At 34.8% G+C, this 57,671-nt stretch carries 43 protein-coding genes (2 of these 43 cut by a window edge); 15 read left to right on the forward strand and 28 right to left on the reverse strand.

What is annotated here, in order from left to right; translation table 11 throughout:
* The 4 genes from ACNQGG_RS10800 to ACNQGG_RS10815 all read left to right on the forward strand — a co-directional run.
* Positions 1-70, forward strand: the final stretch of a protein-coding gene (locus tag ACNQGG_RS10800) for an ATP-binding protein (RefSeq protein WP_417963859.1). The gene continues 1,325 nt to the left of window position 1, outside the view; the window shows 70 of its 1,395 coding nt (coding positions 1,326-1,395); the start codon falls outside the window, past its left edge; the stop codon is at positions 68-70.
* Between the two features lie 222 nt (positions 71-292).
* Positions 293-1,084, forward strand: a complete 792-nt coding sequence (gene epsC, locus ACNQGG_RS10805; RefSeq protein WP_417963861.1) for a serine O-acetyltransferase EpsC — start codon at positions 293-295, stop codon at positions 1,082-1,084.
* Between the two features lies 1 nt (position 1,085).
* Entirely contained in the window at positions 1,086-1,973 is an 888-nt protein-coding gene (gene cysM, locus ACNQGG_RS10810; protein WP_417963863.1) for a cysteine synthase CysM, read from the forward strand.
* A 239-nt stretch (positions 1,974-2,212) separates the two neighbouring features.
* The gene (locus tag ACNQGG_RS10815; RefSeq protein WP_417963865.1) at positions 2,213-2,905 is read left to right on the forward strand and encodes an SGNH/GDSL hydrolase family protein; all 693 of its coding nucleotides are present in this window, start codon (positions 2,213-2,215) and stop codon (positions 2,903-2,905) included.
* Between the two features lie 140 nt (positions 2,906-3,045).
* On the opposite strand, the gene ACNQGG_RS10820 is transcribed toward ACNQGG_RS10815, so the two are convergent.
* From ACNQGG_RS10820 to ACNQGG_RS10845, 6 genes are all read right to left on the reverse strand, one after another.
* Complete coding sequence (locus tag ACNQGG_RS10820; RefSeq protein WP_417963980.1) at positions 3,046-3,132, reverse strand: hypothetical protein; 87 nt, start codon at positions 3,130-3,132, stop codon at positions 3,046-3,048.
* Complete coding sequence (locus ACNQGG_RS10825) at positions 3,122-3,799, reverse strand: sugar-binding domain-containing protein (protein WP_417963867.1); 678 nt, start codon at positions 3,797-3,799, stop codon at positions 3,122-3,124. The genes ACNQGG_RS10820 and ACNQGG_RS10825 overlap by 11 nt, the downstream gene beginning before the upstream one ends.
* 283 nt (positions 3,800-4,082) lie before the next feature.
* The gene (locus ACNQGG_RS10830; RefSeq protein ID WP_417963869.1) at positions 4,083-5,645 is read right to left on the reverse strand and encodes a RagB/SusD family nutrient uptake outer membrane protein; all 1,563 of its coding nucleotides are present in this window, start codon (positions 5,643-5,645) and stop codon (positions 4,083-4,085) included.
* An 11-nt stretch (positions 5,646-5,656) separates the two neighbouring features.
* Positions 5,657-8,803 carry a SusC/RagA family TonB-linked outer membrane protein gene (locus ACNQGG_RS10835; protein WP_417963871.1) on the reverse strand — a complete coding sequence of 1,049 codons (3,147 nt, stop codon included), beginning with the start codon at positions 8,801-8,803 and terminating at the stop codon, positions 5,657-5,659.
* A 766-nt stretch (positions 8,804-9,569) separates the two neighbouring features.
* Positions 9,570-12,872 carry a VCBS repeat-containing protein gene (locus tag ACNQGG_RS10840; RefSeq protein WP_417963873.1) on the reverse strand — a complete coding sequence of 1,101 codons (3,303 nt, stop codon included), beginning with the start codon at positions 12,870-12,872 and terminating at the stop codon, positions 9,570-9,572.
* A 411-nt stretch (positions 12,873-13,283) separates the two neighbouring features.
* The gene (locus ACNQGG_RS10845; protein WP_417963875.1) at positions 13,284-14,162 is read right to left on the reverse strand and encodes a helix-turn-helix domain-containing protein; all 879 of its coding nucleotides are present in this window, start codon (positions 14,160-14,162) and stop codon (positions 13,284-13,286) included.
* Between the two features lie 279 nt (positions 14,163-14,441).
* Here ACNQGG_RS10845 and ACNQGG_RS10850 point away from each other — a divergent pair, with 279 nt between their 5' ends.
* The 6 genes from ACNQGG_RS10850 (at position 14,442) to ACNQGG_RS10875 (ending at position 22,995) form a co-directional block, all read left to right on the forward strand.
* Positions 14,442-15,587, forward strand: a complete 1,146-nt coding sequence (locus ACNQGG_RS10850; protein ID WP_417963877.1) for a glycoside hydrolase family 26 protein — start codon at positions 14,442-14,444, stop codon at positions 15,585-15,587.
* Between the two features lie 33 nt (positions 15,588-15,620).
* Complete coding sequence (locus ACNQGG_RS10855) at positions 15,621-17,012, forward strand: MFS transporter (RefSeq protein WP_417963879.1); 1,392 nt, start codon at positions 15,621-15,623, stop codon at positions 17,010-17,012.
* 24 nt (positions 17,013-17,036) lie between these two features.
* Positions 17,037-18,230: a glycoside hydrolase family 130 protein gene (locus ACNQGG_RS10860; RefSeq protein WP_417963881.1), complete on the forward strand. Its 1,194-nt coding sequence runs from the start codon at positions 17,037-17,039 to the stop codon at positions 18,228-18,230.
* A 2-nt stretch (positions 18,231-18,232) separates the two neighbouring features.
* On the forward strand, positions 18,233-19,435 hold the full coding sequence (locus ACNQGG_RS10865; RefSeq protein WP_417963883.1) for an AGE family epimerase/isomerase: 1,203 nt from the start codon (positions 18,233-18,235) through the stop codon (positions 19,433-19,435).
* Positions 19,436-19,662: 227 nt separating this feature from the next.
* On the forward strand, positions 19,663-20,952 hold the full coding sequence (locus ACNQGG_RS10870) for a glycoside hydrolase 5 family protein (RefSeq protein WP_417963885.1): 1,290 nt from the start codon (positions 19,663-19,665) through the stop codon (positions 20,950-20,952).
* A gap of 54 nt (positions 20,953-21,006) precedes the next feature.
* Positions 21,007-22,995 (forward strand): glycoside hydrolase family 97 protein, encoded by a 1,989-nt coding sequence (locus ACNQGG_RS10875; RefSeq protein ID WP_417963887.1) that lies wholly within the window; start codon positions 21,007-21,009, stop codon positions 22,993-22,995.
* Between the two features lie 53 nt (positions 22,996-23,048).
* Here the strand turns inward: ACNQGG_RS10875 and ACNQGG_RS10880 are convergent, their stop codons facing one another.
* The 5 genes from ACNQGG_RS10880 to ACNQGG_RS10900 all read right to left on the reverse strand — a co-directional run bounded on the left by ACNQGG_RS10880 (position 23,049) and on the right by ACNQGG_RS10900 (position 30,957).
* Positions 23,049-24,005 carry an aldo/keto reductase gene (locus ACNQGG_RS10880; RefSeq protein WP_417963889.1) on the reverse strand — a complete coding sequence of 319 codons (957 nt, stop codon included), beginning with the start codon at positions 24,003-24,005 and terminating at the stop codon, positions 23,049-23,051.
* 199 nt (positions 24,006-24,204) lie between these two features.
* Positions 24,205-26,499, reverse strand: a complete 2,295-nt coding sequence (gene bglX, locus ACNQGG_RS10885; RefSeq protein ID WP_417963891.1) for a beta-glucosidase BglX — start codon at positions 26,497-26,499, stop codon at positions 24,205-24,207.
* 327 nt (positions 26,500-26,826) lie between these two features.
* Entirely contained in the window at positions 26,827-28,206 is a 1,380-nt protein-coding gene (locus tag ACNQGG_RS10890; protein WP_417963893.1) for a sialate O-acetylesterase, read from the reverse strand.
* Entirely contained in the window at positions 28,196-29,287 is a 1,092-nt protein-coding gene (locus ACNQGG_RS10895; RefSeq protein ID WP_417963895.1) for an SGNH/GDSL hydrolase family protein, read from the reverse strand. Before ACNQGG_RS10895 ends, ACNQGG_RS10890 begins: the two co-directional genes overlap by 11 nt.
* A 179-nt stretch (positions 29,288-29,466) precedes the next feature.
* Complete coding sequence (locus tag ACNQGG_RS10900) at positions 29,467-30,957, reverse strand: Fic family protein (protein ID WP_417963897.1); 1,491 nt, start codon at positions 30,955-30,957, stop codon at positions 29,467-29,469.
* A 771-nt stretch (positions 30,958-31,728) separates the two neighbouring features.
* Here ACNQGG_RS10900 and ACNQGG_RS10905 point away from each other — a divergent pair.
* A complete protein-coding gene (locus ACNQGG_RS10905) occupies positions 31,729-32,787 on the forward strand; it encodes a type I restriction endonuclease (RefSeq protein ID WP_417963899.1) in 1,059 nt (352 codons plus the stop codon).
* Between the two features lie 114 nt (positions 32,788-32,901).
* Here ACNQGG_RS10905 and ACNQGG_RS10910 read toward each other — a convergent pair whose 3' ends face one another.
* The 5 genes from ACNQGG_RS10910 to ACNQGG_RS10930 all read right to left on the reverse strand — a co-directional run bounded on the left by ACNQGG_RS10910 (position 32,902) and on the right by ACNQGG_RS10930 (position 40,035).
* The gene (locus ACNQGG_RS10910; RefSeq protein WP_417963901.1) at positions 32,902-34,443 is read right to left on the reverse strand and encodes an acyl-CoA carboxylase subunit beta; all 1,542 of its coding nucleotides are present in this window, start codon (positions 34,441-34,443) and stop codon (positions 32,902-32,904) included.
* A gap of 308 nt (positions 34,444-34,751) precedes the next feature.
* Positions 34,752-36,203 carry an acetyl-CoA carboxylase biotin carboxylase subunit gene (gene accC, locus ACNQGG_RS10915; protein WP_417963903.1) on the reverse strand — a complete coding sequence of 484 codons (1,452 nt, stop codon included), beginning with the start codon at positions 36,201-36,203 and terminating at the stop codon, positions 34,752-34,754.
* A 105-nt stretch (positions 36,204-36,308) separates the two neighbouring features.
* Positions 36,309-36,794: an acyl-CoA carboxylase biotin carboxyl carrier protein subunit gene (locus ACNQGG_RS10920; RefSeq protein WP_417963905.1), complete on the reverse strand. Its 486-nt coding sequence runs from the start codon at positions 36,792-36,794 to the stop codon at positions 36,309-36,311.
* A gap of 248 nt (positions 36,795-37,042) precedes the next feature.
* A complete protein-coding gene (locus ACNQGG_RS10925) occupies positions 37,043-37,735 on the reverse strand; it encodes a DUF6250 domain-containing protein (RefSeq protein ID WP_417963907.1) in 693 nt (230 codons plus the stop codon).
* 89 nt (positions 37,736-37,824) lie between these two features.
* Positions 37,825-40,035 carry a B12-binding domain-containing radical SAM protein gene (locus ACNQGG_RS10930; RefSeq protein ID WP_417963909.1) on the reverse strand — a complete coding sequence of 737 codons (2,211 nt, stop codon included), beginning with the start codon at positions 40,033-40,035 and terminating at the stop codon, positions 37,825-37,827.
* Between the two features lie 242 nt (positions 40,036-40,277).
* Between ACNQGG_RS10930 and ACNQGG_RS10935 the strand changes: the two genes are divergently transcribed.
* A complete protein-coding gene (locus ACNQGG_RS10935) occupies positions 40,278-47,486 on the forward strand; it encodes a T9SS type B sorting domain-containing protein (protein WP_417963911.1) in 7,209 nt (2,402 codons plus the stop codon).
* Between the two features lie 7 nt (positions 47,487-47,493).
* Here the strand turns inward: ACNQGG_RS10935 and ACNQGG_RS10940 are convergent, their stop codons facing one another.
* On the reverse strand, positions 47,494-48,777 hold the full coding sequence (locus tag ACNQGG_RS10940; RefSeq protein WP_417963912.1) for an MFS transporter: 1,284 nt from the start codon (positions 48,775-48,777) through the stop codon (positions 47,494-47,496).
* A 103-nt stretch (positions 48,778-48,880) separates the two neighbouring features.
* Between ACNQGG_RS10940 and bshC the strand changes: the two genes are divergently transcribed.
* Positions 48,881-50,470 carry a bacillithiol biosynthesis cysteine-adding enzyme BshC gene (bshC, locus tag ACNQGG_RS10945; RefSeq protein ID WP_417963914.1) on the forward strand — a complete coding sequence of 530 codons (1,590 nt, stop codon included), beginning with the start codon at positions 48,881-48,883 and terminating at the stop codon, positions 50,468-50,470.
* 87 nt (positions 50,471-50,557) lie between these two features.
* Entirely contained in the window at positions 50,558-50,977 is a 420-nt protein-coding gene (locus ACNQGG_RS10950) for a nucleoside-diphosphate kinase (RefSeq protein WP_417963916.1), read from the forward strand.
* 119 nt (positions 50,978-51,096) lie between these two features.
* On the opposite strand, the gene ACNQGG_RS10955 is transcribed toward ACNQGG_RS10950, so the two are convergent.
* Positions 51,097-51,393, reverse strand: coding sequence for a DciA family protein (locus ACNQGG_RS10955; protein WP_073355171.1), 297 nt, complete (start codon positions 51,391-51,393; stop codon positions 51,097-51,099).
* Entirely contained in the window at positions 51,374-51,922 is a 549-nt protein-coding gene (locus ACNQGG_RS10960; protein WP_417963919.1) for a lipocalin family protein, read from the reverse strand. Before ACNQGG_RS10960 ends, ACNQGG_RS10955 begins: the two co-directional genes overlap by 20 nt.
* A gap of 146 nt (positions 51,923-52,068) precedes the next feature.
* On the opposite strand from ACNQGG_RS10960, the gene ACNQGG_RS10965 reads away from it, so the two are divergent.
* Positions 52,069-53,145: a serine hydrolase domain-containing protein gene (locus ACNQGG_RS10965; protein ID WP_417963921.1), complete on the forward strand. Its 1,077-nt coding sequence runs from the start codon at positions 52,069-52,071 to the stop codon at positions 53,143-53,145.
* Positions 53,146-53,147: 2 nt separating this feature from the next.
* Here ACNQGG_RS10965 and ACNQGG_RS10970 read toward each other — a convergent pair whose 3' ends face one another.
* The 9 genes from ACNQGG_RS10970 to ACNQGG_RS11010 form a co-directional block, all read right to left on the reverse strand.
* Positions 53,148-53,324: a hypothetical protein gene (locus tag ACNQGG_RS10970; RefSeq protein WP_417963923.1), complete on the reverse strand. Its 177-nt coding sequence runs from the start codon at positions 53,322-53,324 to the stop codon at positions 53,148-53,150.
* A 10-nt stretch (positions 53,325-53,334) separates the two neighbouring features.
* A complete protein-coding gene (ftsY, locus tag ACNQGG_RS10975; protein WP_417963925.1) occupies positions 53,335-54,288 on the reverse strand; it encodes a signal recognition particle-docking protein FtsY in 954 nt (317 codons plus the stop codon).
* A 126-nt stretch (positions 54,289-54,414) separates the two neighbouring features.
* The gene (locus ACNQGG_RS10980; RefSeq protein WP_143386768.1) at positions 54,415-54,567 is read right to left on the reverse strand and encodes a DUF4295 domain-containing protein; all 153 of its coding nucleotides are present in this window, start codon (positions 54,565-54,567) and stop codon (positions 54,415-54,417) included.
* 9 nt (positions 54,568-54,576) lie between these two features.
* A complete protein-coding gene (gene rpmG / locus ACNQGG_RS10985; protein WP_017495179.1) occupies positions 54,577-54,759 on the reverse strand; it encodes a 50S ribosomal protein L33 in 183 nt (60 codons plus the stop codon).
* Between the two features lie 27 nt (positions 54,760-54,786).
* Entirely contained in the window at positions 54,787-55,023 is a 237-nt protein-coding gene (gene rpmB / locus ACNQGG_RS10990) for a 50S ribosomal protein L28 (RefSeq protein WP_024980263.1), read from the reverse strand.
* A gap of 75 nt (positions 55,024-55,098) precedes the next feature.
* Entirely contained in the window at positions 55,099-56,349 is a 1,251-nt protein-coding gene (locus ACNQGG_RS10995) for a CinA family nicotinamide mononucleotide deamidase-related protein (protein WP_417963928.1), read from the reverse strand.
* Positions 56,350-56,507: 158 nt separating this feature from the next.
* Positions 56,508-56,852: an Hpt domain-containing protein gene (locus tag ACNQGG_RS11000; protein WP_143386771.1), complete on the reverse strand. Its 345-nt coding sequence runs from the start codon at positions 56,850-56,852 to the stop codon at positions 56,508-56,510.
* Complete coding sequence (locus tag ACNQGG_RS11005; protein WP_417963930.1) at positions 56,852-57,463, reverse strand: fumarylacetoacetate hydrolase family protein; 612 nt, start codon at positions 57,461-57,463, stop codon at positions 56,852-56,854. Before ACNQGG_RS11005 ends, ACNQGG_RS11000 begins: the two co-directional genes overlap by 1 nt.
* A gap of 51 nt (positions 57,464-57,514) precedes the next feature.
* Positions 57,515-57,671 carry the 3' portion of an exonuclease domain-containing protein gene (locus ACNQGG_RS11010; RefSeq protein WP_417963932.1) on the reverse strand. 614 nt of this gene lie beyond the right edge of the window, so the window shows 157 of its 771 coding nt (coding positions 615-771); the start codon falls outside the window, past its right edge; the stop codon is at positions 57,515-57,517.

A 57,671-nucleotide genomic window follows, 5' to 3' on the forward strand; every position in this document is an offset into this window, starting at 1 on the left:
TGAATCTGACGGAAAGAATGGCAGCAGTTTTATTTTTACCATTCCTAAAAACCAAAAAAAAATACTTTAATAAATTTCATCCTTTTACAGACGATTAGAACTACAATTAGAGTAACCCCAAATACCTTTCTGTTTTTGTTATATTTTTTTATAATTTATTCAAAAATGTTACCAATCAAAAAAAATATTCCATTCTCATCCAATCTGCCAATTTCTTTGCTTTATTGTTGCTACTGTTTCTAAAAAACGCCTTACTTTTATCCTTTTAAATTAACAATTCAATCCTATAATCGTGACAAAAGATCTGATTATCAAAAATATTAGCGCTCTAAAAAGCCATTTTTCCATCAACTACGGAATCAAGACAAAAACGGAAGCCTTTACTGAGAAACTATTCTATACGCTATTTGATGCCAATGCTCCTTTGAATGAAAGTATCGATGAGCTGGAATTACTATTCAAAGAAATCTCAGCAATTGCCTGTAAAAAACCGCATGCGTTGTGCGACTCTATTTGGGACAAATATCTTGAAACCTTACCTTCAGTACTTGAAAAACTGAATCAGGACGCAGCATACATTTTAGAAAATGACCCTGCTTCAAACAGTATTGAAGAAGTTTATCTGGCTTACCCCGGATTTTACGCAATTGCCATTTATAGATTAAGCCATGAATTGTATTTATTGGACTTATTACTTTTCTCCAGATTGATGAGCGAATATGCGCATCGCATTACGGGTACAGACATTCACGCAGGTGCAACTATTGCGTCGCCTTTCTTTATAGATCATGCGACTGGAATTGTAATTGGAGAAACGACTGTGATTGAAAAACACGTAAAAATTTACCAAGGAGTAACTTTAGGAGCATTAAGTGTAAGCAAAGACATGAAAAATGCAAAAAGACATCCTACCGTGGAAAAAAATGTTTGCATCTATGCTAATGCGACTATTCTAGGCGGAGAAACCGTCATTGGTAAAAACAGTATTATTGGAGGAAATGCTTGGGTTACCAAATCTATTCCTGAAAAATCTATTGTACTTAATACTACAACTACAGAAGTAAAAATAAAAGAAATAAATTAGCATGAAGCCACAAAAATTATTAGACCTGATTGGAAATACCCCTTTGGTGGAGACTGTTAATTTGATACAAAATAAAAACGTAAAACTTTTATTAAAGCTCGAAGGAAACAATCCCGGAGGCAGTGTAAAAGACAGAGCGGCTTACAACATGATTAACTCCGCACTGGAAAGAGGCGAAATCAAAAAAGGAGACAAACTCATTGAAGCGACTAGTGGAAATACCGGAATTGCTTTGGCGATGATTGCCCAACTATTTAATATCGAAATTGAATTGGTTCTTCCAGAAGACTCGACCAAAGAACGCACCCAAACCATGCGTGCTTATGGTGCAACCGTTATTTTAACATCAGCGGCAACAGGAATTATCGGTTCAAGAGATTATGCCGATAAAAAAGTAGCCGAAGGCGGTTACATCATGTTGAATCAATTTGCAAATGATGACAACTGGAAAGCACATTACAAAACAACAGGTCCAGAAATATGGAATGACACGGAAGGAACTGTAACCCACTTCGTTTCCGCTATGGGAACTACGGGAACTATTATAGGAACTTCCACATATTTGAAAGAGAAAAATCCGGCAATCCAAATTATAGGCGCACAGCCAAGTGATGGCTCTCAAATTCCGGGAATCAGAAAATGGCCCCAAGAATATTTGCCTAAAATTTTCGATGCCTCAAAAGTAGATACAACTATTGAAGTAACGGAACAAGAAGCACGCGAAATGACCAAACGTTTGGCTCTGGAAGAAGGCGTTTTTGCAGGAATGAGCAGCGGAGGTTCCGTAGCAGCAGCCATAAAAATAGCGGATACTTTAGAATCGGGTGTGATCGTTGCCATTATCTGTGACCGTGGTGATCGCTATCTATCTTCGGATTTATTTGATTAAAAAATATAAATCAGCCTTGTTTTTGTGTATCTTTTTGATATAAAAAGCAAGACTGATTCTTTTTGTTTTTTTTCTTTTAACCCTATAAGAAACGTAAGGTCATTTAAGTTTTAGTTTATATTATTTGGCTTATGTGTACTTCTATTTCTTATGTGGTTTAATCATCTTACTGTTCTACAACATTTCCAGTAGCACTTTTTTATATTTTTATGAGTAATGAATTTCAAATCTGGTTACAAATGAAAAACACATCATTACTTTATTGCATTTTATTTTCAGCACTATTTATGGGAGGAAAAATACAGGCTCAAGACTGGCCAAATTTAAATAAATACCAAAACGAAAATGCGAATCTAAAACCGGCAACAGCAGGACAAAAAAGGATTGTATTTATGGGGGATTCCATTACGGAATTTTGGTCCACGGTAAATTCAGAATACTTTACAGGAAAACCGTATATAAATCGAGGAATTAGTGGGCAAACTTCGCCTCAGATGTTAGTTCGTTTCAGAGCTGATGTTATTGCTTTAAAACCTGCTGCAGTGGTAATTTTAGCTGGAATAAATGACATTGCAGGCAATACAGGCCCTGCAACATTGGATATGATTAAAAACAATATTTTTTCGATGGCCGAATTGGCAAAAGCAAACCAGATTAAAGTAATTCTTTGCTCTGTTTTACCCGCTTTTGATTTTCATTGGAAACCCAATCAAAATCCTGCTGAAAAAATTATAGCCTTAAATGAATTATTAAAAAATTATGCTGCCGCAAATGGCATTGTATATCTTGATTATTATTCGGTAATGGCAGACGGAAGAAAAGGGTTGCTAACCTCCTACTCTAATGATGGCGTGCATCCAAACAAAGCAGGCTATCAAGTCATGGCTCCTCTTGCCGAGGAAGCAATAACCAAAGTTTTATTAGAAAAATAAAGTGTTACTTTATAAAACACAAAAAATATAAACTATTTAAAATTTAAGCATAAGACAAAAACTGAAATATTCTGATTTCTAGTAAATTCAATCCACTTAAGAGAAATTTAGACAAATAATCCAATCCATATTTGAATACACTAACAGAGTGTGTCTTCTATGTTAAAACCACTACTTTTTAATGCTCTGAAAAGCGTTTCGACTTGCCAACGTTTTTTAATACACAATGATTAAAAACTCCATTTTTCGTTCTCTGTTTATCGTTTTACTCCCTGAGAGATAACAATCTTGTCCGTGTAACCTAACTATTTTTGGATAATGACAAAAATAGTTCGTTTTCAGGTTGTTTAACAACCTAAAGGCAGGAGTTTCTTTTTGTTTTCGATGAGAGTAAACCATAAAATTATTTCTTATTCTGATATGATACCCAATACGATAGTCATTCAAAAACTCCACCCATTTTTCACCAACAAACTCTCTATCTGCCAAAAAAGACAATTGATACTCAAAACCTAAATATCCAGATGGATTTGTTCCTAAATAATGCCCGTTGAACCAAACAATTGAGTTCCGAAAAACGCCATCAAAAGCAATGTGTATTCTACGTCCCAAATCTCCTTCGGGAATATTAATTTTTTTTCGATACCAGCCTACACTAGTTTCAGGAAATAGTCTTCCAATATTTTTAAATCCATGACTATAACTGGCTTCTTTGCTAAAACCTTGCTCGACAGCCCAGTCATGAGGTAAATCTAATTTCCTCCAGGATCTGTCATCAAAATCTGTTGTTCCAGCACCATCTCCATAAGTCGTTTTGGCTAAATATGAAAAGTAACCTACTCCGTTATTGAAATCTTTGGCAGTGTCAAACGGATGCCCAAAGCAAATTGCCAATTGAGATCAATTGAGATATCTTCCCTTACTTGTACAATTGTTTTAGATTGCGAGAATAGTACAAAATGAAGTAAAAGGAACAGTACTATAATTTTTTTTATATTTTTTCATTTTAAATAATTATGAAACCAATTAAAATTTAATAAAAAAAAGAATTCCCTAATTGCTCAATTAGGGAATATCTTCAAACAAACTAATTCAAACAAATAATTTAACTTACAGAATAGGCTTCTTTACTGAACAGCCTATTCTTAAAAAGTAATCAATAATCCAATGAAACTATTTAGTAACTAGTATTTTGTACCAAATTTGGATTTGCATCAATTTGTGATTTTGGCAATGGCATTAATTCTCTACCAGCCGGTATTGTAATATTATGTCTCAATTTGATATATTCTGTAGCCTTTCCAGATCTTCTATACAAATACCAAAGTGTAAATTCTCCAGCCATTTCATGACGGTATTCATCCAAAATATTTGTAATTGTAAGAGTGGTTAGAGAAGCTAAACCAGCTCTGGTTCTAATCTTGTTTATTGTTGTAATTGCATCTGAAGTTCTACCTAAATTCAAATAACATTCCGCTAAACTTATCAATGATTCTCCGTAACGAGCTATAATAAGATTTTGTCCACCAAATATTTTTCCGTTTCCATTTCCAGTTAATGCTGGATCTCTCCATGTTTTCACACAAAAATAACCTGCATTACTTACAGCTGTCCAAGGTTTTGCAATTGTACCGGCAGTGTTCATTTTTATTGTATTTGCAGGAGCATCTACATAAATATTGTTATTTGGAAAATCTTTTATTTGGCATAATGGATCCGGATGTACATCTCCAGGGCCAATTACAGTTGCAAATTTTCTTTTATCACCAGCTTCAAAAGAATTATAAAGCACTTTAGTAGCGTTTATATAACCACCCCATCCACTGATTTCATTTGGCATACAGAACGATTGCAAAGCAGTTACGTTGTCATTACGTCCCCAACCCATATCAGATAATTTATCATAAAACTGAATTTCAAATAAGGATTCTTTACCATTTCTATTTGCTGCAGCATGAACGTTTAAGAAATCAGCCTCTAATTGTGCATGACCTTCAAGTGCTTCAAATGCCTTTGCTGCTTTATCATATTGTTTCATCCACATGTAAGCATTTCCTAAATAATGGTATGCTGTAGCTTTAGTCGCTCTACCTTTGTCTTCCGCACCATAGCTCCAAGGCAAGTTTGGTATAGCTGCTTCCAAATCAGCAACTACCTGAGCAAATGTCTCATCCTGTGTATTTCTAGGAGCATAATCATCTACTTCCACATCACCACCAGATGGATTCACAACCACTGGTACTCCTCCAAAATTTTGTGCTAACATCGTGTACAACAAACCACGCAGAAATTTACTCTCGGCAATAAGTCTATTCCCTAAATCTTTACTAATTGTACCGCTTTCAATTGATTTTGGTAATTTTTGTAAAGCAATGTTTGCTCTTCCAATGCCTTTGTAATTTATAACCCATAGGTTATTAAATCGTCCGGAATCAGTACCTATATTGTAGGTTTTAAATTCAGTATCCGCACCAGAATCTTCATAATCTTGGGTGGTATAATTTGCAGGTACAAATAATGATTTTGTATCGTATTCTCTACCGTCAGAATCCGATTGTAAAACATCATAAATCCCACTAATTGCTGCAGTAGCAGTAAGGTCACTACCAAAAACAACTTCATCAGTAATCCCTTTAGTATTTTTATCTTGCAAAAATTCGTTAGAACAGCCTACAGCTATTACTACTACAAATGCAGCAGTAATTTTTAAAAGATTTATTTTATATGATTTTTTATTCATGACTAATATTATTAAAATTGTAAATTAACACCAACTGTAAGGGATTTAGAAACTGGGTAAGCTCCTATATCAATTCCTGTTGCTTGAACAGTATCAAGTGATTTTCCATCTATATTTGATCCAAGTTGTCCTACTTCTGGGTCAATACCACTATATTTTGTAATAGTAAGTAAGTTTTGAGCACTTACAAAAACATTTAAATTTGTCATTCCAATCGTTTTAATCATTGAAGAAGGGAATGTGTAACCAAACTTTACATTTCTTAATCTTACATAAGAACCGTCTTCAACAAAGTGATCAGAGACTCTATTGTTTTTAGTATCCACATCATCAACAATTGCTCTTGCATATTCATTAGAAGGATTTGCAATAGTCCAACGGTTGTTATAATAATCTTTACTAACGTTTGTGTAGGTTTGACCTAAATTAAAACCACCGGCAGTCTCTTGTTCAACTCTTGAATAATTCAAGATGTCATTTCCAAAAGAACCATAAATATCTATCCCTAAATCAAAAGATTTATATTTAGCGTTAAAATTAAAGTTCCCAAAAACTTTTGGTATCGGACTACCAATAACCGTTCTATCCTCATCAGTGATTCTTCCGTCTCCATTCAAATCTTTGAATTTCCTGTCTCCAGGAGAAGTTTTTGGATTTTGATATGCACCACCTGGAGCATTTGCGTTAAGAGCATCAATCTCTGCTTTTGTTTGGAAAATTCCATCCGCTTTGTAACCATAGAATGTCCCTACATTGCCTCCAACATAAGATCTTGTAACATCTTTCCAGTTAGTTGCCCAAGTTGGTATAAAATTTTCTTCCAATAAGACAAACTTAGTATTCTCATCAGCCAGTTTATCGATATTATTTTTGATTGTGGTAAGATTGACAGAAGCATCCCATGTAAACTCTCCTTTAGTTTTTCGATATCCAACTAAAACCTCTAAACCTTTATTTGAAATTTGACCAGCATTTACAGCTCCTGTAGAAAACCCGCTTTGAGCTGGAGTAACTTTGTTAAACAAGAAATCAGACGATTTTTTAATGAAGTAGTCAACCGTAAAATAAAGACTATTATTGAACAATTCTCCTTCAAAACCTACGTTTGTTTGAACTTGTTTCTCCCATGTTAAATTTTTATTCTGTGTATTATCAGGCGTTAAACCTGAAGATAAGTAGGGTGAATCACCCAAAACATATCCAGAATCATCTGTTCCACTTGTTCCATTACTGTAATTAGAAAGATATTGAAAAGGAGAAACACCCAATGCATTACCTGTTTGCCCCCAAGAAGCGCGTAATTTTAATACATCAAAAACACTTCCATCCATAAATGCTTCTTCATCTATATTCCAACCTCCAGCAGCAGAAAAGAAGTTCGCTCTTGAATTTTCTATAACAAAACGATTTCCTATACCATCATTTCTCCAAGTACCTGTAATATAATACTTGCTGTCATAATTATAGTTTAATCTTGCCAATGCTCCCACTAAAGTTTGCGTTGAAGAATACCCTTGATTACTGTCAACTGTTTGTGCTTGTGACAAATCTCTAATGTCATTGGTTAAAAAACCAAGCCCTCTTGCAGACACAATAGAAGCGGCTTCTTTTTGAGCAGTATAACCAGTCAATACAGCAAATTTATGTTTGTTGATTACTTTAGTGTATTCTAAAAATGCCTCTGCTAACCATTCCTTTGAAGTATTTTGACTTACATTATATATGGCTTTATCGCGTTGGTCATTATTTAACACAGATCTTTTATATTTAGGAAGAAATGAAGATCCTGCATAATTTCTAGTGGTAAAACCAAGATTCGTTCTAGCGACAAGACCTTTCAATATATCATATTCTAATCCTAAACTTCCTTGAATTGTATTTCTACCATTATTATTAGATTGTTCTAATGCCTGTGCAATATAATTTGTACTGGTTGCAGTGGCATCAGATTCCGGAAATGCACCATATAACCCATTACTGGCAGGTAAGTTCGTTCCAGTAGTGTTTGACAAATAAGGAACGTTTGTATACATTTGAGATAATCCAAAGAAACCAGGCCCTAAAGGTTGATACGTTTCTTGATATCCATATTTTAAACTGGTTTTAGCTCTGAATTTATCAGAAATTGTAAAATCTCCTTTCAATCCAACATTATATCTTTTAGAAGAAGAACCAATTACTGTCCCTTCTTCATTCAACACTCCTGTTGTAAAAGCTAATTTTGACATTTCATTTCCACCTCTGATGCTTATGTTATGCCCAGAGCGTATTGCAGTTCCAAATGTAGCATCTTGCCAATCTACATTCGTTAATGCACTTGGATTATCCCATTCCGGTAAATAAGAATCTTTTAAAGCAGTACCTTTAATTTCTTTAGCAAATGCAGCAAATTCATTAATGTTTAATAATTCAATTTTTTTAGGAACTGAATTTGAACTCATCCATGAATTAACATCAACTGTAATAGCCCCTTTTTTGCCACTTTTAGTTTCAATAATCACAACACCATTACTGGCTCTCATACCATACAATGCTGAAGCAGAAGCGTCTTTCAAGACAGTCAATGATTGTACATCATTAGCATTTAAATACGAAATATCAGTAGTCGGGAAACCATCAACAATATACAAAGGTGTCGTTTTTCCAAAAGTCCCTACCCCACGTATGTTAACCTGCATGGAAGAACCAGGTGCCCCTGAATTATTAGTTACCTGAACCCCAGACACTTTTCCTTGCAAAGCCTGATCAATAGAAGACACAGGGATTGCATTTAATTTCTCTGAACTAACAGATGAAACCGCTCCGGTCAAATCTTTCTTTTTACTTGATCCATAGGCAACAACAACAACCTCTTCTAAATTTGCTGAACTGGATTGAAGTTTTAAATTAACAATTGATTTTCCGGCAACTTTAATTTCTTGGGAAACATAACCAAGATACGAAAAGAGTAAAATGTCATTGTCTTTAACGTTATTCAACTTGAATTTTCCATCCAAATCTGTTGAAGTTCCATTAGTTGTTCCTTTCACCAAAACGTTTACCCCAGGTAAATTACCGCTAACATCCGATACGGTACCTGAAACACTTTGGGCCTGAATGAAACCGCAAATCATAAAAGCTCCAAACAAGAGTAGATTTCTAAATAAATAGTTTTTCATAATTAATTTTAGTTTATTAAATGGTTAGTTTTTCATCTGTTGTTATTCCAATTATTAAATATATTTTTGACAAAAAAATTGTTATTTTTTTAAGTATACTATTTTTTTAAACGGATATTAAAACAGATTTCCAAATGTAACAACTATCAAAATCTCTAATTAATACAAAATTATCTTTTGTTAATATTATTTTAACACTCTCAAAACAAGCAGCCAAAACAAATCATAATAAACTAAAAAACAGACGTATAGCTATATTTATTTTTATCAAAAAGTTGATTTAAAACCATAAATATTGAAATAGAGATACAAATAAGGAGAAAGAAGGAATATTGATTCAAATAATGTAGTAGTTTTTTAATTTCTAAAATTGATTCCAATTATTTTATTCACTATTCACTAGAGTACGAACAGTGCTTTCCTAATATCAAATGCATGAAGAATTCCTTAACTGGAAGAAACACAAAAAAATTGACAGCTATAAAAACGCTCCATTTCATAAGATACAAAAACATTTTACGAAGCAGTTTCAAACTTCTCTTTAGGATTTAGTTATAGCGTGAAGAAATAAATAGATAAAAAAGACAGCCCCGAATTTCATTAATTTTCACGAAATAATTAGGAGAAATTAGTGGAATACGTGGCTGAAATTTCGTTTGAATATTTATATCTCGACAGTAGGTTTTAAAAGAGGATTTTTAGTATCATAAATTTAGCAATGCTTGATGCAATTACGCCCAAATAACCATTAATGGAGCTAAAAAAATTAATTATTTTTAAAAATTTTAGGAATATTATCATTTACAACTGCCAATAAAGAAATCGTGTTATTTTTATTTTTTATGGCTCTAATATGTTTCACTTCTCCTTTAATAAAGAAACCTGATTTATCATAAGGCAGCCACGAAAAAGTTCCTTTTTTTGACCCTAGAAGAACACTTCCATAATTAGAATCTAATCTTGAAAATTGTGGTTTGAATTCGTACTGATTGCTACCAAGAATAATATCTAAAACTCCATCATGATTTACATCCAAAGTACAGATTGTATTTACGCAAGAAAACTGAACTTCTTTTGGCAAAACTTTCACTTTAAACGTTCCATTTCCAGTATTAATTGCAATTATACTTTCCTGAGTAGTAGCTGTTTTTTGTATGGTGTTACTCAGGATTTCTTGAGCAAATAATTCTTGAAATGTCTTTTTCGAATAGTCAAAATAGCTTAGATTCTTCTTTTTCAACATTGGAATTTGGCTTGTTATTTCTTTTTTCAGATGGATTGGAAAATCTTTACCATTAATTGATCGGGTTGCTATTTGTTCAATAGTTCCGTTATCATCAAAATCATTGATAAACAATCGCATCGGGTTTGCATTGGATGCTTTATAAGAAGTATTGGTTCCTTTATTCCCCAGAATTAGATCTTTCTTACCATCATTATTGATATCTACACAACTTACTGCATTCCAAAAACCGGAGTATTCCGTTAAATTGGATTTGTATTCAACCAATCGTTTTCCTGTGTTTTTTAAAATTTTTGGAGCCATCCAATCACCTACAACAATCAAATCTTTTTTGCCATCATTATCAATATCTTCCCAAACTGCATCCGTAATCATTCCTAATTCATTCCCTTTGAAAACTTTTTTATCTGTAGCATTATTAAAGTTACCTTTACCATCATTCTCTAATAATAATTGTTTTGGATCTACACCATAAATACCTGGAACACTTCTACTTCCTACAAAAACATCTATATCACCATCGTTATCAAAATCATTTGGAGCAATTACGGAGATATTCGAATTGACTGTTGGAATAATCGTTTTCCTTTTTATAAAAACTCCTTTTCCATTATTCAAATACAATCGATTTTTATAATTTGCTTGGTCCTCTTTTTCATTTCCACCGGAACCTACGAGTAAATCTTGATCGCCATCGCCATCAGCATCAAAAAAGCTAGCTGCCGTATCTTCATAATTAGCATCACTATCTATATCCTTTTGATTACTAATTGTATAATTATCATTTCCATTATTCAAATAGATTTTTCCCGTTTGTCCTTTGGCTCCGCCAATAAAAACATCATCGTTGCCATCCCCATTAATGTCTGCAACAGCAAGACTAGGGCCTTCTTGTGAAAGTTCTTTGGAAATTAAACCTTCATAATCAAAATCGATATAATCATTTTCTTTATGCGCTAAGAAAGTTGCTTTCTTTTCAGAAAAAAACGGTTTTGATTCCTGCCTTTTTAAGCTATAATTTAATTTTGCATCAGCAACACTTAAAGAATAAGTAGTGTTATTAACCACCTTTTTTATAGTTTGAAATTTGCTGTTTGGCCAAATTACACGCAAAGAATCTATTCTCTTAGAACCGATTCCAAAAGTCATCGCATAATCTACCGACGACTGAAAACCTCTTGACGGAACTAATTCTTGTCTTATTATTTCTTTCCCAGAAAATAATTCTACCACACTCCCAATCGCAAATTTATTTTGATTATCTCCCTTTAATTTTACTTTAACAAAATGATTTTTTGGATTTTTATCTGAATTATTTTTATAGATAAAAGCTTCCATATTGACATTATTGACAACTAAATCTAAATCTCCATCATTATCAAGATCTCCATAAGCGGATCCATTTGAAAAACTCGGTGTATCTAAACCCCAATTTTGGGCCTCATTCGTAAAAGTTATATTTTTATTATTTTTATAGGCATAATTTGGGATTGGAGTGGAAGGCATTTTAGCAATAATCATTTCCATCTCATCTTTCTTACCTGATGTTGCCAATTTTTGAAAAAAACTATTTGCAAAAAAGTCCATGAAATCCTGATTGGTCAAATCATTGTAAATCCCGTTACTCACAAAAATATCTTTATACCCGTCATTGTCCATGTCAAACAGTAACGCTCCCCAACTCCAGTCGGTTTTTGCAACACCTGCATAATGAGCAATTTCGTTAAATTGATTGTTTCCGTTATTGAGTTGCAAGGTATTTTGCATGTATTGGTAATAGAAATCTAGATTTAACTTTCTGGAAAACAAATCATAGTTATCAAAACTCGTTACGTTTTTAGTACGTTCATCATTTTCCGGAAGCATGTCTGTAACAAATATATCAGCTTTACCATCATTATTTATATCCGCCATATCAGCCCCCATCGAAGACTGGCTTGTATGGGTTACCCAGTCTTGAATTTGCTCTGTGAAAGTCCCGTTTTTATTATTAATGTATAAATAATCTCTTTCAAAAAAATCATTAGATATGTAAATGTCCGGATATAAATCTCCATTTACATCCCCGACAGTCACTCCTAAACCAAATCCTATAAGACTGTTATATATACCGGCTGACTCACTTACATCGTTGAATTTACCGTTATCATTACGGAGCAATTTATCGCCTCCTCCTTTTAAAATTTCAGGAACATCCCAATCTTTGTCGCGTAGTTCTCTTTTATTTGAATAATTCAGACTACTTACTGGAATAAAACTATTATTCAAAATATAGCAATCTAAATCCCCATCCTTATCATAATCAAAAAAAGCGGCATGGGTTGTTATTCCAGTATTTGCAAGATTATATTCCGCAGCCTTTTCAGTAAAAGTAAGGTTCCCATTATTGATAAAAAGTTCGTTTTCTTGGTTTTTACTTTCGGTATTCCCGGCATTACAAACATAAATATCTAGCAAACCATCTGCATTAATATCAACCATTACAACTCCTGTTGACCAAGATTTAGTCCCTTCAATTCCAGCCGATTTAGAAATATCTTGAAATTTAAAGTCTCCTTTGTTGAGATATAATTTATTAGAACCTTGATTAGACGTAAAATAGACATCTGACAATCCATCATTATTAATATCCCCGATTGCAACTCCCCCTCCATTATAAAAATTTCTGTATTTAAACAGATTCATTTTTGGGCCATTCACTACTTTATTTACAAACTTAATTCCGGTATCGTCTGATTCCTGTTTAGAAAACAAAGTATCATCGTTGAACTTCGAGCAACTGGAAAAAGAAACAATAAATAATAAAATAACAATTCGTTTTAACATAATTAAACTACTATTTGGTTTGCAACTGGATATTGATAGCTAAACCTTTCTTTTTCAATTTTTAACCGAATCAAGAAAGTTTTTATAAAAAAATACAAGGATTATTAAACCTATCAATTGAAATCATTTATAATCAACAAATCTATACCAGATACAAACACCTACTTAATAGTATTATGTCATTTTATGATAATATTTTTACTTTTTACCCAATAAGTAAATAATTTATAAAAAATATCAACTTTTAATTACATAAAACGCAATTTATTCTCACAAAAAATTATGATAAAAACAAATGTAAATACAAGCTCCTGAAAGGACTTCAAGAAGCAGAAAATCCATAAAAAATCCAAATAGATTATCTACAAATTAATTTAAAAGAAAAAACAAGAATCATAAACTTTAGGCAGGTTACAATATTCTTTTCAAGCCAGAAAAATCTTCTCTATATTGACTTGGCGTACATTTTTTTATAGACTTGAAACTTCTATTAAAATTAGCAATATTATTGAATCCGGATTTAAAGGCAATTTCCGAGATACTCAAATCTTTCTCCACCAGCCATCTGGCAGCATACCCAATTCTGATATCATTTATGTAATTGACAAAGGTTTTCCCAGTTCTCTTTTTGATAAATCGGTTAAACGAAATACTGGTCATACTTGCCACACTCGAAACGTCTTCTAATGTTATTTTCTCGGCAAAGTTTTTTTGCACATATTCATAAACCAATTTCATTTTATCATAATCGTCAAACGTATCATAATCAACAGTGAATGTTGACAAAAGCCTTTGATTCCTGGAAATAGCTAAATCATATAGTATGGAAATAATTTCAAGAAAATAATCCATCCCGTCCAATTTTGAAATTTTAATCAGTCGTGGTGCCAGTTCTTCCGTAATTTTTTTTGAAAATAAAATACCATGAATCGATCGATTGAACATATCTCTAATAGGATGCATCAATCTTCTTGACAAGAAGGCTTCATCAAATAAATCATTATGAAATTGAGTCGTTATTTCGTGGATTTGTGCATTTGTGCATTTATTTAACTCCCAACCGTGGTACAAATTAGGACCAACCAATACCAATTCAACATCATCAATTTCTTCTATATTATCTCCCACAACCCGCTTTACACCTTTGCCATTTTGAATAAAATTGAGCTCAAATTCAGGATGATAGTGTACTGGAAAATCAAAATTATCTTTAACTCTATCAAAAACTAAAAAACTGTCTCCGGAAGAAAGCGGCGGTATCTCTCTGTAAAAATTTTTCAAATTGCTCATAGTCCCTTTTTTATTTGCAATAATATGATATATAATTGATAAAATAATACTAATTAAAAGCGAGTCATCCAATTATCTTTGAAAAATGCATTTATCAATTTTTTAAAAACAATATCAATATTAAATACGAATCATTTTTAATACTTACTATTTTTATAATTTTGACAATAACAAAGCCAAAATGATCTTTTTTTGTTTTTGATATCATAAAGGATTCTAAATACAATTTCAAATAAAACGTACTTCTAAAATTTAGGTACTCAAATTAATTACCACTAAATGAAAAAAACTCTTTTCGCCTTAATAACCTTCTTTTATGTTGGAATTTCATGCTCTTCTAAAGCACAAACCATTGATACAAAATCGTCTATTTCTGATAGAAAATCTACTCCAGAGACCCTAATTTTATACAAAAAACTAAAGAAATTGACTCAGAAGGGAATCCTTTTTGGTCATCAGGATGATTTGGCTTACGGAGTGAACTGGAAATATGAAGCTGGAAAAAGCGATGTAAAAGAGGTTACCGGAGATTATCCTGCAGTTTATGGATGGGATCTTGGCGGAATTGAAAAGGATTCTAAAAATAATCTTGACGGAGTCCCTTTTGACAAAATAAGACAGTACATTATTGATGTTAAAAAAAGAGGTGGAGTTAGCACTATAAGCTGGCACTTAGATAACCCAATGACTGGAAAAACAGCTTGGGATAACAGTACAAAATCACTTGCTCCTGTTTTACCCGGTGGTAAATATCATAAAAAATTCAAATCTTGGTTAGACAAAGAAGCTACTTTCTTTTTATCTTTAAAGGATGAAAAAGGCAAAGCTATACCTATATTATACAGACCTTTCCATGAACTAACAGGTGGTTGGTTTTGGTGGGGAAAAGACAATTGCACCTCTGATGAATTTAAAGCTTTATGGAAATTTTCTTTCGATTATTTGCAAAAAAAAGGCGTTCATAATTTGATTTATATATACAATACTGGAGGTTTTAAAACCCGAGAAGAATTCCTAAAAAATTATCCGGGCAGTGATTATGCAGATGTGCTAAGCTTTGACAATTACCAATACAACGATCCCACAAAAAGTAATTCATTTATAGAGGAATGTTTAAATCAATTTAAAATCATCGATGAACTAGCCAAAGAGCAAAATAAAATTATGGCTTTTGCCGAGACCGGTTATGAAGCGATTCCTTATGATAAATGGTGGACAAGAACCCTGATGAAAGCGATTGGCGATTATAAAATTTCCTATGTATTAGTTTGGAGAAACCACGGATGGCAGGAAAAAGAAAAGAAAATGCATTATTATGCCCCTTACAAAGGACAGGTGAGCGAAAAAGACTTTCTAGATTTTTATAATCTTGACCAAATTTTATTCGAAAAAGATGCTGCAAAAGAAAACCTATATAAAAAATAATTAATTAACCTTTAGACCTTTAAACCCCAAAAAATGCATAATAAAATAAGTATAAAAGAAAAAGTTGGTTACGGCTTGGGAGACGCTGCCTCCTCCATGTTCTGGAAAATATTCAGCATGTATCTCATGTTTTTTTACACGGATGTTTTCGGCTTGGCACCTGCTGTTGTGGGAACTATGTTCCTGATTACAAGAATTTGGGATTCCTGTTTTGATCCATTGGTCGGAATTGTTGCTGACCGCACAAAAACACGATGGGGAAAATTCAGACCGTACCTTTTGTGGACAGCCATACCATTTGCCATTATAGGAATACTAACCTTTTACACACCCGATTTTGATGAAAAAGGAAAAATAATCTACGCCTATGTAACCTATTCGTTAATGATGATGGTGTATTCTATAATCAATGTTCCTTACGCATCTCTTTTGGGCGTATTGTCTTCGGATAGAAAAGAGCGCACCACGCTTTCTTCGTATCGAATGGTTTTTGCGTTTGGCGGAAGTTTATTAGCCCTTTGGTTAATTGAGCCATTGGTAAATCATTTTGGAGGAAACATGAATTCAAAAACAGGTTGGCTGTACACCATAATTGTTTTTGGAATTATCACAACTGTATTTTTCTGGGGCTGCTTTTTCCTGACCAAAGAAAGAGTTCAACCCATTTCAGATGAGAAAACTGATTTGAAGGAAGACCTGAAAGACCTTTGGAAAAACAAGCCTTGGTGGATTTTACTTGGTGCAGGCATTGGCGCATTGATATTTAATTCCATCCGTGATGGTGCTGCAGTATATTACTTTAAATATTATGTGAGCAATACGGTAAGTTATAGTTTCAACCTTTTTGGAGAGACCTTTGCCATGACACCTACTTCTTTATACTTAGTTTTAGGTCAGGCAGCGAATATTATTGGCGTGATTACAGCAACTCCAATCGCAAATAAAATTGGCAAAAAAAATACTTTTTTCGGAGCAATGTCTTTAGCAGCAATTTTGAGTGTGATTTTCTATTTTTTCGGAAAAGAAGATGTACTGCTGATTATGGTTTTCCAAGTTTTAATTAGTATTTGTGCTGGTTGTGTATTCCCATTAATATGGTCGATGTACGCTGACAGCGCTGACTATTCAGAATGGAAACAAGGAAGACGCGCTACCGGGCTTGTATTTTCAGCTTCTTCGATGTCTCAAAAATTTGGATGGACTATTGGAGGTGCAGCGACAGGATGGCTTTTAGGATATTATGGTTTTCAGGCAAATATGGAGCAAACTGCTGTTACCCAAAACGGAATTCAACTGATGCTAAGCATTCTTCCAGCCGCAGCCGCAGTTATTTCAGTACTTTTTATCTTGTTCTACCCGCTTACTGAAGAAAAACTGCAGACTATTGAACAAGACCTTAACAACAAAAGAAATTTAACTAATTAATACTTGATTATAGAACTTTCGATTATGAATACAAAAACAATAAATACCGATTTCCAAAAAAGAAAAATTGAAATTGAAAATGAATTTCAACAACTAATTGAGCAAAAAAATGAACCTCAATCTTCTGTTGGGAACGGTATATTCGAACGCTATAAAAACCCTGTTTTAACAGCCAAGCATGCTCCAATTGAATGGAGATATGATTTAAATGAGACTACCAATCCTATGCTGATGGAACGAATTGGTGTTAATGCCACTTTAAATTCTGGAGCCATGAAATGGAATAATAAATACATTCTGGCTGTTCGTGTAGAAGGTTTTGACCGAAAATCATTTATTGCTATTGCCGAAAGTCCAAATGGAGTCGATAATTTTAAATTTTGGGATAAACCCTGCGTATTACCACAAACAGAAGAACCGGATACGAATGTGTACGATATGCGTTTGGTAAACCACGAAGATGGTTGGATTTACGGTATTTTTTGTACCGAAAGAAAAGACCCAAATGCTCCTCAAGGAGATACGAGTTCCGCAATTGCTAATGCAGGAATTGTTCGCACCAAAGATTTAGTAAACTGGGAACGCTTGCCTGATTTGATTTCGAATACCGGACAACAAAGAAATGTAGTATTTCATCCTGAATTTGTAAATGGAAAATATGCCGTTTATACCCGTCCGCAAGATGGATTTATTGACATCGGAAATGGTGGTGGTGTAGGACTTGGCTATGTTGATGACATGACAAATCCAATTGTACAGAACGAAACCATCATCTACGGAAAACAATACCATACTGTTTACGAACTTAAAAACGGTTTAGGACCAGCTCCTATCAAAACGGCTAAAGGATGGTTGCATTTGGCTCATGGTGTTAGAAATACCGCTGCCGGATTGCGTTATACCTTATATATGTTCATGACGGATTTAAATGATATTGCAAAAGTAATCCATAAACCTGCCGGACATTTTATGGCTCCAGAAGGAATAGAAAGAGTGGGTGATGTTTCGAATGTGTTGTTTTCAAATGGCTGGATCGAAGACGAAGACGGAACCGTATTTATCTATTATGCTTCTTCAGACACTAGAATGCATGTGGCCGTATCATCCGTTGAAAAACTGGTTGATTATGTGATGAACACGCCAGAAGATACCTTTACATCAGCAGGTTCTGTGAATACAATCATTAAACAAGTAAATAAAAATAAAGCAATTTCATAAGCGTGTCCATACCATTACAACAACTACAATCAGAACTTACAACTGAACTCGATGCAATTCTTGGATATTGGTCGAAGTTTACTATGGACACCAAAAACGAAGGTTTCATTGGTCAAATAGACTATAATAATCAAATTAATTCGCAAGCAGAAAAAGGTTCGGTTTTACATGCGCGAATATTATGGACTTTTTCATCAGCATACCTACTGGCCAAAAACGAAGAACATAAAAGTATTGCCAAAAGAGCTTTTGATTATATTGTATCCCATTTTTATGATACGCAATTTGGCGGAATTTTTTGGAGTCTCCATTACGATGGAACTCCTAAAGATACCAAAAATCAAATCTATGCGATTGCATTTGTGATTTATGGCATGACTGAATATTATGCTGTTTCCAAAGAGGAGAAAGCACTGGAAGTTGCCATTGATTTGTACAAAAAGATTCAAGAGTATAGTTATGATCCAATAAACAAAGGATATCTGGAAGCTTTTACCCGAGACTGGAAAAACATTGACGATTTGCGTTTGAGTGATAAAGATGCCAACGAAAAGAAAACAATGAACACCCATTTGCATATCGTGGAAGGCTATGCCAATTTATACAAGGTTTGGAAAAATGAAACCCTGCGCAAAGACATTGTTGAATTACTAGAAGTGATTGACATCCATTTTATAAATGAAGAAACGGGGCATTTAAGACTTTTCTTTGACGAAAACTGGATAGAAAAACCGGATGTCATTTCCTATGGCCACGACATTGAAGCGGCTTGGCTCCTATTGCAATGTGCCGAAATTTCAGGAGATGCTGCATTGATTGCCCGTTATAAAAAACACGCTATTCAACTTACGGATGTTACCAAGGAAGGAATTGATGAAGATGGTGGTTTATGGTATGAATTGGACCCGGAAAGCAATGAATTAATTGCCGAAAAACACTGGTGGCCACAAGCGGAATTGCTGATTGGTTTTTTTAATGCTTATGAATTAACCGGAGATAAAACCTATTTAGAAGTAGTTCTAAAGAATTGGGAATTTATAAAGAAATACCTTCTTGATACAGAAAACGGGGAATGGCATTGGGGTGTAAATGCTGATTATTCGTTGATACAAAAAGACAAAGCCGGTTTTTGGAAATGTCCGTATCACAATGGTCGTGCTTGCATTGAAGTCATTAACCGAATTAAAAAAATAGAGAATGAATAATTATTTGGTTTTGGAATAATCCAAAATACCTTAGATTAGCAATTACATAATAGATTAAATCCTATTGGAGTTTAAATTACTCCTTTATCAGAATGACAAATGGATAAGATCATCGTTCCTTTATAACAAATGCCTAGCCCAGATAGCAGTGGAAATCCTTTTATTTTTTTCTTTAAAAAATAAAAGATTGCAACGAATAGCTGGAAATAGCTCCTAAATAAAAAAATATGAAGAATTTAGTTTCAAAGATAATGCTGCTCGCTATTTGTGTTTCGGCAACTGTTTGTTCAGCACAAAAACAAGCGCCAATAACTGTAAAAGGGACACAATTTTACAAAGGTGATAAACCGTATTCGTATGTTGGCACCAATTATTGGTATGGCAGTTTACTGGGTTCCAAAAAAGTGGGTGATCGTAAAAGGCTGCTTCGCGAACTGGATTTAATGAAGAAAAACGGTATTGACAATCTTCGAATTTTAGTGGGTGCGGATGGCGGAACGTATGATTATACCGTTAGTCCGGCTTTGCAATACGAACAGGGAAAATACAATGCCGATTTATTGGATGGGTTGGATTTCTTGATTGCAGAAATGGGAAAACGCAATATGTATGCGGTTTTGTACCTCAACAACAACTGGGAATGGTCTGGCGGTATGTCGCAATATTTAGAATGGAATGGCTACGGAAAAATTCCGAATCCGAATATAAAACCCAACACCTGGCCACAATTTATGGATTTTGTGAAGCAGTACCACAGTTGTGAACCGTGCATGATGGCTTTTGAAAATCATATCAAGTATATTTTGGGCCGAACAAATGCCTACACTAATAAAAAATATACCGAGGAAAATACGATTATGGCTTGGCAAGTAGGCAATGAACCCCGCGTTCTTAGTATTGAAAATGAAGAGAAATTCACGATTTGGTTGAACAAAACGGTTGATTTGATTGATAGTTTAGACCCCAATCATTTGATTTCAACAGGTTCTGAAGGAAAAGCAGGCTCGAATGATGATTTGGCAACTTTTGAACGTACACATACGAATCCGAAAATTGATTATTTGACAATGCACATTTGGCCGAAAAACTGGAATTGGTTCAAGGCTGATGATGCGAAAGCTACTTTACCAATCGCTATCGAAAAAGCAACACAATACATCAACGAACATATTGAAGCAGCCAAAAAATTAGGCAGACCCATAGTAATTGAAGAATTTGGATTGCCTAGAGCAAACGAAAATCTACTGCCTAAATCCTCGGTAGTGGATAGAAATACATTTTACAAAGCTTTTTTTGAAAGATTATTGAAAAGTCACAACAATAATGAGACGTTACAAGGGATTAATTTCTGGGGTTTTGGTGGCGAAGGAAAAGCCGTTAATACTACTGGAAAATGGAATATCGGAGACCCTTTTACTGCCGATCCTCCACAAGAGCCTCAGGGTTTGAACTCGGTATTTTCTTCGGATAAATTGACATTGGAATTAGTAAAAATGTATAATTTGAAATTGAAATAATTTTTAAAATAGTTAGTTTAAAAATTAAAATCGCAGGATCTTAAATCTAATCGAATGAAAAAAATAATAACTTTAATAGTTACACTATTCTGTTTTGGTGTTACTTTTTCACAAAAGAAACAAAACTTCCAATTAGTTTCACCAAACGGAAAAATTGAAATCAACATTGCTCTTTCTGATAAAATTGCTTGGACAATTGTCCACGAAAAAGACAATATACTAATTGCTTCGCCTATGTCTATGACATTAAGTGAAGGAGAAATATTAGGAAAAAAACCAATCTTTTTAAATGCTAAAAAAGAAAGTATAAGAACGCAATTTGAATCACCATTATACAAAAAGAAATCAATTGAGAACAATTACAATCAATTGATTTTAAATTTCAAAGGCGACTATAGCATTGAATACCGTGCATTTGATGATGGTGTTGCGTATCGATTTAGCACTAAAAAGAAAGGTGCTATTACCGTAAAATCAGAAGAAGTAGTTTTGAATTTTGACAAAGATTACAGTTCTCTTATGCCTTATGTCCGCGATTTAAGGAATCCAAAAGACCCTTATATTTCTTCTTTTGAAGCACATTACGAGAATAAAAAAATCAGTGAATTTGCTAAAGATACACTAGCTTTTTTACCTTTTTTAGTTGATTTTAAAAATAGTAAAAAAGCCGTTTTTCTGGAAGCAAATCTTGAGGATTATCCAGGCCTGTTTGTGACTAATACCAATTCTAAATCCGGTTTTGAAGCCCGCTTTCCTAAATATCCAGTGCAGGAAATTAACGGTGGTTTCAATAATATCAATAGACTAATTACTCAAAGAGCCGATTATTTAGTAAAAACAAAAGGAACTCGAAATTTCCCTTGGCGAATTGTGGTTATTTCAGAAAATGACAAGGATTTAGCCAATAATGATATGGTTCAAAAATTATCCGAACCTTCTAAAATAAAAGACATCAGTTGGATTAAACCCGGAAAAGTAGCTTGGGATTGGTGGAACGACTGGAACATTTACAACATCAATTTCAAAGCGGGAATCAATACGGAAACCTACAAATACTACATTGATTTTGCGTCCAAAAATAAAGTGGAATACATCGTTCTTGATGAAGGCTGGAGTCTGGAAGACAATATTATGGAACACAATCCAAATGTCGATTTGAAAGCCTTAATCAGTTATGGAAAAGACAAAAATGTGGGTATTATATTGTGGAGTTCTTGGATGGCTTTGACTAAAAACACAGACGGTGTTCTCAAGAATTATTCTTCTATGGGCATTAAGGGATTCAAAGTCGATTTTCTGGATAGAGATGATGCTAAAATGGTCAATTCGGTTTATGATATTGCCCAAAAAGCAGCCGATAACAAATTGCTTTTAGATTTTCATGGTATGTACAAACCAACGGGAATACAACGAACTTTTCCCAATATCTTGAATTTTGAAGGCGTAAAAGGTCTTGAAAATAATAAATGGACACCAAACGATGATGTTCCCACTTATGATTGCTCGATTCCCTTTATTCGAATGATGGCAGGCCCAATGGATTATACGCCTGGAGCAATGCGAAACGCCACAAAATCAGAATTCAAACCAAGTCATTCCAACCCTGAAAGTCAAGGAACCCGATGTCATCAACTGGCTTTATACACCATTTTTGAAGCACCTTTGCAAATGATGGCCGACAGTCCGACGGCTTATATGAAGGAACAAGAATCCACTGATTTTATTGCTAAAATTCCAACGACTTTTGATGAAACAGTAGCTATAGATGGTTCAGTAGGGAAATTTGTAGTCTTAGCCAGAAAAAAAAGCACTAATTGGTATTTAGGCGCTATAACCAATTGGGATGCTAGAGAAGTGACAATTGATTTCTCCTTTTTAGAAAAAGGAAAAACTTTTGAAGCCGATTTATTTACAGATGGATTAAATGCCGAAAAAGCAGCAGTTGATTACAAAAGAGAAAAAATAACCATTGATTCGACTACCAAAATGACTTTTCATTTAGCAAGCGGAGGAGGATTATCAGCGATTATTTCGCCTAAATAATACCAAACTTTAAAAAGAAAAGGGAGCAAATTTAAAAATTGCTCCCTTTTTTATTATCCCAAAATACTTTCAATTTCGGCTAATTCTGCTGCGGAGAAATCCAAATTCTGCAAACTGTCAATATTATTGTTCAATTGACCAACAGAACTCGCGCCAATCAAAACCGAAGTGATTCGCTTGTCTTTTAACAACCAAACCAAAGCCATTTGAGCTAACGATTGATTTCTTTGCTGTGCAATGGCATTCAGTTGTATAATTTTCTGGATTCTTTCCTCCGAAACCTCATCCGTTCTTAAATGGCCATTTGGATTGGAAGCTCTTGAATTTTCAGGAATCCCTTTCAAGTATTTATCCGTTAAAAGTCCTTGTGCCAAAGGTGAAAAAGCAATACAGCCGACTCCTTTTTCCTCCAGAACATCTAATAAACCAGCTTCAGGCTGGCGAACAAACATCGAATATTTCACTTGATGAATCAAGCAAGGTGTTCCCAATCGTTTTAGGATTTCGGTGGCTTCTCTGGTCTGTTCTGCATTGTAATTAGAAATTCCTGCATACAATGCTTTTCCGCTTCGTACAGCATAATCAAGCGCCATCATGGTTTCTTCCAAAGGTGTTTCCGGATCAAAACGATGTGAATAAAAAATATCCACATACTCCAAATTCATACGTTTCAAGCTCTGGTCTAAACTTGATAATAAATATTTTCGGGAACCCCAGTCTCCATAAGGACCGTCCCACATCGTGTAGCCGGCTTTGGTTGTAATTACGATTTCATCGCGCAGGTTTCCCTGAAAATTATTCTTCAGTATTTTACCAAAATTAGTTTCTGCAGAACCCGGAACCGGGCCATAATTATTGGCCAAATCAAAATGTGTAATTCCTTTGTCAAAAGCGGCTTTGACTATGTTTTCCCCATTTTCGAAATTATCCACTGAACCGAAATTATGCCATAAGCCAAGAGAAATTTGTGGCAGTAATAAACCACTTTTCCCACATCTGTTGTATTTCATTGTATCAATTTAAAGATTTGATTTTCAATTTTATAATTGGTAAAATTCGCATTCATAAGTATATAATGCAAATAAACCCGACCTGTTTTAATAACAAGTCGGGGAAATTTATTAAAATCGACGCTAGCGGTGTAACCATTACTTCACCCTTTCCTTCGGAGAGTCCCGTCCCGACGCTTCGGGATCGGGAGGGGAGGACTTATTTCAACTCAAAACCACTTTCCAACCCTTTGTCAGAACTTCCTCCTACCATGATTTTGAAAGTTCCAGATTCAATCAAATAATTTCCGTCATTGTCATAAAAACCAAGTTCTTTATCGGTTAATGTCAATATAACGGTTTTCGTTTCTCCTTTTTTCAAGTTGATCAATTCAAAGCCTTTTAGTTCTTTTACCGGTCTGGCTAAACTTGCAGCATCATCATGAATGTACAATTGCACCACCTCTTTTCCGTCATAATTTCCAGTATTGGTAACGTCTACTGAAACTACAACCGATTCCCCTTTTGCGAAAGCGGGTTTATTAATTTTCAGGTTTTTATAGTCGAAAGTCGTGTAGCTTAATCCGAAACCAAAAGGAAATTGTGGTGTTTTCTCCACATCTGTATAATGAGACCAAAACACATTTCCATCCCCATTAGTTGGTCTTCCTGTGCTGTAATTGTTGTAATAAATGGGACATTGACCTACATTTCTCGGGAAGGACATAGGCAATTTCCCGCTTGGGTTGTAATCGCCATAAAGCACCTGAGCCACTGCATTTCCGGTTTGTGTTCCCAGATGCCAAGCTTCAACAATAGCTGGAATATGTTTCGCTGCCCAAGGCAAAGCCAATGGTCTCCCATTGTTTAAAACCAAAACAATATTTGGATTTACTTTATAAATTTCTTCCAATAATTCCTGTTGTACACCCGGCAAATCAAGATTCGTTCTGCTGCGTCCTTCTCCGGATTGAAAACCATGTTCTCCTAAAACCATGACCACCACATCAGCACCGGCAGCCACTTTTTTGGCAGCATCAAATCCGCTTTTATCAGTCGTATTGAAAACCAATTCATCCACAAAAGCTGTTTTCCCAACCGTCAAATCCGCTCCTTTTTCAAAAGTCAATTGATTCCCTTTGTATTGTTGCATTCCTTCCAAAACGGATACGGCTGTATTATCATCTGAAGCCATTCTCCAACTTCCCAACGGACTGTTTTTATCATTTGCCAAAGCACCGATTAAAGCAATTTTTTGTCCTGATTTTTGTAGCGGAAGCAAGTTTTTTTCATTTTTCAACAACACGATTGATTTTTTGGCCATGTCCAAAACACCAGCAATATTAGCTTTGCTCCCAATAGTTGCTTTTTCGCGCTTTTCGTCACAATATTTATACGGATCATCAAACAATCCCAATTCAAATTTCACTCTTAGAATTCGGCGAACTGCATCATCAACCAAAGCTTCTTTTACTTTACCGGTTTTAACTAAATTTGCTAATTCAACCACATACAAATACGATTCCATGTCCATATCAGAACCCGCAATTACTGCTTTTTGAGTCGCTTCTGCACCATCTTTAGCAAATCCATGCGCTATCATTTCACGAACCGAAGCCCAGTCTGAAACCACAAATCCATCAAAATTCCATTTCCCTTTCAGGATGTCTCTTTGCAAGAAACTGTTTCCCGTTGCAGGAATTCCATTCAGGATATTAAAGGAGTTCATAAACGTACGAACTCCAGCTTCTGTAGCGGCATGAAACGGTGGCAAGACTTCATTATACAACCTTGAATTACTGATATCTACTGTATTATAATCCCTTCCTGCTTCGGCAAAACCATAGGCTGCAAAATGTTTGGCGCAAGCCGCAATCGTATTTACTTTGGCCAAATCTGCTCTTGTATCACCTTGAAAGCCCGTAACTCTGGCAATTGCCACTTTGCTTCCCAAATACGCATCTTCACCCGCACCTTCCATCACACGACCCCAACGCGCATCATGCGAAACATCAACATTTGGACCAAAAGTCCAGTTAATTCCAACGGCCGAAGCTTCGTCTGCAGCCACTTGAGCCGATTTCTTTATTGCTTCCATATCCCAACTCGCAGCTTCTGCCAGCGGAATTGGACTCAAGGTTTTATACCCGTGAATTACGTCAAATCCTATGATCAACGGAATCCCTAAACGCGTTTCTTCCACTGCAATTTTCTGCACCGCTTTCACTTGCTTCACCCCACGAACAGATAGCATCGATCCTACCCAACCGTCACGCAAATGTTTGTATTTCAATTCGGCATTCCCTTCTTTTGGCGCCGGTCCGGTCACTTCCCAAAAGCCGTTATACTGGTTCATCTGCCCTACTTTTTCTTCCAGCGTCATTTGTTTCATCAACAAATCAATGCGTTCTTCAGTCGGTTTCGTCTTATCTAAATGTGGTTTTTTCTGTGCATTCATCATTGAAATGGTAATCAGGGTAAAAATCCCCGCAGTAATTAATTTTTTAGTGTTCATAATTTGGTTTGGTTTTTTAATTTTTGGGCGTGACCCTTTTCCTGAAAAAAAAATCAGGAAAAGCGTCGGGCTATACGGCTTTATCTCTCCGCTACGCTACGAGGCTTCTATCCCTCACGCGGCATCACGAGAGCTTTTGGATTTTTAAATAGTTTTCAGTCGCAGTCGCAGTCACAGTTTTCATAATTGTCTGCACATATTGCTATTCGCTTTATTAACAATATTTATAAAAAGCGAGTCAATTTAAAAACCACATCCTTTTTGGTCTAAACTGTCCCAATAACTATCCGGAGAAACTGAAAGCTGAAACTGAAAACTGCGCCTTTTTTATTCACTCACAAATGACGAAGCAGGTAAATTCGCTTTATTAAACAACTCTGATTGTGCCGTGTTTGTCCATGCAAAACGAACTTTGACAGGATGCGCTACTTTATCCGATTTTAAAATCACTGTATTTTTTTTAATCACAGCTTCAGCCTCATAAAACACATTATCAGTTCCGGAAATTTCAAATTGATTTGATTTTTTACTTTTAAAATAAAGTCCGTCAGCATTATCGAAAGCAACAACAACTTTATTTTTATCGGTTTTTATTGCTTTGTAAAGCGGTCCGTTTACCACATCCGAATTGGTTTTATACGTATTGGCCAAAGCCAAATTCGCCAATCTTATTCCAACTGATTTCTTGTTTTTTGGGTGAATGTCATCTATAGGAGAAATATCGCTGGTTATCGCCATTCCGGTATTGGGAACTTCTTGCAATACTTTGCGTTGTGCATTTCTAATTTCAGCACCTCCAAAATGATTTTCTCCATATTTATAAGGGGCTATCTGAACGTAATAAAACGGGAATTCGTAATTCCACAATTTTCTCCAAGAAGTAATTAAAGCCGAAAAGGTTTTATCATAAACCGTTGAACCCACATTCGATTCGCCTTGATACCAAATCACACCTGCAATTTTAAATCCCGCCAAAGGATAAATCATCGCATTAAAAGCACGTCCCGGCTGGTTTGGCCCATATCTTTCTTCTTTTCGGGTTTTGGCACTTTCCATTAAAACCGTATCTTTTTGAATGACTTCTTCTGGCATCCAAATCTCCGCTGGCGTTCCACCCCAATTCGAACCAATCAAACCGACAGGCACATTTTTCAACTGTTCCTGTAACCGTTTGGCAAAGAAATAACCAGTTGCACTAAAATTTTTCATCGTCTCCGGCGTGCATTCCGTCCAGTTACCCGACACATTATTTTGTGGTGCAGTTGCCGTTAATTTTGGAATCATAAAAAATCGGATATTCTGATTCGTGGCACTTTTTACCTCTTCATCACCGTTTTCAATCCCCCAACTAGCCGACATTTCCATATTGGATTGTCCCGAGCAAATCCACACTTCGCCAATCAAAATATTCTTCAATACAATTTCATTGTATCCTTTTATGGAAATCGTAAACGGTCCGCCCTCTTTTGGAGTTGGTATATTTATTTCCCATTTGGCCTGATTGCTGGCTTTGATTTTATACACTTGATGATTCCAACTTGGAGTTATAACGACCTCTTCCTGTGGATTCGCCCAACCCCAAATCGTAACTTCGGAATTGCGTTGTAAAACCATATTGTCCGAAAGTACATTCGGAAGCGTAACATTTGCGAAAGCGGAATGAGACAGAATTAGAAAAAGGACAAAGGCAATTATATTATTTTTCATCTAGTATTTTTTTAAAGAAAGGAGTTAATTGGTCAGCCATTATTTTGTCATCCGCTATATCCGGATGCGAACCACAACCATTTGGTTTCATCGATTGGAATTCGAATAAGGCAATGGTTTTGTGTTGGGTATCATTTTCAAAAGCATGAATCACTTTTTTCAAACAGCGCACTAAAGTCACATTTCTGTCTCCCGAAACCATTGGACTGTTCAACAATGCTATTCTGGTATTAGGTGCATGTTTATAAACCGTTTTGATAAAATTGATGTAGTTTGAAACATATTTTTCTTCGTTAAAAGGCAATCGCTCTTTTTTTCCGTCTCCATCCGAAAGGTCGTTCGTTCCCAAACAAATACTAACCAAATCCGGTTGAAAAGCAAAATCATACGGTTTAGAATAGTCTTTATTCAAATACAAATTTTCGTAAACATCGGGAATAATTGCTTGGTCTTTATGCTCGTCATTCCAATTGCGATACATGCCAAATCCAGAAACGGAACTCAACACATAATCCACATTCAGACTACGAGAAACGATAGGTCCATACGCCCAATACGCATTATGTTGATCGTACCATTCTCCTGTTCCACAAGGAATTGCTGCCATATCATTACCAAATCCACACGTAATGGAATCGCCTATGAGTTCTATTTTCTTTTTGTTTACAGGAGTGATTTGGGTTAGTTTGGCTGTAGTTCCACCAAATAAAACCCCGCCATTCGTAGCTTCGGTAGCTTTATAAATCGTGAGACGGTGTATTTTTTTCTTTTTGGAAATTACAATGGGAAAGGACTGCAACGCTCCTTTTTCAATTCGAACTCTTCCAATATAAGTCCCATCTAACTCTAATGAAACATAATTTTGATGTTCTTCAAGACTTTGTAACGAAATCGAACACAAATTTCCTTTAAAATTAAACGAAACAGACGATGCCGAACCTACCAAAATCACTTTATCATCGGCTAGATGCTCCACTCTTCCTGAATAAAGAAAGGAACTGTTTTGCTCCGCTACTTTTTGTGAGAATGAAACAAAGGAAAGGAATAGTAATACAAATAAAAGGGATTTCTTTTTAAACATTATGGTTGGTTGGTTAAAATAAAACATAGAACGCAAACCTATGCTTTTAAATGCTATTAGAAAGATACTAAAATGTCAAATAGCAATAAAAAAACACCAACGGGTATTTTCTATTGCGAAAGATTGTAATGCAATTTTAGGCAATAAAAATAATTTTCAATACCTATAACTTTACCATTTTACAATTCAAAAATAGTTTGATATTCTTTCTCCATCAATTCTATTTCAGCATCGGTTAGTTTGTCAAAATCTTTTCTTCTCCTTTTTGGGAATACGCCTTTATTTTGATACAAAAATTGGATCATCAAATGAATTTCTCTGTCGGGCATATCAACAATTTCCTGAATAGAAAGCCTCAATTCATCGTATCTCATAATAAATTCAAGCTCATTCGGAATGTCTGTCATCACGGTTTCTTGAATTGTTTTTCCTAAAAAAGAAGTTTGAACGGTCAAATCAGGAAATCGGTAATAGCTTTCTATTTCCTCTAAATTTAAAACCTGAATTATTCCTTTATCATCTTTATCATAATCAATTATATGCATTAATTCTCTGGAAAAATCTTCCAAGACAGCATCATATTCCTTGAGATTATTCAGTATATGTGCCGAAACCGGTATAATCAAACCATCGGGAACCACTTTATCCCGAACTAAGGTGTCGTGTATCAAAAATCGGTGCAACCGCCCATTTCCATCTTCAAAAGGGTGAATAAAAACAAAACCAAACGACAACACACTGGCTCGAACTAATGTTGAAGTGGTTCCCGTTTTTAATGCAACTTGTTTTAAACCATCCATCAAAGAAGGAACCAGTTCTGGTGGAGGGCATATATAATGTAGCATTTCCGAATAATTGGGAAGTGATTGCCCCACATAATTCTGAAAATTACGATAGCTTTTTACGGCAAATCTTGGATCTACAATTTCATTTTGCAAAAGCGTTAAGTTTTTCTCTTCAAACATTTCCTCTTCCCCAATTGTTCCCGCTTTCATTAATAAGGAGACAAAGCGTTCTATGCGTTTTGGCGAAGGTTTTTCATGCTCAATTTCATAAGATGATTTTGTTTCTTTTCCGTATAAATAATTGGTTGCTCGATTAAAAATATCTAACGGATACTCTTTCCGTAATTGCGTTATTTGAGCTAAAATATCAATATTTTGAAAATTTTCTATTTCGATTGTTTTTCTAACAATTGGGCAAAATTCTGGAGTTCCCAGCAAGTTGTCGTTGATTTTCCATTTAGAATTCTTAACCGTTTTTCCGACGATATATTTTTTTTCGTCTAATAAATCAATATAATTTCCAGAAATATCAAGATCTATTTCCAGCGATTTATTCATCAGAAATTCAAATAGAAAACCAATTTTTTTAGAGTATATTCCTGAGGGAGAATTGCCTATAAAAACAATTATTTCTTTTTCAGGAATTTTTTTGAAAACTGATTTTAATAGATGAAAATCAAGATAGTCGTATTTCAGCCCAAAAACAAGGTGTTCCAGCGGATTGTTTTCAACAGCAAACTTACTGGATCTAAATACTTGAAGAACGACACCTTTCGAAGTCATTTCTATTCCATCCTTTTTTCCAATAAAGGATTGATGCTTCAAAGAACATTTGTTCAATTTATAAAATTCTTTCAACCAAGAAAACCCTATTTTTTGTTCCATGCAAATCTATATTTTTGGAAAAACAATTATTACTCTGGAAAAACAATTAAAATTTAATACAAATATGGAAAAACAATTATTTAATTGCAATCAATTTTTAATAAATTTCATGGAAAAATAGTTATTTCTCTGGAAAAACAATTATTTCGAATGCTTTTTACGGTAAAACAGATAATAGTTACGGTAAAATTGATAAGTCGGAAGGTTTTTACGGTAAAAACTATATTTATATTAAAAAGTCATTTTGTTTTAATAAATTTTTACGGTAAAACAAATATTCGGCAACGGTAAAAACTATCAAAATTACTTTATTATCGGCAAGATGCTCCACTCTTCCTGAATAGAGAAGGAACTGTTTTGCTTCGCTACTTTTTGAGCAAAAGAAACAAAGGAAATGAATAGTAATACCAGTAAAAGGGATTTCTTTTTAAACATTATAGTGGGTTGGTTAAAATAAAACATAGAAAGCAAACCTATCCTTTTAATTGCTATCAGAAAGATACTAAAATGTCAAATAGCAATAAAAAAACACCAACCGGTATTTTAAAATGAGAAATAAATAAATTAAAAATTGATTGAAAAAATATTGCCCTTTTACGGGAAACCGTAAGGAATAGTAAAAAAAGAGATTGTAATTTGTACTAAAGTATTTCATTTAACAATATCTTTTTTTAGCAATTTACACAAAAATAGATATAGTTACCAAACATACTCATTGCATAAATAATGGTTAAAGACCAAAAAATTAATAACAAATTCAATAAAAAAATTATGGATTTAAAAGACCAAATTAAAGTAATTGCAGACAGAACAAAACACAAAGACCAAATACAAACTGAAGAAGCAACAAAAAATGCATTTGTGATGCCATTTTTGCAAAGTTTGGGATATGATGTTTTTAATCCTCTAGAAGTTGTACCTGAATTCATAGCGGATATTGGAATTAAAAAAGGCGAAAAAATTGACTACGCAATCTTTAAAGATGGAAATCCAACAATATTGATTGAGTGCAAACATTGGGCACAAAACTTAAATATTCACGATGGACAACTATTACGATATTTTCACGTATCAAAAGCTAAATTTGGAATTTTGACAAACGGAATAGTTTACCGCTTTTACTCCGATTTAGTTTCTCCAAACAAAATGGATGAAAAACCATTCTTGGAATTCAATATTACAGACGTCAAAGACAATCAAATTGAAGAATTAAAGAAATTTCATAAAACTAATTTCGATGCAGAAAGTATTGTAAACACTGCAAGTGAATTGAAATTTATGAATGAGCTAAAAATTTTACTAAATGTAGAACTTACTAATCCAACTCCCGAATTTGTAAAACATTTTGCAAAACAAGTTTATCCGAGTGTTGTAACTGCAAAAATTTTAGAACAATTTACAGAATTAACCAAAAAATCTGTTCAACAACATATTAGTGATTTAATAACAGAAAGATTAAAAACTGCCTTGTCAAAAGAGGATGAAAAAATTAATGAGATTAACATATCTATCGAACCAAGTTTAGAAGATATTAGCAAAATTAATACAACTGGAGAAGAATTAGAAGGATTTATGATTGTCAAAACAATTTTGCGCCAAAAAACTCCTGCAACAAGAGTAACGTACCGAGATGCTCAATCTTATTTTGCGGTATTTCTAGACGACAATAATCGCAAAGCAGTATGTAGACTTTACTTAAATGGGGGTAAGAAATATATTGGAACATTTGATGAAAACAAAAAAGAAATTAAAAACGAAATTGGAAATTTAGATGAAATTTTCAATTATTCAGACTTGCTGTTAAAAACAATAGAAGCTTATGAAAAATAATCCGAAATTTTGTTAATCCACAACTAATTTAGCCTGTATAAATCATCGAAATTGAATATCCTAAAAATCAAAAAAACCACCCAAATCAGGTGGTTTTCCATTTCATATAAACAATTACAAAGGAATATTCCCGTGTTTTCTATTAGGGGTTACGCTCACTTTATTTTCAAGCATGCTAAAGGCTTTTATCAATTTGCGTCGGGTATCTTGCGGTAGGATAACCTCATCGACAAAACCACGTTGCGCTGCGGTGTAGGGATTCGCAAATAAATCGGCATATTCAGCTTCTTTTTCCAAGAGTTTCGCTTCATGGTCTTCGGCTTCGTTAATTTCTTTCTTGAAGATAATTTCTGAGGCTCCTTTGGCGCCCATAACGGCAATTTCAGCAGTTGGCCAAGCAAAATTCATGTCGGCACCAATGTGTTTCGAGTTCATTACATCATAAGCGCCACCATAAGCTTTACGGGTAATCACGGTCACTCTCGGTACGGTTGCTTCGCTCAGTGCGTACAACAATTTTGCTCCGTGAACGATAATCCCGTTCCACTCTTGATCGGTTCCCGGTAAAAAACCCGGTACATCTACCAAAACCAATAACGGAATATTAAAACAATCGCAAAAACGAGTAAATCGAGCTGCTTTTTTCGAACTGTTTACATCGAGACAACCGGCTAAAATCATCGGTTGGTTGGCTATAATTCCAATGCTTTTTCCTCCCAATCGGGCAAAACCCACGAGGATATTTTCGGCATAATTTTTATGAATTTCAAAAAACGAATCTTCGTCAATAATTCCACCAATCACCTCGTGCATGTCGTAGGGTTTGTTGGGATTATCCGGAATAATTGTCGCTAATTTGGTACGTACCTCATCATTCAGTTCGTAAGGTAAATTGCGGGGCGTTTCTTTATTGCTTTGTGGCAAATAACTCAACAAGCGTTTCAAATCTTCCAGACATTCCACATCATTTGTAGAGGTGCAATGCGCCACACCAGACTTGGTAGAATGCGTACTCGCACCACCCAATTCCTCCGAAGTTACGGTTTCATTGGTCACGGTTTTTACCACATTCGGACCTGTTACAAACATATAACTGGTGTCTTCGACCATCATCGTAAAATCGGTCATCGCAGGAGAATAAACCGCTCCACCGGCGCAAGGTCCCATAATCGCAGAGATTTGCGGAATAACACCGCTGGCTTGTACGTTTCTATAAAAAATATCGGCATAACCGCCCAAAGAACGAACACCTTCTTGAATACGGGCTCCACCTGAATCATTCAGTCCAATCATGGGTGCTCCCATTTTGACTGCCATATCCATAATTTTACAGATTTTCTCGGCATGCGTTTCGGATAGCGAACCACCAAAAACGGTAAAATCCTGAGCAAAAATATAAACCAATCGTCCGTTTATGGTTCCGTATCCTGTAATGACTCCATCGCCGTAATACAGTTCTTTTTCCATTCCAAAATCAGACGTGCGGTGCGTCACCAACATCCCAATTTCTTCAAAAGAACCTTCATCCATCAAATAATTGACGCGTTCTCTTGCTGTCAGTTTTTTATTGGAATGTTGTTTTTCGATGCGTTTTTTACCGCCACCCAAATGAGCTTCAGCAATTTTATCGTTTAGTGTTTTTATTTTGTCTTGCATATTATCCTTTTTTTACCGCTAATTTTTAGTAACCTTCTTGCACCTATCGAGCTATTTAATTATTTATCATAAACAAAAATCATTTTATATCAAGGTATTCGCTTTTAAGAATTTTCATTAGGAGTTTGTAAAATCTGCGTAAATCTGCTAAATCTGCGTGCCTATTTTTTCACGCAGATTTAGCAGATTTACGCAGACTCAAAGTGAAAAATATTAAACTATAGATTAAAAAATAGTTCATTCTAAAAGCGAATATCCCGATTTTATATAAAGGCACTAAGAAAATTAAGACTTAATTCCTAAATGGTTCAAATAATCTTTTCATTCGGTAAGCGAACGATTTTTTGATCTTCAAAATACTGTTTCAACGCTACCAAAGCAGCGATTTCGGCTTCTTGCGCCATTTGGTTTTTCAATACATCGGCATTGTAATAGTTCTTTACGAAATGCGTGTCAAATTTCCCGGAACGAAACGCCTCGTGTTCAAAAACAAATTTCCCGAAAGGCAACGTAGTCTGAACGCCTTCAACCCTATACCCTTCAATGGCTTTGAGCATAATTTGAATCGCTTCTTCTCTGGTTTCTCCGTAAGTAATCAGTTTGGCCAACATTGGATCGTAATAAATCGGAATATCCATACCTTGTTCAAAACCGTTATCTACCCGAACGCCTTCTCCTTCTGGCAATTGGTACACATCCAAATGACCTACGCTTGGCAGAAAATCATTCATCGGATCTTCGGCATACACACGCAATTCCATCGCGTGTCCTTTTATTTTCAAATCGTCTTGTTTGATTGTTAATGCTTCTCCCCTTGCCACTCTGATTTGCAATTCTACCAAATCAGTTCCTGTAATCCATTCCGTAACGGGATGCTCCACCTGCAAACGGGTATTCATTTCTAAGAAGTAGAAATTATTATTTTCATCCAATAAAAACTCGACGGTTCCGGCTCCCAAATAATCACAGGATTTGGCAACCAAAACAGCTGCTTCACCCATTTTTTTACGCAGTTCCGGTGTTAAAACCGAGGAAGGCGCTTCTTCTATTACTTTTTGGTGACGACGCTGGATACTGCATTCTCTTTCGAATAAATACAACACATCACCATGACTGTCCGCCATAATTTGAATTTCGATATGTCTTGGCGAACCCACATATTTTTCAATAAAAACAGAACCATCTCCAAAAGCGGAAATCGCTTCACTGATAGCGCGATCCATTTGGGATTCGAAATCAGCTTCACATTCTACTACACGCATTCCTTTTCCACCGCCTCCTGCTGAAGCTTTAATTAAAATTGGAAAACCAATTTCCTTAGCAACTACTTTTGCTTTTTCGACATCAGTAATGGCTTCGTCAAAACCGGGAACCATTGGAATATTGTATTGCTTAACAGCATCTTTGGCCGCTAATTTGCTCCCCATGATTTTTATGGCTTTCGACTTTGGACCAATAAAAATGATGTTATTTTTTTCGGCTTCTTCAGCAAAATCAGCATTTTCACTCAAAAATCCATAACCCGGGTGAATCGCATCCACATTTAAAGCTTTGGCAACTTCAATGATTTTACTCCCTAATAAATAGGATTGACTCGAAGGTGCTTCTCCAATCCAAACGGCTTCATCGGCAAATTTTACATGAGGTGCATTTCTATCTGCAGTTGAATAGACCGCCACTGTTTTAATACCCATTTTTTGTGCGGTTTTCATCACTCTGATGGCAATTTCTCCTCTATTGGCAACTAATATTTTTTCCATTTTATATTTTTTAACCGCAGATTTGCTAATTTTCAATTCTCTTACAATCACTTGCTTTGAATAATTCAACATTCTATTTTTAATTTGCGAATTAGCGGTATTTTATTATTCGAATTCAATTAACAACTGTCCTTTATCTACGGCATCTCCCATCGTTACTGAAATCGTTTTGATAATACCGTCACGAGGAGAAAGAAAACTGTTTTCCATTTTCATGGCGCCCAGAATAATTAGGTTGTCGTTCTCTTTTACAGTTTGTCCCACCACAACACTGATTTCCAGAATCAATCCGGGCATAGGTGCTTTGATAAAATTGACTTGCTTGGTAAGTCCCGTTTCGAACCCCATTTCTTTAATAAGAATATCCAAAGGGTTTGAAATTGCCACAACATAGGTGTTGTTATTTACCTTTACCGTATAGCTTTTTTGAAGAAAATCAGAAGTAACGATTTCCGCTTTATAAGGGGTATTTTGATGTAGTATATGAAATTTATTAGCTTCCACACTAACTGCATCCAGTTCTGAAATACTTTCCTTTTCCAAATCAAAATGGAAAGTATCATTTACATTTACTTTATAACCAATACTCATTTGTTTCTATTTTAGAATCGTAAAAATAAGTAAAGAAAACGTTTTCGTAAAGTAAAAATGGAAGTTTTATACTAAATAGATATAGTTATCGTAAAAATAATTATTTAGACTCATCATCTGTTTTTTTGCAACCACATAAGGAATATGAGTACATTCAAGCTAATGTTCGGTTCAAATTATAGGAACTCAATTTCTTGGTTTAAAATTTTTGTAGTCCAAGCAAATACCACTTCTTTGACCAATGATTTTTACTTTATTTTGTACACCTTAAAGTTATCAAATTGCTGATGACTTTTTGAAGTCCTGAATCCGAAAAAGCCCTCCTTATAAGGGGTATCATCTTGAAAATCCCAATATAATTCTCCATTCAAGAAGTACTGTATACGACCATTATTGACAATTATTTTTACCGCATATGGAGTATTCCCAGTCAAAAGATGCTCTTTATCACTATATTCCTTTAAAACAGGTTTATCTTCAATACTGTTGTATTTTCGAAATCGGGTAAATTTATTGTAATGTCCACCAACGCCCGCATAATAAAGATTCAGACTGTCGTATGAAGAAAATTTTCCATCCCGTACTATTGAATTAGGACTTAAGGGATCTGTTGCCATCCAAAATGCATTCAAATCAGAAACTCGGTCGTTAGCGCCTCCATCATCTATCACAATTACGTCGTAGGTAATTATTATATTTCCAGACAATTTGGTTTTAAACCAAATTGTTGCTCCAATAGATGTCGAAACATCCAATTTACCATCAATAATTTTCATGGTAGCTGTTTCCGGTTTTTCAAATTCGGCTATCCAGTTGGAAAAATTACTCGTAAAATCGTCAAAATAAATCACTTTTTCTGTCAATACTTCTTTCGTTTTAGATTGCGAAAAAATTGTAGTCGTGAAAACTAAAAAAACAAAAAAACAAAATTTACTTTTCATAAAATTATACTTTTATAGCAACAAAACACCGTGAATTCTACTATCACATCATTGCAATTTTACAATCAAAAAGAGATTGAATTAAATTTTTATAATACCAATAATCCAAAATCCCTCAAAGCATTAACGGGTTTTGAATACCAAAACAATTCAAAGTCTTCCAATTGTTTTTCAAAATCTGCTTTTACTTCTTGAAACGTGTGAATTTTAGCATTCGAAACAGCTATTTTTTGCAGTATTTCTACTAGCCATTCTCCTTCGTTTTTATTGGTTTGAATGGTGAAACTTTCTTTTTTGTCATGGAAAGTCAAAGTCATCATTTCCCATGAATTCCCTTTTTTGGATTTGGTAAAATGCTCAATAAATGGCTTGCCGCCTAACCAAACGATTTTGGCCGTGGGTTTGATATTAAAATCGTCGTCTTCTTGTAAAGCATCAAATATAAAATCACTTGAAATTTTAGTCTTTGGAATTTTAAATTCAAACCAATCTTGTAATTCATAATCAAAACAGATTCCGTGCATGAAATTGAATAAGGATTTCTTGAGTCCAAAACTGAATTTATCATGGTCTATCCCTGTTGCATCCGTATAGTTAATATCATTGTTGGCAAAAGTCCCTATTATTTCGGTTTCTTTTACCACACCAAATTTCTCTGGATACAAACCCACAGGACTGTGTGCCGTCATGGCAAACTGGTGCCAAAATCCCGATTGCAACACGCCAACTTCAAATAATTGACGTACCATTTCGAGACTGTCTACGGTTTCCTGAATGGTTTGCGTAGGATAACCATACATCAAATAGGCATGAACCATTACGCCGGCTTCAGTAAAATTTCGGGTTACTTTAGCGACTTGTTCCACCGTTACACCTTTGTCAATCAGTTTTAATAATCTATCGGAAGCGACTTCGAGTCCACCAGAAACTGCTATACAACCAGATGCTTTTAGAAGTAAACATAAATCTTTGGTAAAACTTTTTTCGAATCGAATGTTCGTCCACCAAGTCACTGCTAATTTTCTTCGAAGGATTTCGAGAGCCAAAGCACGCATCAAAGCTGGCGGAGCAGCCTCATCTACAAAATGAAATCCGTTCTCGCCTGTTTGGGCAATCATTTCTTCCATTCGGTCGCACAATAAACTGGCGGCAACAGGTTCGTACACTTTGATATAGTCCAAAGAAATATCGCAAAAAGTGCATTTTCCCCAATAACAACCGTGCGCCATGGTGAGTTTATTCCAGCGTCCGTCGCTCCACATGCGGTGCATTGGATTAACAATTTCAATAACCGAAATGTATTTATCCAAAAGTAAATCCGAATAATCAGGCGTTCCCACTTGCGATTGTTTGTAATCGTGTTTTAGGGAATTATTTTTGTAAACTACTTTCCCATCTTCCAACAGAAAAGTTCGTTTATAGGAATTATAATCTGTCCCGAAATTTCGGGATTCAATATTGGAAATTAATTCTTCAATTGGCATTTCACCATCATCCAATGTGATAAAATCGAAAAACTCAAAAACACGAGCATCCGACAGCGAACGTAATTCGGTATTTGGGAAACCGCCGCCCATTGAAATTTTAATATTAGGATAATGCTTTTTCACCCATTGCGCCGAACGAAAAGCCGAATATAAATTCCCTGGAAACGGAACCGAAATCAGGAATAATGTAGGCTGAATGGTTTCTATTCTCTCTTTTAGAATCAAAAGAAGTAAGTTATCAATATACGTTGGTTCTTGTTGCAAGGCTTCATACAACTCGTCAAAAGAATTGGCACTTCGTCCCAAACGTTCTGCATAGCGACTGAAACCAAAATTAGCATCGACGCATTCCACAATAAAATCCGAAATATCTTCGAGATACAAAGTCGCTAAATGTTTTGCTTTGTCCTGCGTTCCCATAGTACCAAAAGCCCAATCCAATGCTTCTAATTGTGCAAATCGGGATGCTTCCGGCAAGAAATCTTCCTGACAAATTTGAAGTGCCAATGTTGCATTTTTTCCTTGTAAAAAAGCAATGACTGGATCAATAGTTTTTAAATATTCGTCTTGTAAAGCGAAAATACGTTTCGAATTATCTGAGATTTCTCCAACTTTAAACTTTAAACTTCCAACGGTAAACAAACTTCGCAAACCCTCTTTCGAAAACAATTCCAAAATTACTTCGATACCCAAATCTGCCTGAACAGACTCAATCCCTTTCGTATTCAGAAACCCTTTGATATAAGCTGTTGCCGGATACGGTGTATTCAGTTGGGTAAAAGGCGGCGTGATGAGGAAAAGTTTAGTTTTCAAAAGGAATAAGTTTGGTGCAAAAATAAGGGATATTTATTGTTTTTCAACAAAAGAAACAACTTGCAATTATTCGAGTAAAATCACGAAATGAATTGCGTAATTAATTGAATTAAATCTCTTGAAAAACAATGTTATTTCTGCATTTGATCCTTACCATTTCAAATGTAAAATTCATACAAAATTAATATTTTTAACGCTAAAACCCTGATTTTTTATTTACTTTTGTGAACAAAATTCCCACAATGAAGCTGAAAGTCCTACTGCTGTTTTTTCTATTTCACCAATATGTTGCTGTTTTTTCTCAAGAAACAAATCCAAATTCTTCCAATAAAATTTTATTGGAAGATAAAAATGGTCATTTAATTCAAGCTTTGGATGAGCAAAACGAGTTTTTGAAAATTCGGGAAGAAAAAAGGAAAAAAGAAATCCTGAATTTAAAAAAAGTAAATCTGAATTTGAAAACAAGAGCTACACAACAAGCTGTAGAAATGTGTACAAATGGAAGTTTCGAACAATATGAAACTATCAGTGGCAGTAGTTCCCTCAAGAATTTTCTTTATACAATAGGCGATCCTCCTGGACCAACGCAATGCCGCTCTATTACCAATACCGCCAATTCATACATCAATCGGTATGACCCTAATAATATGAATATTATGGCAACGGGCGTTTCTTCAAATTTGGTTGATCCCTATATGGGAGATATTAAAGCATTTGATCAATATGCCCTTAAAATTAATTATGAAAACTCATCTACTTATGGCTCTATTGTTCAGGGTAAAAGGTTTAAAACAAATAATGAAAATTATCTAAAATTCAACTACAAAGCTGTATTACAATCCGTATACGACAATAGTCATACTGATAATCAAGCATTTGTAAAAGCACGGATTTTAGATAAAAATGGGGTTGTTGTAAATGAATTTTGTTTGGTAGGCGACGAAAAAAATTGCATTTTCACCAAAGTTCCAAGTCAAACTTCTTCTTATGTTACTTTATATACTGCCAATTGGCAATCTGGAATTCTGGACATTTCATCTATACCTAATAATGAAGAATTTACCGTGGAATTTATGGCTTCCAGATGTGGATTGGGTGGACATTTCGGGTATATGTACGTAGATGATATTTGCTTATTGCATTCCGCAGAAAATATGCAAGGATCTACAGATCTTGATCCTTTGAATAAAGTTTGCCCTAGTTTACCGATTTCTGTGTGTGGAAATTATACCATTCCTAATTCGGGTGGGATTTCTGCAACAGTAAATAAAATCACTTTATCTATTTATAACAGTAATAACGTATCTGTTTATAATACCTCTACAACTTCAAGTTTAGACACAACAAATAAAAAGTTTTGTTTCACACTGAATGCCACTAATTTTCCAAATAGTACCAATGCCAATTATAATGTAGGAGTACGAGTAGATTACGACATTTCTGGAACTTCTTGTGCTGGAACTACATTTAATTCGGCGACAGATCCAGATGCAAATCCTGGTTGGGATATTTCTTTTTTAAATTGTACTGCAAGTTGTGATATTAATGTAACGACTGCAAAAATATCTCAATGTGATACAAATCATGACGGAAGCGAAAATTTTGACTTATCTAAATTAAATTCTTTGATGGTAACTTCTACTACAGGTTTAAGTTTTAGTTATTACAAAAATTATAATGATGCAGAAGCGAACTTGAATGCTATCTCCAATTTTACAAGTTATCCAAGTTCAAGCACTTCTCTTTTTGTTAGAGCTGGTAAAAATGCAACTTGCTACAAAATAATTTCGGCAAGTTTAGAGGTAAGGAATCCCACAGCAAATATTACAGGTATTCTAAATGTTTGTTCTGGAAGCACTGTACTAAAAGCTTCTTCAGGATCTTCCTATCTATGGAGTACAGGAGATACTTCTCAAAGCGTTACAGTAACTTCTATAGGAAATTATTCTGTAAGTGTTACTGATTCTTTTGGATGTAGTAGCGATGCTAGTGTTTCTATAGAGCCTAGCCAAACTGCTGTTTCACCAATTTTGCAAATCACTCAACCTTCCTGTTTTTCTACCACAGGAAGCATAAAAGTAACTTCAGCTGCATCACAATATAGTTTTGATAATGGTTCAACTTGGAGTACAAACGACACAAAGAGTAATTTATATCCTGGAACGTATTTAGTGAAAATTAAAACCATAAATGGATGTACTTCTTATTCTCAAAGTGTAACCATTACAGCTGTCTCAACTTCATATCCAAATTATAACTATACCAATCCTTTATTTTGTGGAGATACTGGTAGTATTACCATTACCACTCCATCTACATACTATAGTTTTGATGATGGTGTAACTTGGGTAAATTATGCTACTGCTACCAACCTTTCACCCGGAAATTATAAAATTCGTACAAAAGATTTACAAGGTTGTATTTCTTCAGCTAACAATGTACTTATTAGTAGTAATACGCTAGGAACTCCAACTTATACTACGACACAGCCTGCTTGTAATGTGACAGGAAGCATTACTATAAATACGATTTCAGATTTTTATACTTTTGACGGAGGTACAACGTGGAGTACAAGCAACACAAAGAGTAATTTAGGCTCAGGAAGTTATTCTTTAGGAATCAAAAATACTTTAGGTTGCACTTCCTATTATACCTATGTTTATTTAAATGATTTTCAATATTCCTATCCTGAATATACTACTGTGCAACCAGTTTGCGGTAGTAACGGAAGTATTACTATCACTACAGTTGCAGATTCCTATAGCTTTGATAATGGTGCAACTTGGACTAATAATAACGTAAAAATTTTACCTTTTGGAAACTATCAAATAAAAGTAAAAAATAGTGCGGGATGTATTAGCTCCGCTAATTATGTTAATTTAAATCAGCCTTACTTGTATTCACCAATTATTAGCATCGAACAGCCAACCTGTGGTATAAACGGAAAAATCACGATTAATTCTCTATCAGATTTTTACAGCTTTGACAATGGTGCAACATGGACAACTTTCAATTATAAATCGTTGCCTCCAGGAGTTTACACGATAATAGTAAAAAACAGCATTGGTTGTACCTCCTATCCAACAGGTGTTTATTTAAACAATCCAAATATAGCGACACCTATTTATACTGTCATTCAGCCAACTTGTACTACCGCAGGAAGTATTACAATAAATACTATTGCAGATTTCTACAGCTTTGATGGAGGTTATACTTGGGGAACAACTGCTTCTCGATCAAATATTAATTCTTATGGATATTACAACATTTCTATAAAGAACAATGTTGGATGTGTATCAAATAATACGGGTATTTCGATTAATAATCCAAGTCTTCCAGATCCCGATTATACCGTTACCAATCCAAGTTGCGGAAATATTGGCAATATTACATTCAACAGCACTGCAGATTACTATAGTATAGATAATGGCACAACCTGGAGTACCAATACTATTTTTAATAATTTAAGCCAAGGATATTACTATCTATTGGTAAAAAAGGCGAATTGTTCATCCCGATATATTTCTGTTTATTTAGATTCTGCACATTTAGCATCTCCAAAATACACAATAACTCAACCCTCGTGTGGAACAAAAGGTAGCATTACAATCACTACCACTGCCGATTTGTACAGTATCGATGGTCAAACTTGGGTTACAAGTCCTACTTTTTCAAATCTTTCTTCGGGATATTATTACCCATATATAAAAAATGCTCAAGGTTGTGTTTCTAACTCTAATTCTGCAAATCTTCAAAATTTTTATCTTCCTACTCCTACTTTTACAACAACACAACCCACTTGTGGAAACGGGGGAACCATAACTTTCACTACTACTGCAGCACAATACAGTATAGATGGAGGTAATACATGGAGTACCAATCCTACATTCACCAATCTTACTTCAAGCTCTTATTTAGTAGTAAAAGATGCTTCAGGATGTACTTCTCATCCATATAACACCTACACTACTTTTTATCCATATTATTTACCTAATCCTGATTTTACATTAGTTCAACCAACCTGTGGTATCAATGGAAGCATCACTATTGCAACAGTTGCCGCTTCATATAGTTTTGATGGTGGTAATACTTGGTCAACAAACCCTACCCTCTCTGGACTAACGTCGGGATATTACAATATTGTTATAAAAAATGCAACTGGCTGCAAATCTTATGGCATGTCGATATACATCAACCCTTTTTATCTTCCGAATCCAAATGTAAAAGTGATACAACCTAGTTGTGGAAATGGAGGGAGCATTACCATCACTACTCCTGCTGATCAATATAGTTTTGATGGAGGTACAACTTGGACTACAAATCCTATTCTACTAAATCCCACATCAACATCATCCTATACTATTGTTGTTAAAAATACTATTGGTTGTAAATCACAGTCGCAATATTTCTACATTAATAAATATTACTTACCCTCACCAAATATAACTTCCATTCAGCCAACTTGTAGTTCTCCTTCTGGGACTATAATAATAAATACTACTGCAGATCAATACAGTTTTGATAATGGCTTAACTTGGACCACAAATCCTATAAAGAAAAATCTAACTGGTGGTTCTTATAATATAGTAATAAAAAACACATTAGGTTGTATCTCATACGGCAGTTATATCTATATTAGCTCACCACCCGCAGTTCCAACTGCACCTCTTATTCAGATTGTTCAACCTTCGTCTTGCGGAGCAACTGATGGTAGCATTACCGTAGCAACAACTGCTATAAGCTATAGTTTTAACGATGGAAACAGCTGGACCACAAACCCAACAAAAATAAATGTAGGGGCTGGTACGTACATTATTAAAATCAAAACAAATTCTTATAGTTGCGAATCGTTAACAACAGTTGTAAATTTAAGTTCGGGCACTACAATTGCCGCTCCTGCTTATACTTCAACTCAGCCAAATTGTAGCTCTGCAAAAGGCTCTATTACAATTACTACAAGTGCTGCAACATATAGTTATGACAATGGACTAACCTACGTTTTTTCCAATACAAAAACGGATCTTTCCCCAGGAATTTATTATATAAAAATTAAAAATTTAGCTGGTTGTGTTTCAGATGCTGCCACTGTCACTATTTCACCATTATCAGCGCTTCCTGCCCCTGCCTACAAAGCAAGCCAACCAGATTGCACCAACTTTACAGGATCATTAACCATCGATACCGTAGCCGATTTTTACAGCTTTGATAACGGAATCACATTTGGTACATCAAATACAAAATCTAATGTAGCACCAGGAACTTATAATTTAATGATTAAATATAATTCCGGCTGTATTTCCCTTAGTGCACCCGTTACTATAGATGCTGCTCCCACAATTCCAGCAGCACCACAAGTTGTGGTTACAAATCCTATTGGTTGCACATCATCAACAGGTAGCATTATGGTTTCTACTGTTGCAAATCTATATAGTTTTGATGATGGTGTAACTTGGAATACGAGCAATACTGCTAGTTTATCTCCAGGAAATTATTTAATCCGAATAAAATATACAAATGGTTGCCCTTCGATTGCCTATGCTGCAACCATCAATACACCTCCAAACGCACCTTCAACTCCAATTTTAAACATTTCTCAACCTGTGAGTTGCAGTAATCCGTTTGGCTCTGTCTCCATTACAAGTTCTGCTTATCAGTATAGTTTTGACAATGGCGTGAATTATTCGACCAATCCAATTTCTGGAAATTTAGCAGCAGGAGCTTATTTAGTTCGTGTTAAAAATAGTATCGGTTGCGAATCTATAACAGTATCTGTAAAAATTAATGCTCCAACTGATTATCCAGTAAATCCTGCATTTACAACTATTCCGCCAGACTGTAATAATCTTAAAGGGACTATTACAATTACCGATATTGCAGCAGAATATAGTTTCGACAATGGAGTTACTTGGAAAACAAATACAATGCAATCAAATCTTGATCCTGGAACATATTATATAAAAGTAAAAAACAGCATTGGTTGTATTTCAAATGCTACTACAGTTGTACTACTTCCTTTTACAAATTTTACTCCGAAACCTACATTAACAAATCCTCAAACCTTCTGTATCCAACAAAATACAACTTTGAGTTCAATTGCAATTACAGGACAAAACATAAAATGGTACGATGCTTTGAACAATGGAAGTTTTTTAGCAAACACAACTTTATTACAAAATAACACAACTTACTATGCTTCGCAAACTATAAACGGATGTGAGAGCGAGAGAGTTGCTGTTTTAATAAACATTCAAAACACGGGAACTCCAACGGGAAATTCCACACAAACTTTTTGCTCGAGCCAGAATCCAACTTTAGATACTATCGTAGCATCGGGAACTGCAATAAAATGGTATAATAGTGCTGGAGCTCTTTTGTCTAATTCAACTCCATTGCAAGATGGAACGACTTATTATGCTTCGCAAACGGTGATTGGATGTGAAAGCGCTACAAAACTGGCTGTTACAGTTTCTTTAATAAGCACTTTACCCGCAAATAATTATGCTGAATTATTTTGTGATGATTTGAATGATAGTTCTGAGAAAGTGAATTTATCTGATTATAATTCAAAGCTAATTTCAAATACTTCAGGATATACCTTTTCTTATTATTCGACTTTTTCAGGTGCAGAAAATCAATTGGCAACCAATCAAATTACTACTGTTTCAAATTATAAGTTGGTTTTGGGGGACAACAAATTTTTTGTCCGTATCAATTCAAATACACCATGTTATGCGATTGCCGAATTAAAACTAACCCTTTTATCCAAACCAAAAATAACGATTCCTGATGTTGTACCGATTTGTGAAAACAATACAATCACGATTGATGCCGGTTCTGGTTTTGATACTTATTTATGGTCAAACGGAGCTACTACTCAGTCCATAATTGTGGCAAAACCCGATAATTTTTATGTAACAGTAACTGATGATTATGATTCCTTTTATTGTTCCAGCACAAAAAATTTCATAGTAAAAAAATCAAATATCGCCACAATTACTTCTATTGAGACCCAAGACTGGACGGATAATCAAAATAGTATAACAACTTACGTTACTGGCATCGGAGATTTTGAATATTCAATAGACGGTATTCATTTTCAGGATAGCAATCAATTTTCGAACATCATTAATGGACAATACACCGTTTCTGTTAGAGACAAAAATGGTTGTGGAACTGTAACCGATGAAGTCTATTTATTGATGTATCCAAAATTCTTCACTCCTAATGGAGATGGCTATAATGACAATTGGGAAATCACTTTTTCAGATTTTGAAGTGGGGCTAACCGTTAAAATATTTGACCGTTATGGAAAATTAATTACAGACTTGCAGAATACTGCTGGTTGGAATGGAACAAGCAACGGTCTACCACTACCGTCCACTGATTATTGGTTTGTAGTGAAAAGAGTAAACGGAAAAGAATATCGAGGTCATTTTAGTTTGAAGAGATAATTCAACATCAAAACTTATGCTCTTCTTTACTAATCATAAACAACGAAAATAAAGAGATACAGGCTGCAGTACTCAAATAAAAACCAACATAGGTCAAACTATATTGCGTCGCCAACCAAATCGCAATCATGGGCGCAAAAGCCGCTCCGATGATTCCTGCCAAATTAAATGCTAAAGAAGTCCCTGAGTAACGAACGGTGGTAGGAAACAATTCTGATAAAAAAGTACCCAAAGGGCCATACGTAAATCCCATCAAAGCCATTCCAACACATAAAAACAAAGTCACTAGAATGGTACTGCCTGAGTTTAAGAAAAAAGAAAATGCAAAACCAAAAATAGCAATAGCACTCGTGGCATAAATTAGCATTTTTCTACGCCCAATACGATCCGCAATTAGGGCCGAAACAGGAATTAAAAGTGCAAAAAACAATACCGAAAACAACTGCATCAATAGAAAATCTCTTTTAGAATAACCCAAATCAGAAGTTGCCCAGCTGAGCGTGAATACCGTCATGAGATAAAACACCAAGAAAGTAGTAATGGCGGCAAATGTGCCAAAAATCAATTGGTTTTTATAAAATTTCAATAAAGTAAAAAATGGTATTTTCACTTCTTCTTGTTCTTTTTTAGAGTTTTCAAAAGCGGGAGTTTCGGTGATTTTTAATCGAATATAAAAACCGACAACAACCAATAACGAACTCGCTATAAACGGAATCCTCCAGCCATAATCCAGAAAAGCATCGGCGCTCATCGTATCAGTCAAAATCAAGAAAGTCCCTCCCGAAAGCAATAAGCCTATTGGTGCTCCTAATTGGGGAAACATACCATACCAAGCACGTTTATTTGGCGGAGCATTTTCGATGGCCAATAATACGGCCCCACCCCATTCTCCTCCTAAACCAACTCCTTGACCAAATCGGCACAACATTAACAATAAAGGGGCAGCAATTCCAATGCTGGCATAACTCGGTAAGAAACCAATACTCACTGTTGAAATTCCCATCGTCAACAGCGCGATTACTAAGGTAGTCTTGCGGCCGATTTTATCTCCATAATGACCAAAAACCGCCGAACCAAGAGGTCGTGAAAGAAACGCTATCGAAAACGTGGCCAAGGATAGCAAAACCGAATTAGTACTGTCTGCTGAAGGAAAAAACAATTGAGGAAAAACTAAAACGGCTGCATTTGCATAAATATAAAAATCAAAAAATTCGATAGTTGTACCAATTAAACTGCCAAAAAGAACATGTTTTAATGAATTTTCTTTATTCGGATTTGAATTATCTTTCATAGGAATGTTAAAATATTCGATAAAATTGATACTATTTTTCGAAAGTAACAAATATTATAGTTCCAATTATTAGTGGTAATTTAGCAACATATAAAAATTTATTATGCCAACCGACTGTATCAGCTATCAGAATTCCGGATATTTCTCTCCTTTGATGAATGATTATTTAGACCAAAAGACAAACTTACAATCCCTATATAACAGATTCCCAACGCTTGAAAACTTTGAAGGACAAATTCTGGAGAAGCAAGCAAATTTTGATGATACTTCCCGAAAAACATTAGTTTCTGTTTTACAAAAACAATATTTAAATGTGGAAACTTCGGCTTTGACCAAACAAAATATTGACGCATTAAGCAATACAAATACATTTACTGTTACTACTGGACATCAATTAAATTTATTCAGTGGTCCTTTATATTTCCTGTATAAGATTATTTCTACTATTAATTTGACAACCGAATTAAAAGCGAAATACCCAACGTATAATTTTGCTCCCATTTATTGGATGGCAACTGAAGACCATGATTTTGAAGAAATCAATTATTTTAATTTTAAAGGGAAAAAATTCCACTGGAACAGAGAAAGCACTGGTCCTGTTGGGAGATTATCCACTGAAGGCTTGGATGAATTTCTTGAAATATTTGCATTGGAAATTGGTTCCAGCTTGAATGCAAATGCCATAAAAAAATTATTTGAGGACTCTTACATCAAACATGATAATCTAGCCGATGCCACAAGACATTTAGCGAATGCTTTGTTTGGAATTTACGGATTAGTAATTCTGGACGCTGATAATCAAGATTTAAAACGCAATTTTATTCCTTTTATAAAAGAAGAATTACTACACCAGTCTTCTCATTCATTAGTACTTGAAACTGCCGAAAAACTAAAAGAGTATACCGTTCAAGTAAATCCTCGTGAAATCAATTTGTTTTATATTGAAGATAATTTACGCGAACGCATCGTTTTTGAAAACAATACATACAAAGTAAACCATACTAAAATTGAGTTTTCGGAAACGGAAATTCTAACACTAATAGAAAACCATCCTGAAAAATTTAGTCCTAATGTGATTATGCGTCCATTGTATCAGGAAGTAATATTACCCAATTTATGTTATATTGGCGGAGGCGGAGAAATTGCGTATTGGTTGGAATTGAAATCCTTTTTTGCTTCCGCAAAAGTGACTTTCCCAATGCTTTTACTACGAAATTCGGTACTATTGGCAACCGAAAAACAAGCCAAAAAAGCAGACAAACTAGATTTAACTTGGACCGATTTGTTTTCAAAACAAACCCATTTAATAAATAATAAAACCAAACAATTATCGGAATTTCCAATCGATTTGACCAATCTGAAAGAGCAATTGCAAAAACAATTTGAAGTCCTTTATGAAGTAGCAAACAAAACGGATAAATCTTTCATTGGAGCGGTAAAAGCGCAGGAAGCAAAACAAACTAGAGGATTAGAAAATCTGGAAAAACGATTACTGAAGGCTCAAAAAAGAAATTTGAGCGCTATTTTACAACGCATCACGGACTTGCAAAACGAATTGTTCCCTAACCAAAGTTTACAGGAACGTCAAGCTAATTTTGCGGAATTCTATTTGGAAAACGGAGAGCATTTGATTCCTGCATTGATCAAACAATTAAAACCGTTGCAATCTAATTTTGAAATAATTGTACTTTAATTAAAATCAGCATTATTTCAATATCTTATTTGTAAAAACATTCAATAAAAAAATACTATTTTTGCACAAAATTTAAAAAACACAAAAATGGCTACGAATAGAACTTTTACAATGATTAAACCTGATGCTGTTACTAACGGACACATCGGAAACATACTTGCTATGATTACCACTGCAGGTTTCAAAATTATTTCTTTGAAATTAACACAATTAACTGTAGCTGATGCTCAAGCATTTTATGAAGTTCATGCTGCAAGACCTTTTTATGGTGAATTAGTGGAATTCATGTCAAGAGGACCAATTGTTGCTGCTATTTTAGAAAAAGATAACGCTGTTGAAGATTTCAGAACTTTAATTGGCGCAACAAATCCTGCTGAAGCTGCCGAAGGAACTATCCGTAAAGCATATGCTACTTCTATTGGAGAAAATGCAGTTCACGGTTCTGATAGCGATGAAAATGCAGCTATCGAAGGTGCTTTCCATTTTGCCGGAAGAGAGCAGTTTTAATTTATAATTGAAGATTTCAGATTTTTGAATTAAGATTTAGAAATTTTGTATAAATCAAAATCCCGTTTCAAAATTGAAACGGGATTTTTTTTATTTACAATCAAATAAATCTAAAAGCATTATCTCAAAACAACATCTTTAACCACATCACGACGCAATTCCTCATTAATCATAGCGACAATCTTAGATTTTCCGTGACTTAATTCTTCCCTTAATACTGATGAAGTTAACTCAACGTACAATGTACTTCCTTTCAAAACCACATTATTCGTATAACTGTTCACACCGTTCCCCATCAGATTTTTCCATGCGTCTTTAACGTCAATTTGATCCATTCCGGGTTGCAGTTTATTCACTTGGATAATTTGTTTCAAAACATCCCCAATCGTACTTTGATTATTTAACCTTTTTGCCATCGCCCAGTAAATTTATTGGTCCCGTTTTCTTGTAATGATATTCTTTTTTTTCTGCATTCAGCAACACTAATTCATCATCGGTCAAAGTGATTAATTCCTCACTCCATTTTGTAAAAGGAGTCGAATAATCAATATAAGCTTTATCGTCTTTGAATCGCACCGTCACGTTTTCATAAGTATCATTCACTAAAAAAGTCCCGTCTAATTGCGGTATTACCTTCTTCCGAATTCCTTTATTATTTTTATCTATTTCAAAGTAATCATAGCTTTCATTAATACTATAATCCTTATCTTTTACAGTATCGAAAGTAACCTTCTCAATTTCCCAATACCCATTTAATTTCTCAACATCGGCTGGCTTTATCTTTTGCTGACACGCCACAAAAAAGAGTGCTATAAAAAGAATTGTGAATGTATTTTTCATATTTAATTTATTTTTTGGAGCTATTTCCTGCTGTCCGTTATATCTTTCCCGTCCTGAACTTGTTTCAGGATCCTGAAACAAATTCAGGACGGGAAAGGATGTCATTTCCATCAGGGCTATGCATTCGAATAAAAAAGAAACTTTATTCTAAGGACAAAGTTAAACTTAATAAACTCAAACAAAAACAAAAAATTCAAAACACATTAAACTATTTTCTATATTTTTGGTCTTACCCTACAAATAGCCAGAACATGTCTAAAACAATCTACAGCCTGCTTTTCGCATTTTTGTGCATGAGTTGCAGTTCAGGATCTGCCGACCCAACTCCCACTCCTACACCTACAGAAACGCTCTATTTTCCTCCATTAACAGGTACAACTTGGGAAACAAAATCAATTGCAAGTTTGGGTTGGAAACAAACTGCTGTTCAGCCACTTTTGGATTATTTAGAACTGAAACACTCCAAAGGTTTCATTATTCTGGTCAATGGCCGAATTGTAATGGAAAATTATTTCAATGGACATACAGCAGCGACCAATTGGTATTGGGCAAGCGCCGGCAAAACATTGACAGCAACACTAACTGGGATTGCACAACAAGAAGGATTTTTGAACATCAACAATAAAGTTTCACAATACATTGGAACGGGTTGGACAAGTGAAACATTAGCCAAAGAAAATCTAATTACCTGCAAAAACTTACTCACCATGACTTCAGGTATCGAAGACATCGCTAATGGCGATACTGTCTCTCCTGCAGGTCTGCAATACAAGGCCGATGCAGGAACGCGATGGGCCTATCATAATGTGTATGTAAAATTACAAGATGTTATTGCGCAAGCTTCCGGTCAAACTTGGAACACTTATTTCAACACCAAATTAAGGGACAAAATAGGCATGGATGGCGCTTGGTTTCAGTCTGGTAACAATTCTGTTTATGGAAGCACCACGCGCAGCATGGCGCGTTTTGGATTACTGATGTGCAACAAAGGAAAATGGGATAACACCGTAATTTTGAATGAAAACTACTTTACCGAAGCAACAACTACTTCGCAAAACATTAATTTAGGATATGGCTATTTATGGTGGCTGAATGGAAAAAGCAGCTATCATTTGCCGCAATCCCAACTTACAATTCCCGGAAGTATCATACCGTCTGCACCAAACGATATGTTTATGGCATTAGGAAAAAATGACCAAAAAATCTATGTCATTCCAAGCAAGAAAATGGTCGTTATCAGAATGGGTGATGCTGCAGATAATACCAATCTGGCTTTGTCTGATTTTGATGATGTGTTATGGCAAAAAATCAATGCCTTGTATCAATAAATCTATTTTGTTTTCAATCGTTTCATAAAACCTAAAACGAAGAAAACCAAACCAATTACCAATAAGAAATAATACAAACCAATACTTTTATCTCGGATAAGATTTGCCAATATAAAAGAAATAATACTTACAAAGTAAAAATAAATGGGATTGCTATTTTTGATGGAAGAAAAATTCATTACCTAATTATTATTTAAAAAAACTGTCAACAAATTCATATTTATTAAAAACCTGAAGATCTTCTATTCCTTCTCCAACACCAATGTATTTTACAGGAATTTGAAATTGATCTGAGATTCCTATAACAACTCCACCTTTGGCTGTTCCATCCAGTTTAGTAACCGCTAAACAAGTAACCTCAGTAGCGGCTGTAAATTGTTTTGCTTGCTCAAAAGCATTTTGACCGGTAGAACCATCCAAAACCAATAATACATCGTGTGGCGCATCACCAACAACTTTTTGCATTACACGTTTCACTTTGGTCAATTCATTCATTAAATTAATTTTGTTATGCAAACGTCCCGCAGTATCAATAATCACAATATCGGCATTTTGAGCAACCGCTGATTGTAAAGTATCAAAAGCTACTGAGGCCGGATCGCTTCCCATATCTTGACGAACAATAGGCACACCTACTCTATCCGCCCATATTTGCAATTGATCAATGGCTGCAGCACGAAAAGTATCCGCTGCACCTAAAACTACTTTATAACCCGCTTTTTTGAATTGATACGCCAATTTACCAATAGTAGTTGTTTTCCCAACTCCGTTCACACCAACCACCATTAAAACATAAGGTTTTGTTTGAGTCGGAATTACAAATTCACTAGCTTCACCGGTATTTGTTTCAGATAACAACGCGGCGATTTCTTCTCGCAATATTTGATTGAGTTCTTCTATACCCAGATATTTATCTGAGGCAACACGATTTTCAATTCGAGTGATTATTTTCAGTGTAGTATTCACACCTACATCTGAAGCAACAAGGATTTCCTCTAGATTATCTAAAACTTCATCATCAACCTTTGACTTTCCGGCAACCGCTTTAGTTAACTTCGAAAAGAAATTAGTTTTTGATTTTTCAAGACCTTTGTCTAATGTTTCTTTTTTCTCGGAAGAAAATATTTTTTTAAAAAAACTCATTGTATTTGTGGTATAAAAATGATGTAGTAGTCTTAAAAACCCTTACGTTTTTCTAATCGGTAAATATAGAAAATAAAAAAGCTACTTCCGAATGAAAGTAGCTTTTCTATATAATACGCTTATGAATTATTTCTTTTTCAAGAATTCATCAACTGCTTCTGGAGTCATAATAGATTCTACGAATGTATATGCTCCTGTTACTGGAGATTTCACCATTTTGATGGCTTTTGATAATCTCTTAGAAGATGTCTGTAACGATGCTACTGTTTTCTTTGCCATGACTAATTATTATTTAATTTCTTTATGAACAGTTACACGCTTCAAGATTGGATTAAATTTCTTAATCTCTAATCTGTCTGGAGTATTCTTTTTGTTCTTTGTTGTTATGTATCTTGAAGTCCCTGCAACACCTGATGTTTTGTGTTCAGTACATTCTAAAATTACCTGGATTCTATTACCTTTCTTTGCCATCTTGCTATTTTTTTATTTTGGAATGGATTATTTAATAAATCCTTCTGACTGCGCTTTTTTCAAAACTGCAGCGATTCCATTTTTATTAATTGTTTTTATCGTAGATGCAGCTACTCTTAGAGTAATCCATCTATCTTCTTCTGGAAGATAAAAACGCTTTTTAACTAAGTTTACAGAAAATTTTCTCTTAGTTTTGTTCATAGCGTGAGAAACGTTATTTCCTACCATCGCTCTTTTACCTGTAAGGTCACAAACTCTTGACATTATACTTATCTTTTATCGTTATTCAAAATCAGGGTGCAAAGAAAAGAAAAATAAACCTATTACGCAAAGAAAATATTACACATTTTTCAAAATTTCTTTCTGCAACAGCTCTAAACTTTTAATTACGGCTCTATCTATCACTTTTTCACGGGGTTGACCAAAATTAAATTCTTCAACAATTACTTCGCTTGGTGTAGCCAATGCGATAAAAACGGACCCAATTTCTGCATCTGAGTCTCCTTTTGACGGTCCTGCGTTTCCGGTTGTAGCAATTGCATAATCTGTTTTCATCATCTTTTGTATACTCAAAGCCATAGCCGAAACTACTTCTCTACTCACAACAGAATATTCCTTTATGAGGTTTTCAGGTATACCTAAAACATCAATTTTAACGGCTGTCGCATACGAAACCACACTCCCCTTAAAATATTTGGAAGAACCAGAAACCGAAGTCAAAACTTCTGCGATTTTCCCCCCTGTGCAACTTTCGGCAGTAGAAATGGTTTTTTGTTGTTTTCTTAACATTTCTCCTACTACCACTTCCAGGGTTTCATCATCATCAAAACCAACGATAATATCATGGATTATAGTATCCAGCGATTTTACATTTTCTTCAATGGCGGCTTCTAATTTTCCTTTATCAGTCCCACGAGCCGAAAGACGCAAACGAACTCTTCCCGGCGCAGGCAGATATGCTAATTTGATATATTCAGGAAGGTTATTTTCCCATTCTTCAATACGCTCAGCAACCATACTTTCTCCTTGACCGTAAGTAAGAATTGTTTTATGAAGAATATAGGGGCGTTTGTATTCACGGACAACTTTTGGAATTATCTCATGCTCTACTAAATATTTCATTTCGAAAGGAACTCCCGGAAGCGAAATAAATACTGTATTTTCCTTTTTCATCCACATTCCTGGCGCAGTTCCTACCTGATTGTGAAGTACAGTACATTTTGATGGAACCAATGCCTGGTCCTTATTGATTTGGGTAATTGTTCGCTTATAAAAACCCTCAATAATTTGCGTAACATGAGCAAGTACCTTTTGATCAACAACTAATTCATCTTCAAAATAATCACAAAATGTTTTCTTAGTTACATCATCTTTTGTTGGCCCTAAACCGCCAGTAATAATAACCAAATCTACTGTGTTTTGAAGCTTGGCAAACGTATCTAAAATATGTGTTTTGTCGTCGCTTATTGAAATCATTTCGTTAATTTCAACACCAATTTTATCGAACGATTTAGCAATAAAACCAGAATTTGTATCGACAATTTGGCCTATTAAAATTTCGTCACCTATAGTAACTATGGTTGCTTTCATTTTTTCTAAGTGAAATTTTTTGTGAGATTATAATCTAAAAAGAGGAATGTCTAAATTAGCACACTCCGTTTTTGTGTTAGGGATAAAAGTGAAATTTCTCCTGATTTTTCTTCAAGAGATTACTTCGTCAGGGTGTAATGGACAGACCGGCCCCGATTTTATAGATCAAAGTCTTTTTTAATTTCTTTGATAGCATCATTGACCTGATTTTTAACGCTCTTAAAAGTTTCTTTGATGTCTTTCTTTTTACCTTCGGCTTTAGTCCAGGCTTCGATTTGAAGAATTTCTTCAAAAGCCACATTTAAACCCATCAAATCCAGCGTTGGTTTTATTTTGTGCGCATAAGCATAAGCATGCTTATGGTCTTTCTTTTTAATCCCTTCTTTGATTTGCAATAAATCGTCTGGAACTTCAGTAACGAACAAAGTCAAAATTTCATTTACAAATTCTGCATCGTTGTCTGAAAGTGCGTACACTTTTGAAAGGTTGTAGTTTATAGCCATTATTTTACTTGTATTCTAAATAGTTGTTGTCCTTCTAAAAACCCTTCTAAAACGTCATCCGGCTTTACGGCAGCAACTCCTTCTGGAGTTCCCGTAAATATGATATCCCCAATTTTTAAGGTAAAAAACTGAGAAACATGCGAAATTAGCTCATCAATTTTCCACAGCATAAGACTAGAATTACCTATTTGTACCGTTTTATTATTGTTGGTTAATTCAAAAGTAATATTTTCTAATGAACTAAATTGATTTTTTGGTAAAAATTCTCCTATAACCGCCGAGCCATCAAATGCTTTGGCTTTTTCCCAAGGCAAACCCTTAGCTTTTAATTGACTTTGCAAATCACGCGCGGTAAAATCAATTCCCACACTAATTTCATCATAATACTTATGGGCAAACTTAGGCTCGATGTATTTACCAACCTTATTTATTTTGACAATAATTTCAATCTCGTGATGAATATCCTCCGAAAATTCAGGGATTACAAACGGATGCTGTTTCAATAAAACAGCCGAATCCGGCTTCATAAAAACCACTGGTTCTGTAGGTCTTTCGTTTTGTAATTCCTCTATATGGTTGGCATAATTCCTACCGATGCAGATTATCTTCATAAATATTAGTATTCAGTTTTCAGTCGCAGCTTACAAACTGCAACTAAAAACTTATTTTGTATTTAATTTTCTTAATTTAATCGCCGTCAATACCTTTTTAGTATACAAAGGAAAATCTGCATTTTGCATCCAACTGAAATAACCAGGCTCTGTTTCTAAGACTTTATTCACCTTAACTCCTTTGTGTTTTCCAAAAGCAAAAATCTCT

Origin of the sequence: Flavobacterium esculini (assembly GCF_048284325.1) — a bacterium.
Lineage (GTDB): Bacteria > Bacteroidota > Bacteroidia > Flavobacteriales > Flavobacteriaceae > Flavobacterium.

Excerpts from the sequence above, each read along its gene's own strand:
- ACNQGG_RS10910 (WP_417963901.1), bottom strand. The coding sequence starts at position 34,443 with ATGCAAGACAAAATAAAAACACTAAACGATAAAATTGCTGAAGCTCAT.
- ACNQGG_RS10935 (WP_417963911.1), top strand. The coding sequence starts at position 40,278 with ATGAAGCTGAAAGTCCTACTGCTGTTTTTTCTATTTCACCAATATGTT.
- cysM (WP_417963863.1), top strand. The coding sequence starts at position 1,086 with ATGAAGCCACAAAAATTATTAGACCTGATTGGAAATACCCCTTTGGTG.
- ACNQGG_RS10830 (WP_417963869.1), bottom strand. The coding sequence starts at position 5,645 with ATGAATAAAAAATCATATAAAATAAATCTTTTAAAAATTACTGCTGCA.
- ACNQGG_RS10980 (WP_143386768.1), bottom strand. The coding sequence starts at position 54,567 with ATGGCAAAGAAAACAGTAGCATCGTTACAGACATCTTCTAAGAGATTA.
- ACNQGG_RS10905 (WP_417963899.1), top strand. The coding sequence starts at position 31,729 with ATGGATTTAAAAGACCAAATTAAAGTAATTGCAGACAGAACAAAACAC.
- ACNQGG_RS10880 (WP_417963889.1), bottom strand. The coding sequence starts at position 24,005 with ATGAAATACAACAGATGTGGGAAAAGTGGTTTATTACTGCCACAAATT.
- ACNQGG_RS10900 (WP_417963897.1), bottom strand. The coding sequence starts at position 30,957 with ATGGAACAAAAAATAGGGTTTTCTTGGTTGAAAGAATTTTATAAATTG.
- bglX (WP_417963891.1), bottom strand. The coding sequence starts at position 26,499 with ATGAACACTAAAAAATTAATTACTGCGGGGATTTTTACCCTGATTACC.
- ACNQGG_RS10970 (WP_417963923.1), bottom strand. The coding sequence starts at position 53,324 with ATGAATTTTTCTTCCATCAAAAATAGCAATCCCATTTATTTTTACTTT.
- ACNQGG_RS10960 (WP_417963919.1), bottom strand. The coding sequence starts at position 51,922 with ATGACATCCTTTCCCGTCCTGAATTTGTTTCAGGATCCTGAAACAAGT.
- ACNQGG_RS11005 (WP_417963930.1), bottom strand. The coding sequence starts at position 57,463 with ATGAAGATAATCTGCATCGGTAGGAATTATGCCAACCATATAGAGGAA.
- ACNQGG_RS10920 (WP_417963905.1), bottom strand. The coding sequence starts at position 36,794 with ATGAGTATTGGTTATAAAGTAAATGTAAATGATACTTTCCATTTTGAT.
- ACNQGG_RS10835 (WP_417963871.1), bottom strand. The coding sequence starts at position 8,803 with ATGAAAAACTATTTATTTAGAAATCTACTCTTGTTTGGAGCTTTTATG.
- ACNQGG_RS10890 (WP_417963893.1), bottom strand. The coding sequence starts at position 28,206 with ATGAAAAATAATATAATTGCCTTTGTCCTTTTTCTAATTCTGTCTCAT.
- ACNQGG_RS10860 (WP_417963881.1), top strand. The coding sequence starts at position 17,037 with ATGAATACAAAAACAATAAATACCGATTTCCAAAAAAGAAAAATTGAA.
- ACNQGG_RS10850 (WP_417963877.1), top strand. The coding sequence starts at position 14,442 with ATGAAAAAAACTCTTTTCGCCTTAATAACCTTCTTTTATGTTGGAATT.
- ftsY (WP_417963925.1), bottom strand. The coding sequence starts at position 54,288 with ATGAGTTTTTTTAAAAAAATATTTTCTTCCGAGAAAAAAGAAACATTA.
- rpmG (WP_017495179.1), bottom strand. The coding sequence starts at position 54,759 with ATGGCAAAGAAAGGTAATAGAATCCAGGTAATTTTAGAATGTACTGAA.
- ACNQGG_RS11000 (WP_143386771.1), bottom strand. The coding sequence starts at position 56,852 with ATGGCTATAAACTACAACCTTTCAAAAGTGTACGCACTTTCAGACAAC.
- ACNQGG_RS10965 (WP_417963921.1), top strand. The coding sequence starts at position 52,069 with ATGTCTAAAACAATCTACAGCCTGCTTTTCGCATTTTTGTGCATGAGT.
- ACNQGG_RS10840 (WP_417963873.1), bottom strand. The coding sequence starts at position 12,872 with ATGTTAAAACGAATTGTTATTTTATTATTTATTGTTTCTTTTTCCAGT.
- ACNQGG_RS10845 (WP_417963875.1), bottom strand. The coding sequence starts at position 14,162 with ATGAGCAATTTGAAAAATTTTTACAGAGAGATACCGCCGCTTTCTTCC.
- rpmB (WP_024980263.1), bottom strand. The coding sequence starts at position 55,023 with ATGTCAAGAGTTTGTGACCTTACAGGTAAAAGAGCGATGGTAGGAAAT.
- ACNQGG_RS10875 (WP_417963887.1), top strand. The coding sequence starts at position 21,007 with ATGAAAAAAATAATAACTTTAATAGTTACACTATTCTGTTTTGGTGTT.
- ACNQGG_RS10925 (WP_417963907.1), bottom strand. The coding sequence starts at position 37,735 with ATGAAAAGTAAATTTTGTTTTTTTGTTTTTTTAGTTTTCACGACTACA.
- ACNQGG_RS10940 (WP_417963912.1), bottom strand. The coding sequence starts at position 48,777 with ATGAAAGATAATTCAAATCCGAATAAAGAAAATTCATTAAAACATGTT.
- accC (WP_417963903.1), bottom strand. The coding sequence starts at position 36,203 with ATGGAAAAAATATTAGTTGCCAATAGAGGAGAAATTGCCATCAGAGTG.
- ACNQGG_RS10855 (WP_417963879.1), top strand. The coding sequence starts at position 15,621 with ATGCATAATAAAATAAGTATAAAAGAAAAAGTTGGTTACGGCTTGGGA.
- ACNQGG_RS10995 (WP_417963928.1), bottom strand. The coding sequence starts at position 56,349 with ATGAAAGCAACCATAGTTACTATAGGTGACGAAATTTTAATAGGCCAA.
- ACNQGG_RS10870 (WP_417963885.1), top strand. The coding sequence starts at position 19,663 with ATGAAGAATTTAGTTTCAAAGATAATGCTGCTCGCTATTTGTGTTTCG.
- ACNQGG_RS10815 (WP_417963865.1), top strand. The coding sequence starts at position 2,213 with ATGAAAAACACATCATTACTTTATTGCATTTTATTTTCAGCACTATTT.
- ACNQGG_RS10895 (WP_417963895.1), bottom strand. The coding sequence starts at position 29,287 with ATGTTTAAAAAGAAATCCCTTTTATTTGTATTACTATTCCTTTCCTTT.
- ACNQGG_RS10955 (WP_073355171.1), bottom strand. The coding sequence starts at position 51,393 with ATGGCAAAAAGGTTAAATAATCAAAGTACGATTGGGGATGTTTTGAAA.
- bshC (WP_417963914.1), top strand. The coding sequence starts at position 48,881 with ATGCCAACCGACTGTATCAGCTATCAGAATTCCGGATATTTCTCTCCT.
- ACNQGG_RS10950 (WP_417963916.1), top strand. The coding sequence starts at position 50,558 with ATGGCTACGAATAGAACTTTTACAATGATTAAACCTGATGCTGTTACT.